This is a genomic window from Poseidonibacter antarcticus (assembly GCF_003667345.1).
GTDB classification, from domain to species: domain Bacteria; phylum Campylobacterota; class Campylobacteria; order Campylobacterales; family Arcobacteraceae; genus Poseidonibacter; species Poseidonibacter antarcticus.
Map to the genome: position 1 here is coordinate 125,674 of NZ_RCWF01000004.1, position 57,671 is coordinate 183,344.

Below are 57,671 nucleotides of genomic sequence, written 5' to 3' on the forward strand. Positions count from 1 at the left end.
ACTATCAATATTTACTGTTGTTGTTGGTGCTGTTGTATCAATCAATGCGCTATCAGTCGTACTTGGTCCTATATTTCCTGCAATATCTGTAATTGTTGCAGTAACAGTAATTATCTCACCCTCAGCAGGTGGAGTAAATGAAGTTGTTACATTTCCATTAGTAATATCTGTTGGCGTAATTACTATTGGAGTAGTTGTTGTTCCATCTGTTACATTTACTGTATCCCCTGCTTCTACACCAGCTGGTAAATCTATTTGAACATCTACATTACCATCTAATTCTGTACCATTCAGTATTCCATCATTATTTATATCTTCTGTGATTGTTACTGCTGTTGGTGCTAGAGGTGGCGTTGTATCGATTGATGTATCTATAAGTGCGCTTTCTTCTCCCGTTTTACCTTCATTTCCTGAAGAATCAGTAATTGATGAAGTAATAGTAATCGTACTACCATTTTCAGGAGAAGTAAAACTAGTATCTACGTAACCATTATCAATATCAGTCTGTGTTAGTGTTATTGTTTGAGGAGTTGTTCCATCACTTACGTTTACTATATCACCAACTTTGGTATCTGTAGGAAGTGTTATTTTCACATCTACATCACCAGATAATTCATTAGCATTAAGTATTCCATCATTATTTATATCTTCTATAAATGTAATTTTAGGAGCATCAGAAAGAGCAGAATTATCATCATCGTCATGCAATGCTAAAGCAGCTATTCCACCTATTGCAAGTGCACCAAGAACATATGGCCACCAACCATATCCTGTATCAGCTACAGTTGGAGAAGACGTAGCTACTGCCGCAACTGGAGTTCCACTTGAATATCCAAGACTACTATAAGAAGATTCTCCATCAATCATATTCATAGCAAGAAAATCAGTATTCCCTTCTTGAGGGACAAGTTCATAATAGTTTCCATCTTCTGCTAGTCCAACTAAATTACCCATAGAATCATCATAATAATCCTCGATAATAATATCAGCTGTAGTATTATCATCTGTAATTTCTTCTTCAATATCAAGTTTTATAAGAAGATCTTTTCCTTTTCGTGTAAGTAAAACTTGATTTGGAGCAACATTTGTTACAGAATCTCGTAGTTCATATTGAACTGATTTTTCTGCTTTTACTATTAAAGGATTTCCACTTTTACTAGTATCTACTGTAACATTTGAGATTTGACCTGTAAGATCTTTTGTTATAAATTGAAATAAATTTTGCATTTTCTCTCCTAATAATTATTGTATTTTATTAAATGTTCATTATTCAATAATAATATTTAGTATTCTATTACTACCCTACGATCTGGTTGTAAACATTCAATTAGCGTTGAAGAATATTTACCTTTACAATTTGTTGTTACTGGTTCTTTTGAACCATGACCTTCAATTTTTAATGGTAAATCTATACCATTTGTAATAAGATAATTAGCAACTGCTTCAGCACGATTAAAAGACAATTCTTCATTGTATTTATCACTTCCCAATCTATCTGTATGTCCTATAATTTTAAGAGTTTTAACTTGATTAGGACACATAGCTATATCTCCAATTAATTCATCCATTAAAATCCGAGAAGAAGAACTTAATTCAGTACTATCAAAAGCAAATAAACTATCTCCATCTAATACAAGTTTTGGAACATAACGATTTACGAGATTACTACTTATTTTAATACCATTAAGTTCCTCTTTTCCTTGAACACTATCAACAATAACAGGAAGAAAAATTTTATTTTTATCTTCTATTATTTTAATATATGTAATTGAATCTCTTGAAATTCCAACAGCTTGTAAAGCCCCTTTTCTTAAAGAATCTCCTCTTGATGCAACACGTAAATTAATACTACTACTGCATGCCTTTGCTTGAACATATTCACCTGGTAATAATGCTCCTACAACATTATTATTAATAAAAATTAATGGGGTTTTTTGTATATTTTTACTATCTTCTCTATAAAATACAATCGATCCCTGGTTTATATTTACTTTAGCCCCATCACTAATAGGTCCATGTAAAAGTTCCCCCGCCATACTATTTGTAAAAAAGCCTGTAAATATAATAAAACATATTATATTTAGTTTAAATTTTGAACTCATTTTAGCTCCTATATTAAGTTTAATATTAAAATACTTTATTATACAATTAAATAATAAATATATGGTGAGTAATCTTATAAAATAATATACATATGTGAGAGAATGTTATATTGTCGCGATAATAACTTATGTTTGTAAAGAAAAAGATATAGAGAGATTGAATATTTTAAGAAAAATTGCAATAGTTTGATATGAGATATCAAACTATTTTTTTAGATTTATTATATTAAGATAGTGCTAACCAAATACCAATACCCATCATTAATGTTCCTGCAATTTTATTTATAAATTTTACATTAGAGCTATTTTGTAATAATTTTCTTAATGTTTTTCCACCTGTTGCATAAATAATTAGACATGAAAATTCTAAAAGTAAAATCATAAAAATTAAAATAACTAATTGTGAAGTCATAGGTAGACTATCATCTATAAAAGGTGGTAAAAGTGCTACAAAAAATGCCCATCCTTTTGGATTAGCAATTGCTGTTATAAAGCCTTGCATTGCTAAGTTCTTTTTTGAAATACTATAATTACATTCATCAAGACTTAATGCCATTTTCCCACGTGAAAGCCACATTTGAATTCCAAGATAAATTAAATATGCCCCACCACCATATTTAAGTACCAAAAAGATTGTTGGGTAATTAATCATTACAGTTGCAACTCCAACAACAGAAGATGTTGCAACAATAGCAACTCCAATTAATTCTCCATACATCATATAAAATGTTTTTTTCAATCCAATACTCATCCCCATACTAAGAGCTAGGGTCATACACATTCCAGGAGTTAATGAAACGAGAAAAAAAGTAGGGATGAATACAGCAAGAAGTGCTAAGTTAATAAATTCCAAGATAATCCTTATTTAAAAGATAATTATATACAAAAGATTATAAAAAAGTACATCAAAAAATCTATAATGATTCTAATTACAAATATTTCACAAAAAAAGAGTAAAGTTCTCTTATGAAAAAAATATATATAATTTTAACTTTAATGATACTTTCAATAACTCAAGTAAGTGCTTACACTGCAAAAATCAAAACTGCTCATGCAATTGGCATTTTTCATAAAAATGGTACAGGTGAGAATATTCAACATTTAAGAAAAACAAAAGATGATTATAATGGCATTTGTTACTCAAAAATTGTAGTTTTTGGGAATTTACATAATATAAAGACAAGTGTAAATATAGGTACTTCCATTGGTACTTTAGTAAAGACAATATCAATTTATAATAAACAAAAAATCAAAATTGCGGAAGAGCAAACATTTAAACATTATGGTGTTACGAAGGGATATATTCAAGTAAAAGTTAATAATAAACTTTATGATTCAAAAGTATTTGTAAAGTGATAAATTTTTAACTTTAATATAGAAATTTCAAAAAAAAATATAAACATAGCATTAAAATAGCATTTTTATGATATAATTCTTGAAATAGAAGTTTTATCTATTATCTCTCCTTAGTAAAAAATTACGTAGCTGTAAAATTTTTTCAAGATAAAACTTCTCTTTACTACACATTCTTATAAAAAATCGAAATCTTTATAATGTTAAAATGATTTTATTTTTTAATATATTCTATTTTTTTTACTATATAAAATCAAATGCGTGGACATAAAAAAAGGGAAGCTAAATAACTCCCTTTTTTTATAAACAATTCTTTATTACACAAAATTCAACCCATAGGTATTGAAATTATAAATATAGCTCCAGTATAATTTTTATTTTCATAAGAATAATTTTCATTATTAGCTTCAATTATTCCATCCATTCCTTTAACAATTAAATTATAAGTCATATGAAGTCCAATTCCTGTACCTTTTGATTGATGTTTAGTTGTGAAATAAGGTTCAAATATCTTAGGTAATATATCAATTGGTATTCCACCTGCATTATCTTTTATTTTTATAATTACATTATTATCTTTAGTTAAAGTTGATATAAATATAAATTTATTTGTAATATTTCTTTCTTCTAAAGTATCTTTAGAATTATTAAATATATTTATAAGACATTGAATAAGTTCATTTGGATAACCATACAAACTTATATCTTCTTGTATATCTAAAATCAAATTTATATTGTTATTTATAATTTCACCTTTAACTAAAATTCTAAAGCTATCAATACAAGTACTTAGATTAAATATTACCTTTTTTCTATCACCATTTATAAAGTTCTTAAAATCATCAATAGTTTTTGATAGATATTGTGCATTATTATTTATTTCTAAACAAGTTTCTTTAAAAAATTCATCTTTAAGTAAACCATGTTCTTTTTGCATTAGCATACCCGTAGCACCTGTGGATATTATAGATAATGGCTGTCTCCATTGATGTGCAATATTTCCAATCATTTCTCCCATTGATGCCATTTTTTCAGATTTAAAAAGTTGTTCTTGAATATATAAATTTTTTTCTACTTCTTCTTTGATTTTTTCTGCTAGATTTTCATTTAATTTTTGTAAATCTTTTGTCTTCTTTTCAACAGCTATTTTCAAATTATTATTTGCCATTTTTAAAATAAATTGTCTATATACAAAAAATAAAATCAACATTATTGAGATAATTAAAATCTGCCATATTAAATTATAATCAATACGTTTTTCATATTTTATTGATATCCAATTATTTAATATTTCTTGTTGTTTTTTACTATCAATACTTTTTACAACTTTATCTAAAATATTAAATAAATTTTTATCATCATTTCTAACTCCAATCCCAAGTGCCCAATTTTCTTCCAATTTACCTGCGATTTTAAGCTCGCCTCTTGATCCGCTTTGAAATTCGTGACTTATACTAGCAAGCGTTCCTATATATGCAAATAATTCACCCTTATTTACTCTTTTTAAACCATCTTCAATATTTTTAACTTCTATAATATTTAAATTAGGATATTTATTTCTCAATATTTCAACAAAAGCATAATCTTTGGTTATTCCTACTTTTTTATTTTCAATAGCATCAATATTATCTATAAAGGGGACATCTATTTTCGTAGCAACAACTATTGGGATTTTTAAATATGGTGTAGTAAATTTTAAATATTCTTTTCGTTTTGGAGTTTCCATAGATAAAGATAGAATATCACATTTTCTATCTTTTACATTTTTTATTGATTCATTCCATGTTTTTGTTTTTATTACTTTTATATCTATATTTAAAATATCCTCAAAAATCTTATAATAATCTGCAGTTATACCAATATATTTACCGTTTTTATCAAACTTTTCAAATGGCATCCAATCAGGGTCAATACACATAGTAATCTGTTTTTTTTCTTTTAAATATTGTCTTTGTGCATCTGTTAAATTAATATTATTTTTATTAGTTTTTTTTTCAATTTTTGCAGTAAACCATTTATTATATAGTACTTCTTTTTCTTCCCGTGAAATAGCTTTTATAGACTTGTTTATAATAGAAAATAAAACTTTATCTTCTTTTTTAACACCAATCCTTAAGTCTTCTTTTTTTATTATTTTACTATCAAGTTCATCAAGAATCTTTACATTAGTAAACCCACCACGTTTAATATGTTTTTGACCACTAATTAAATTATGAAATACAACATCAACTTTTCCATATAATAATGCTTTTATCTTATTTCCTGAGTTTTCAAATTCGACAAGCTCAAAAAGTCCTAACGATTTAAGTACATCATAATAATAAATATCTTTTGTAATACCAATTTTCTTTCCTTTTAAAGATTCAAATCCTTTATAATTATTGATTTCTCCTTTTCTAGCAAAAATAACATTTGGTATTTCAAAATATGGTTTTGAAAAATTTGTAAAATCCTCTCTTTTTTTACTATAAGAAATAAAGTCTATTAAATCAATCTGTTTATTTTTAAATTTATTAAGTGTATTACTCCAATTATTCATTTGAATTTTTATTTTTAATCCACTTTTTTTTATAATTAGATTTATATAATCATAAGAAAAACCTTTTATTTTTTTATTTTCTTCAAAACTAAAAGGATAATTATCAACCATCATTCCTAAAATAAATGTATTAGATTCTATATATTTTTTTTCTATTTCTGTAAAGTTATTTTCTAATGTTACACTTTTATTTTCTACTTTATTAAATGCTAATAAATTATATATTAATGCAATTAATAATATTAATTTTTTCATTAGTAACCCTTAAGAATACAGCAATATTCGAATATAAACTAGTTTATGGTTTAGAAAGTATATCAATATACTACTTAATAACATAAGTATTTATATTAAAGTATATAAAAGAGAAGGGAAATAATTATTTAGATTTTACTTTTAGATTATTTTATATATAGGCAGAAGTTTTTATAAAATCTGCCTAATATTTTATTACATATATTTTTTAAGAACTTCTGGAATGCTTATACTTCCATCTTCATTTTGATAGTTTTCCATAATTGCAACAAGTGTTCTACCTACTGCTAAGCTTGAACCATTTAAAGTATGAGTTAAAATATTTTTCTTACCATCTTTATATCTGATTTTTGCTCGTCTACTTTGAAATTCTTTTGTATTAGAAATTGATGATATTTCTCTATATTTATTTTGTCCTGGTAACCATACTTCTAGGTCAATAGTAGTAGCCGCTGAAAAACCTAAATCACCAGTACAAAGCTGTACTTTTTGGTGTGATAAGCCTAATGAAGTCAATAAATCACTTGCACAAGTAACCATTTTTTCAAATACTTCTTCACTTTGTTCAGGTTTTGTAATGGCTACCATTTCAACTTTATCAAATTGGTGTTGTCTAATAAGTCCTCTTGTATCTCTACCTGCACTTCCTGCTTCTTTTCTAAAACAAGGAGTATAAGAAGTCATTAATTTTGGTAATTGCTCACTTGGAATAATTTCATCATTATAAAGGTTTGTTAAAACAACTTCAGCAGTTGGAATTAAATATAAATCTTCACCATCAATTTTGAATAAATCATCTTCAAATTTTGGAAGTTGACCTGTTCCTTGAAGTGTATTTGTATTTGCCATAAAAGGTAAATACCACTCTTCAAAACCTCTTTTAGTATTAAAATCAAGCATATAGTTTATTAAAGCTCTCTCCATTTTAGCAGCCTGCCCTCGCATTGCTACAAATCTAGACTTAGCTAATTTTACACCTCTTGGAAAATCTAATGAACCATCTTTTTCACCTAAGTCCCAATGCTCTTTTGGAGTAAAAGAAAATTCAGGTTTTTTACCAATTATTTCTAATACAACATTTTCATTTTCATCAGCACCATTTGGAACACAATCATCAGGCATATTTGGAACACCTAAAGCAATAGCTGTTAGTTCATCTTCTAATACTCTAACCTCTTCTTCTAATACTTGTTTATTGTTTTTAAGTTCATTGATATTAGCTTGCAAAGGAGCAATATCTAATCCTTCTTTTTTATATCTTCCAAACTCTTTTGATAGTTTATTTTGCTCAGCTGTAACGTTTTCCATATCTTGTCGTTTTTGCTTTGCATTTTCTGAGATAGATTTTAAGTTGTCTAAAATTTCTTGTGAAACACCTTTTCTTTTTAAGGCATTTGCTATATTTTCAAAATCTTTTTGTAGTAGTTTTATATCAATCATCTTTTCTCTTTGTATTATAATTTTTTGCAATTATATCTAAAAATTGCTACAAAGAGATTAGATGTAAAAAAGTATTATCCGTTCATTTCCATTTTAATTAAAACTTCGCCATCTTCAAATACAGTTTTAAATATATGTTTATGGCAGAAATCTTCATTCATAATTGTACACATTTCATTTGCTTTTGCTAATGCTTCATCAACATCTTTACATTCTGTTTCTGTTTTAAAATCTGAGTTTTTAAAACATCCACATGCTCTTTCCATTCTTACTATTGTCATATTAATATCTCCTTTATATTTTGCGAATTGTATCATAAAGATATTTTAATTATCTTTTCATAAGCTCTTACATAGCTTTTTATAAAAATTTGTATAAAATATAAATAAAAAGATTTCAAATGAAAAAAATCAAAAATAAACTTTTAACTGTTTCAATTCCTATTTTATTACTTATAATTGCATCATTTTATATCACTTCGCAATTTATACAACCAAGTCCTAAAAAAGAGTTTACAATTGCAACTGGTTCTAAAAATGGACAATACTATAAGACTGCTTTATTATATAAGGAAATATTAGAAAAACAAAAAGTAAAAGTGAATATTCTAACTTCAAATGGATCCATTGATAATCTTAATTTAATTGAAAATAAAAAAGCTGATATGGCTTTTATCCAAAATGGTATTGATTACACAGAAAAAAATGTTTCAATAAAATCAATAGCTTCAACAAACTACGAACCTTTATGGATTTTTTACAAAAATGAAGGTTTTCAAATGGATTATATCCTTCAGTTAATTTCTAAGAAAATATCCATAGGAGGAGAAGGAAGTGGTACTTTTGATTTAGCATCAAAAATATTATCAGATAATGAAATAAATAAAAATAACTCTAAACTATATAATTATTCAACACAAGAGGCAAAAAAGAAGTTATTAAAAGGAGATATTGATGCAATGTTCCTTGTTATATCACCTAATTCATCAATAGTAAAAGAGTTGCTAGAAAACCCTAATATAAATTTATTTTCTTTTAAAAGAGCAAAAGCTTATAGTAGAAAATACAACTTTTTAGAATCTACACCTCTTTATGAAGGGACAATTGATTTATATAAAAACTTACCATCTGAAAATATAAATTTATTATCAACAACTGCTACATTGGTTATAAGAAATGACTTTTCAGAAGAATTAACAAGACTTGTTTTAAAAAGTATAAAAGATATTCATGATAAAAAAGGTCTTTTTGAAAAAGAAAACCAATTTCCAAACTTGGATAATATTACAATTGAAGCAAATGAAGAAGCTCTAAGATATTATACTTATGGAGATACATGGCTAGAAAAGATATTTCCCTACTGGATTGCTTCAAATCTTGATAGGTTAAAAATACTTTTAATTCCTTTGATTACACTTATGATTCCTCTTTTAAAAGGTGGTTTTCCACTTTATAGATGGAGTATTAGATCAAAAATATATAGATGGTACGATGAAGTTCAAGGACTTGATTTATCATTAGAGGGCTTAAAAACTAAAGAGGAACTAAAAAGAAAACTACTAGAAATTGAAGAATTAAAAAAAGAGATAAAAGATGAGACAAAAGTTCCACTATCATATATGGGTGAATACTATGATTTAATTATGCATATTGAACTTATAATCTCAAAAATAAATCTAAAAATCACTACTAATTAATTTTAGGAACTTTAGATATAATGACAAAAAAAACATAAGGAAGTAAATTTTGAGAATTTTATCGGGTATTCAACCATCAGGAATTATTCATATAGGAAACTATTTTGGAATGATTAAAAAGATGATTGAATCTCAAAATGACGGAGAATTATTTGCGTTTATTGCATCTTATCATGCATTAACATCAGTAAAGGATAAAGAATTTTTAGAAACAAATACTTTTGAAGCAGCGGTTAACTTTTTAGCTTTAGGAATGGATCCAGAGAAATCAACATTTTGGGTACAGCACCATGTAAAAGAAGTACTAGAACTTTACTGGATATTATCAAATAATACTTCAATGGGATTACTAGAACGTGCTCATTCATATAAAGATAAAACTTCAAAAGGAATAAGTGCAAATCATGGACTATTTTCTTATCCTGTATTAATGGCAGCAGATATTTTGGTATTTGATTCAAATATAGTACCAGTTGGAAAAGACCAAATTCAACATGTAGAAATGGCAAGAGATATTGCAAATTCTATTAATCACGCATACAAAGAAGAGCTTTTTGTATTGCCACAAGCAAAAGTGGATGAAGTAGTTGCAACAGTTCCTGGAACTGATGGAGCTAAAATGTCTAAGTCTTATGGAAATACTATTGATATGTTTAATACAAAAAAGAAAATCAAAAAACAAGTAATGGGAATTGTAACAGATTCAAAAGGACTTGATGATGTTAAACAATGGGAAGATAATAATATCTATAAAATATCTGAATTATTTATGAATGAAGGTGAATTAAAAGATTTACAAAAAAGATTTGAAACACCAGGTGAAGGTTATGGACATTTCAAGATAACATTACTTGAAAAAATCAATAACTATTTTGAACCGTATGAAGAAAAAAGAGCTCATTTATTAGAAAATCCTAAAGAAGTACATGAGATTTTAGCTTTTGGAGCTTCTAAAGCTTCTAAAATTGCTAGTGAAAAAATGAGAATTATTAGAGATGCAGTAGGTTTAATATAATATAAAAGAGATTTTCTCTTTTATATTTTTTTACAAATAAAGATTAATTTATCAGCATCTTCATCGCTGTGTAAATTAAACTCTCTTATTTCTTGAATTTCAAAGTTACATTTTTTTAATAATTTACTTAAAAACTCTTTTGAGTGATATTCTTGAATAATACTATCTTTTTCTTTTTTATATAAACCATCTTTATTTTTTTCAAAAAGTGTTATATCTGTTTGAAGTTTATTTTCTTCAAAAATCGCATCAATTCCTATAAATCTATCATCACTATCAATAGTTATACATCCTTGAGCAATATTATCAAATCCAAAGTGTGAATTTACATCAAAGATAAAATATCCACCTTCATTTAAAACAAGGTTTGTTTCACTTATAAAAGTTTCTAAACCTTCACTTGGAATATAGTTTAATACATCAAAAATAGCTGTTGCACAATCATATTTTTCTTTTACATCACAAAGTGTAATAGCTTTTGCATTTAAGTTTTTTTGCTCACAAACTTTTATTTGTTCAACACTTAAATCAATTCCAAATGCTGTTTTATTATTGATTTTTAGATTATCTAAAAAATATCCTTGACCACATCCAATATCAATAATATTATCAAGTTCATTCATCATTACAAATGCCATAAACTCTTTGTGTAAAGTATAAACCTCATCTTCAAAATCTAAGAAAGGTTCAACTTTTGAATATAATTCTAGACCCATTATAATTGTGCTTCTATCTTTTCTTTTAAATTTAAGATTAAATCTTTTTTAGCATAAAATGAATTTTTATTAGCAATTAAATGTGCGCTACTTTCCATAATAGTAGGACCTACTTCAAGTCCATTTTGCTTCATTGTTTCACCAGTTTCTACAATATCAACAATGCAATCAGAAAGATTAACTAAAGGTGCTAATTCAATTGAACCATACAGTTTAATAATATCAACAGCCATTGCTTTTTCTTCAAAATATCTTTTTGCAATTTTTTCGTGTTTTGTAGCAACTGTAATTTTACTTTTAGTCATATCAAGTTTTTCACCTTTTCTTAGACCAAAAGCAACTTTACATTTTCCTAATTGTAAATCAAGAAGTTTAATTAAATCGTATTCTTTTTCTTCAAGAACATCAAGTCCTACTACACCTAAATCAGCAGCACCATGCATTACATACGTTGGAACATCTTGATTTCTAACATTTAAAAATCTAAATCCAGCTTTTTCAAGTATTAACTTTCTATCTTCAAAAACAAACTTTTCTTCAAAAGCAGCTTCAAATTTATCCAAAGTTTCCTTTGCTATTCTTCCCTTAGGCAATGCAATTGTTAGCATCAATAATCCTTTTCATATTTTCAAATATTAAATCTTTTTTATATACACTATTTTCAAAATATCCACTTAATAACTTTCCATCTCCACCTGTAAATATAATATTTTTATTTTTGCTCACTTCTTTGATGGGTAAAATGATAGATTTCATCATGGCATATTGTATAGCGTCTTTTGTTTGAAGCGGTATTTTATCTAAATTTATATCTTTTTCAAAATCAAATTTTAATTTTTTAGAAATTTTAGGATAAGTTTCGCTAAATGCTCTAAACCCTGGCAATATAAAACCACCTTTATGCTTGCCTTTTTTCATAATATCAACTGTTATTGCACTTCCTGCATCAACAATTATTTCATCTTCACAAAATACACATGCAATAGCTCTATCTGCGCCTAATCCTTGATATTGTGTTTCAAATTCTAAAACTTCTGTAATATCTTTGGCTTGAGGATTTATATCTAAAAGTTTTAACGTAGCTTTGTTATTAACTGATACATAATAAATATCATTTGTAAAAGAAGGTATTTCTTTATCAATATCATATTTTTTATGTTTTCCATTTATCAAAAAATGGAAAGTTGAATTTCCTATATCACATAAAATCAATATAAACACTCCATTTGTTTTCTTTTAAGTAGGCTTTTGCTTTTGAGCATAAAGGACTTGATACTAATAAAATTTTTTTCTTAAAATTATGTTCTAAGTGATTTGATAACTTATCGCAAAGTGCCATTAAATCATCTGCATTTTTTCTTATAAATCTACTTTTTGAATCTACTATGAATATTGCATAATATTTTGAATCTACAGAAGTTGCATTATAAATTTTTATTTTTTTTCTTGAACCTAACTCTTTTGGAATTGTTTCATTTATTTGCTTAAATATAATATCTTTTTTTGTGAAATATGTAGTAAGTTCTTTCAATTTGTGCCTTTTAATTAAAAAAGAGTATATCAAATTAAGACTTTTATCTACTTATTATTTTTTATACAAATAATTAACAAATTATTACAGCTTTTTGCTATAATTCGAAAAATTATCTATAAATGAAGTATTATGTCAGAAATAACTAATCAAGAACAAACAAAAATTACTAGAGTACTTATTAAATCAGCAGCAATAATGTTAGAGTATGGAGCTGAAAGTATCTTAATAGAACAAACAGCCCAAAGACTAGGTAAAGCATTAGGCGTTGACTCTGTAGAGATGTCTTTAATTCCATCTGCTATTGTTTTAACTACATTAAATAATAACCATTCAGTAACTACAACAAGAAGTATTCATCACAAACCAATTAATATGTCAATAGTTTGTGTTATTCAAATGATGGTTATCGAAGTTGAAAAAAATAAACATGATTTTCAATACGTAAATGAAACAATCAAAAATATAACACCAAATCTTTATAATAGATGGCTAATTGTTTTTATGGTTGGATTTGCCTGTGCATCTTTTGCTATTTTACAAGGTGGAGATGTTAGTGCATTTTTTATTACTTTTATAGTTGCATGTATTGCTATGTTTATTAGACAAGAATTAAATAAAAAAAGATTTATGATGATTCTAACTTTTGGTATTACATCTTTTCTTGCCACAATTTTAGGAAGTAGTATAATGCTTTTTCAACATACAGACACGCCAAATATTGTTTTAGCTTCTAGTGTATTGCTTTTAGTTCCTGGTTTCCCTTTTATAAACTCTTTTTTAGATGCACTAAAAGGTTATTTGAGTATGGGTTGGGGACGTTGGCTACAAGCTACAATATTAACAGTTGCATCTTCAATGGGTATTGTTTTAGCAATGTCTGTTTTAAATATAAAAGGTTGGTAAAATGATGATTATTATATTAAATATCTTATTGAAATCTATTTTTGCAAGTGTTGCTTCAACTGGTTTTGCAATGCTTTTTAATGTTCCAAAAGCAACACTTAAATACTGTGCTTTAGGTGGAGGAATTACTTATATTATTAGAAATGTATCTATGCAAATGGGTCTTTCAATTGTTTTATCAACATTTATAGCTGCAGCTTGTATTGGATTTATTACATTAAAATGGTCAAAAAAGTTTTTAGTTCCTCGACCTGTTTATTCAGTTGCTTCTATTATTCCTATGATTCCTGGGACCTTTGCATTTACAGCTATGATTTCTCTAGTTGATATGAATACGCATGGTGTTACTCCTGAATTAATAGAAATATTTATTGAAAATGCTTTAAAAGCCTTATCTATTTTAGGTGCAATTACATTTGGATTGGCACTTACTTCTTTATATTATATGAGATTAAATAGACCTGTTGTTTGATAATATAGATAAATTAATTTTTTAAGATTAATTTATCTAATATTTTATATCATAACTAAAATATTATATGTGCAAAAATTGCAATAATAGGTAGTGAAATAATAGTTCTTAAAAGAAAAATCATTAATAATTGAATAAAATTAACAGGTATTTTTGTACCTAAAATTAATCCTCCAACTTCTGACATATAAATTAATTGAGATACAGATAAACATGCTATTACAAATCTAGTTAGATCTGATTCAATAGATGCCCCAATAATTGCAGGTAAAAACATATCTGCAAAACCAACCATAATTGTTTTTGACATTTCTACAGCATCTGGAATATTAAGTAACTCAAGAAATGGAATAAATGGCATACCAAGGTAAGTAAATAAGTCTGTTTCTTCTGCAACTATAAGTCCTAATGTACCAATAGCCATTACAACAGGTAATACTCCTATCCACATATCTAAAACATTTTTAAATCCATCATTTAAAAATGAAAAGAAACTTGGACTTTTTTCTGCTCGTTGAGCTGCTTTTTGTAATCCATAAGTAAAAAGTGTTTTTCCTTTTGGAAGTGTTTCATGATCTCTATCAAGATTATCTTTTATATAAACATTATCAATCTTAGATAAAGGCATTAAACGAGGTATAATAAAAGCACAAGCGATACCACATAAGGCAACAACACCTACCATATGCATAAAATAGCTCTCAAGTTTAACTTGTGAAATAACAACCAAGCAAAAAGTAATTGATACAGCAGAGAAACTTGTTGCAATAACAGCGGCTTCTCTTTTTGTATAAAATCCACTTTCAAGTTGTTTATTTGTTAATAAAACACCAATAGTCCCATCACCCAACCAAGAAGTTAAACAATCCACTGATGATCTACCTGGTAAACCAAATAAAGGTCTCATAACCTTACTTAACAATACTCCTACAAATTCTAATAAACCAAAATCAAGAATTAACGGTAATAATACTCCAGCTAAGAAAAATACTATAAATAAAACTGGCATTAAATCATTTAATAGTAAGCCTCCTGTATTACTTGAAAAAATGATTTCATAATCATATTTTAAATAAGTAACTAAAACAAAAAATGCACCAAGTACTCTAGTTGATGCCCAAAAAAGTGAAACATTAAATAAATTATTTAGAAATACATTTTTTATAATAAAAGATGGTTTAAAAATCTTTGTATATAAAGTACCAACAAGAGTTGTCATTATCGAAATAACAACAAACAAAGGTAATAATTCACCTAGAAAAGATTGTATATAATCTTTTATTACAGCAATAGGGATTGTAAATCCCTTAGCATAACTTACAAACTCACCATCAATGTATGCAAGAGGAAATATAAATATCATTATTCCAATCATTGAAGGAATGAAAAACTTTAAAAATTTATTTGCAGTAAGAATATATTCTTTTTCTTCTAAGAACTGCGCTTGTGTATTAATATTTGATTTCATATAATTTCCTTTTATTTTTAAACTAAATCATTAAAATATTAATAATTGCTTAATAGAGAATGTGTAACTTTCTCTAGAATCTTAAATATTCGTGTAGAATCATCTTTTGAATTATTATAAAGTGGATTAATCTCTGCCATTTCCCAACAACATACTTTCTCATTCTTTATTAATTCTATATTCAACTGCATTGCCTGTTCATACGATAATCCATTATTCGCTGGAGTTCCTGTTCCTGGCACATATAATGGATCAACACTATCTACATCAAATGAAACATATATATGGTCACAATATTCAAGCTTTTTAAATATCTCTTCTACTGTTGGTCCTATTCCTTTATGTGTTATTTCTTCTACTGTATATAAAGGTATTTTATGTTTTTTAATTAAGGCCATTTCTTCTTTTTGGTAATCTCTTACTGCACAAAAAACTATATTTTCAGTTTTTATTGATCCTTCATCTGAAGCCATAAATTTTAATTTATTCCAATATTCTATTTCTTTATCTGTTAATTCATTCTTTTGACATTCTATATTATCTATTGCACAAGCCATGGCTAATGGCATTCCGTGCATATTTCCTGAACCACTTGTATATGGAGAATGTATATCTGCATGTGCATCGATATATACAACTCCTATTTCTGAATTTGGATGTGCCATTTTTAGTCCATGCATTGTTCCTGCACAACTTGAGTGATCTCCTGCTAAAATAATTGGAAACTTTTTATCTTCTCTAAGTTCTTTAACTTTATATGCCAAACTTGAAATTATTGAATCAATTTTATCTGCATGTTTTGCATGTTTAAATTCAGATGCTATATCACTTTGATTCTCATCTCCAATACTTTCTATTTGTAATTTTTCATAATATTCAGAGTTTAATTCTTTTGAAGATTTTCTTAAAGCATCAATCCCTAAAGATGCTCCCTTTCTATGTCCTGCTATATCAGAATATACTTCTACTACTTTTACATTTTTTGATGTTTCTAACATTATTTTGCCTCCACTAAAGAAAATAAATTCTTTACATTATCTAATTGAGGAATAAAGTTCATTTCTTTACCAATTTTTAATTCATTTGATAAATCATAAATTAATCTTAAAACAGAATAGTCTTCTATTGCAAATCCTACTGAATCAAAAACAATTGTTCCATGAGTATCAACATTAATATTTTTCTCACCTCTTATAATTTCATATAATTCTGGACAAGTAAAATCTTTAGCTAATTGTTGTATTTCACCTTCAATTTTACATTGCTCTAAAAATTCACATACTACTGTTGAAGATTCTATAAGTTCTTTTTGAATTTCTGTTTTACCTGGGCAATCTCCACCTATTCCATTAATATAAACATCACCTTCTATCATATCTTTTGTTAGGACTGTTTGATATCTTTTATCTGCTGTACAAGTGGTAATAATATCTGCACCCTTAGCTGCATCTTTTGAATCTTTACATCTTATAATTCTTATATCAAACTGTTTCATATTATTTTCAAATTTATCCATAGCTTTAGGATCTGTATCAAAATATCTAACTTCTTTTAAATCAAATATTTGACTAAATGCTAAGTATTGAAATTCACTTTGAGAACCTGTTCCAATAAGTGTTAGAACTTTTGAATCTTTTTTTGCTAAGTATTTTGCTGCCATTGCTGAGTTTGCAGCTGTTCTAAATGCTGTTAGAAGTGTCATTTCACTAAACATTAAAGGTTCACCAGTACTAACTTCTGATAGTTGACCTGTTGCCATTACTGTCATTTTATTTTGTGCTGGGTTTTTTGGATGTCCATTTACATATTTAAACGTATATAATTTATTATTTGATATTGGCATTAATTCTATTACTCCACCATCCACATGATTTGCAACCCTTGGTGTTTTATCAAAACTTTCCCAATTTGAATAATCTTCTTCTAATGTTTTTATCAACATTGAATAAAATTTTTTATATCCTATTGTTTCTACTATACTTTTTATATCTTCTATTTCTAATACTTTCATTTATTATTCCTTTTTATTTTGAGTGATTGTATTAACGACATATACTTCTTTCCTTTTATTTAAATTTAAATAGTAAGGATTGTCATTTTTTGATTGGTAATATCATGTATTAGGAAGATATAGAATTTATTTGTTTCACTTTTAATCCTTTAAATTAATTAGTTTTTTAATAAATTTAAGGTAGCGTTACAGTACAGATTTGTCTGTTAGAAGGGAAAGGATGCACCGCCAAGTAACTCCTTTCCCTTTGCTTCTTAAATTAACCAGTAATACTTAATCTTTTGAAAATATTATTTTCAATTTATTTCTTTTCAATTACATAACAACCTACACTCCATTCTCCTATATTTTCAATTATATTTACTTCTCCACCAATAAATTTAGTATTTATTTTCTCGTATTTTGAAGAGGTTTCATCAAAAGCAATTAATAATTCATTTATTCTTTCTTTTGCTTTAATTCTTGCTTTATTAGAAATATCTAAATAAAAAGCAAAAATTGCATATTCCAAAGTTGAATCTGATATAATTTTACACATAGTTTCTATATCATTTAAATACTCTTCTTTTACATTTCTTACTCCGTTTCGCACAGAAATAATAACTTTAGCAATAGAGTCTCGATTTGTCTCATGATCAAATCTTTCATCAAGTGTAATACAAAAAGTTCTATCTGCAATTTCTTTATTTTTCATAAATGATTTATATTCATCTGGATTTGAAAGGGAATATTTTAATGTATCTGCAATTGTTGCATCAATAAATATCTCAGGTAAAATACTTAGTTTTGATATTTCTTGTGAAATATGAATTGATAAAAAATTACTAGGGGCATAAGAAAGATATAGTTCTTCCCCTGTCCATAATGAAAAATTCTTTCTTGCATTTAAAATACCTTTTTGTACACTTTGCAAGACTTCTTTTTTTTCTGGGAAAGGATTCATATTTATCTAACCTTTGTATAGTTTTCATCAACTTCTTGAACAAGACCACTTTCAAGAAAGATATCTTCAATTAACTTATTTTTTGAAATATTTAATGACTTACTTAAAGTATATAAAGCATCATCAATATTTTCATCTATTTTAATACTTAATTGAACAACTTTTTTCTTTTTTTTAGTTACTGAATTTTTATCTATTACTCGTTGAATAACTACTCTATCATTATTTCGTAATGCCATTGTAATCCTAATATTTTTTAGTAATACTAGTAGTATTACTAAAATTTGATTTAATATTTTTGCACAGTTAAAATTAAAATAAACTTAAAAAATAAGCCTAATTATCTATCTTTTAAGCTAATTTAATGAAATTTCTAAAATAAAGTACAAATGCTACTTTAATGCTATTTTAGAGTAATTTATGAAAAATTAATAGTTTATTTTATTTTATATTTTTTAGTAAGAAATAAGCAAAATTTATAAGATAAAATTTGCTTATTTTTATTTAATAGACTAGTTAATTACTTGATGTAATTTAGAACATTCAGACAGTGAAATATCAGAATCAATATTATTAACAATTTCTTGATGACTATAAATCCGTGCATTATAAACATAGATAAATAATTCATCACCTTTTTTTAGAAAGTTTCTTTTTCCAAATTGGCTATATGCAGTAGCACCAGATGCAATTAATATTCCTTTTGCATCTTTAGCATTAGTCATAAATTGACTTATCTCTTCCAATGGTCCGCAATCTTCTTGAGTATTAAACTTATCAATCATCCAATCTTTTAATTGAGTAAAAAAATATGAATAAGATTTAACTGCAGAAATAGTTCCATAATTATGGATTTTTCCATCTCTTTTTATAAAAGAAGAAAGATGATATTTACTTAAAATTCCATTTTCTGTAAAGTTATCAATTTTGATAAACTCTTTTGAAATACCTTTTGTATTACTTCCCCAATTTTTCTTTGTACTTAACTTTTTACCATCTTGTACTCTTAAAGAACAGTCATTAAAAGCTGAAACATATCGAGGAATGATATCTATTACTTTTTTATTTTCATAAATAAAATCACAAATTAGTCCAACTTCTGGTTCTGCTTGAATTTTATCTTCTTCTCTATTATGAGTTGAAATAGTTTTATCAGATATTGGGTAAGTGCTTAAAAAAGAATCATGTCCTTTTATATAAAAAGGAAATAAACCTTTGGGAGCATCTTTTTCTTCTGTTTCTATAACAGAGAATTCATCAGCTTCTCCTGCTTCACCTAAATGTCCTGCAAAATTTCCTGCAACCGCAAATCCTAAATAATCTTTTAAATCATTTAATTGCATCTGATTTTCCTTTATTCTTCTTAATTGAAATTCTTCGCTCAAATAACTCATCCATATCATCATGAATTATTGAATCTATATCTAAAAATATTAATTTATCTTTATTTAACTCTTTTACATTTTTTAAACCCATAACAGCAAGTAAACTTTTCATACTTTTTAAAACATTTGCATGATAATTTCTTACATATTCTGAGTGTTTTTTTACAAAGTAATATTTTCTTTTTTTAATATCTTGAGTTGCAAGTCCTACAGGACATTGATGTTCACCTGCACCTGAGCAATATCGAGCTCTAATACATCCAGCACTCATCATAAATCCACGTGCTATTTGCACGAAATCAGCTCCAAGACTTAAAGTAATAATTACATCATCAGGAGTAAGGATTTTTCCACTAGCACTTATTCGCACTTTGTCTCTAACACCATAATCTTTTAATACCTTATCAACTAAATATAAAGCATCTCTAATATCCATACCAATTCTCTCCATCATATCTAATGGTGCTGTAGCACTTCCACCACTTCCACCATCAATAGAAATATAATCAGGGAAAGACAAACCTAAATCAGATCTTCTTTTAATCTCTTTTGCAATTGGAACTATATTATTATAATCAGAGATTACAATTTTAATACCAACTGGTTTTCCTGAAGCTTTTTGAAGTTCACCAATAAAATCAAATAACTCTTCTGTTGTATTTGCATATGGAAATCTATTTGGAGAGAATGCATCTTTATTTGCTTCTATATTTCTATAATATGCAATTGATGGAGTTACTTTTTTTGCAATTAGTTTTCCACCTGTTTGCTTTGAACCTTGTGCTATTTTTATTTCAGTCATTTTACAAAAGCTCATTTGTTTTTTATAACGTTCCATATCAAATTTACCATCTTTTGTTCTTACACCATAAAGTCCAGAACTAATTTGTAATATAATATCTGCCATTTCTTCTGGAACATCTTTAGGAAAGTTTTCAAGAGGGGCATCCCAATTTGGTCTATAAAAGCATTCTTTATCTTTATTAAAAACATAGGTATCTGCTTCTAAATCTTTTTTAAATACAAGTTTTCTATAAAAATCTACAGCAACAGGTTCATTAAAAAATATTTTTGCTAATCTAAATATTTTATGTTCTAAAGCATTTCCTTCAACTTCTTTCATATATTTTTTATCATATTTATAATGAGTTACAAAAAAGTTAGTTGTTAATCCACCCTCACCTGAATTAATAGGAAATCCTCCCATTTTTGCACCATATACAAATGCTCGTGTACCTTCAGGTGAAATTGATCCATCACTCATAGGAGCTCTAGCAATTACAGAATTAGATATAAAAGGTGTTCTTCTATTTTCACCAAATGTAACAGAAAAATCATTATCCACTTCATTATCATTTAAAACAATATTCGTATGTCTTAGCATAAACTTTGGTTTAGGTAATGGTTGAGCGGGTGAAAAAGAAGAGAAATTAATTTTATCTCTTGCTGCATTATAAACCCAATCTAATTTATCCATAGATTCGTAAAATTTTTCATCCCCAAAATATTGTCGAAAAGGTTCTCTAAACTCTTGAAAGACAAATCTCAATCTCCCAATTATTGGATAGTTTACTAATATTTGATGTGTTCTTTGTACATATTTATCATGTATATACCATGCAAGTATAATTATTATTAAACTTAAGAATATTGTTATTCCAGTTGTCATATTATGTCCTAATTGATTTTATTTTTTTAAGATTGTTTATATAAAAAGTAGTATGGAATTAAAAGTATATTATTCAAAGCTTGCAGCCTATTCATAAATTCAGGAAGCATATTTTTAGACTGCAAGATTTAAATAATAAGAGAGATAAACTCTCTTATTAAAATATTACTTTAATCCTCTAGCACCAATATTTCCATATCTATGGAATGAGTGTGAGATTGATTGCTCAATAAAGTAGTTAAGAAGTTCTAATCTTCCTTCCATCATTGGTTTAGCTCTTACTATAAATGTTAAAGTATCAGCAGATTTTTTAAATACATTTTGTGGTACTTTTGATATATCTGAATAAATTACTCTATCAAATTTATCCATAATCTTAATCATTTCATCATTTGTTTGAATAACTAATCCATCTCTTGGTCCAAATAACTCTTGGGCATTTGCTAAGAATGATTGTATTTCATCATTATTTTCAATTGAAACTTTAAATCTAACACCTGATACTTTAGCTGCTAATATTCTTGAAACTACTTCAAATAATGTATCCTCACTTGATACTCTTATTAGTACATTATCTAAAGGTAAGTATCTAAAGTTATTATCTTCACCTCGAACTTTTGAATAATCTTTAGATTGTGAAAATTCATTTTCAAAGTTTTCATAATATGATTGTAAAGCCACAGATAATTTTTCAAAATCTTGCTTTTCATTTTGAACTTTTGCACAATTTTCAATAAATCTTGTCAAATCTGTATTATATTTTTTTGCAACTTTTGGAGTTTTTGTTTCTTTTACTTCAATAAATTGAGTGATATAATTATAGAAACCTGCTTTTCTTCCTGCACCAATTGCTGATTTTCCCATTCCACCAAATGGTTGTCTTAATACAATTGCACCTGTTGTTCCTCTATTTACATAAAGGTTACCAGCTTTAAGGTTTTCTTTCCAATATGTTACTTCTCTTTCATCTAATGATTCAATTCCTGAAGTTAATCCATAACCAGTTTCATTTACAATTTTCACTGCATGTTTTAAATCACTTGCTCTCATAACTGCTAAGACAGGACCAAATAGCTCATTCATATGAATAAAGTTACCTTCTTCAACTCCCCATTTTATTGATGGTTTTAGCATATAAGGATTATTATTTTCAAAAGATGGTTTTAAAGCCCATGTTTCATTTCCTTCAAGCTCATTAATAGCACGTTCTAGGTTACCACTTACTTTATTTGCTAATGTTCCAATTCTATTTTTAAAGTCCCAAATAGAACCCACATTCATAGAAGAAGCAGTATCTATTAAAGCTTTTTTAAATGATGCATCATTATAAACTTCATCTTCTAAAACTAAAAGTGAAGTAGCAGAACATTTTTGACCTGAGTTTCCAAATGCACTTTGACATACATTTTTAACTGCTTGTTCTCTATCTGCCATATTAGTAACAATAGTTGCATCTTTTCCACCAGTTTCAGCTGATAAGAATAAATCATTTCTAGCTTTTAACATAGCACTTGCTGTATCTTCTCCACCTGTTAAAATTAAGAAATCAACATCTTTATTAGGAATTAAATACTCACCTGCTAATTCACCTGGACAAGGAAGGAATTGTAAAGTATTTTTTGAAATTCCAGCTTCCCAAAAACATTTACACATTTCATAAGCACAAAGTGCAGCAGCAGATGCTGGTTTAATAATTACTGTATTTCCAGCTGCTAATGAAGCAGAAACTCCACCAACTGGAATGGCAATAGGGAAATTCCAAGGAGGAACAACTACACCAACACCTTTACCTTTTACACTTAAATTCTCATATCCATCAAAGTGTCTAACAGCATGAGAATAGAACTCAATAAAATCAATTGCTTCTGATACTTCCACATCAGTTTCTGTAAATACTTTACCAACTTCAGCAGCTGCAACACCTATTAAATCATCTCTTTTTTCTCTAAACTTAATTGCAGCAGCTTTTAGTGCTTCATGTCTTTGTTCATTTGTTAAATCTCTCCAACCATCTATATCAGCCTTTGCAACTTCAACAGCTTTTTGAATATCTTCTTTTGTAGCAAGTGCAAATCTTCCTGCTAAGATACCATCTTCAAATTGTGATTTATCAATAGCATCATAAATTTTTCTCTCACCAATTAACTCAACTCCACCAATAACAACAGGTGCAATTGTATGAACAGTATTTTTAGTATTTTTCCATTTTTTTACAATATTTTTTGCCCATACTTGATTTTTTTCTAAAATAAAATCAGTATCAGCTTCAGCATGGTAAGAGTTTGTATCATAAGATGAATTTGAGAAATCTTCCCATTTTTCATCTAATCTATTTTGTGTTCTTTTTGCACCTACGAAAGATGTTTTTTCAACTTCAAAAGATTCTCTAAAAAGTTTCTCTTGCATTTTCCAATTACTTGAACCAACAGTTAATCCAAATGAATATCTAATAAAGTTATCAGGTCCTGTATTTTCATCAAGTCTTCGAACTAAATATGCAATTGCATTAGTAAACTGTTCTTTTGATGCAGTTGGTGCGTATAAAATTACACTTTTAGAAATCTCTTTTACAGCAAGTCTTGCTGCATCACTCATACCTTCTAACATTTCTATTGTATGAAACTCACTTGTTCCAAATTCTTGTGCAAGAGTTGTTGCATAAGCTTGATCAAAAAGGTTATGCGAAGCAGTTCCTATATGCATAAATGGTGCATTTTCTTTTAAAAGTGCATATCTTGCCATTCTTTTATAGTTTGAATCTGTATCTGCTTTGTCAATGTATGTAACCATTTCCCAATGTTTTTGAGAGGCTTCTGTTTCTTCCATTTCCATATTAGCACCTTTTACAAGTCTAAACTTAATAGCAGATCCACCATTTTTTACTCTATTTCTTGCCCAATCACATAAATCTTTTTGCCAAAGGTGTGAATCTGGTAAGTAAGCTTGTAATACAATTCCTGCATAATAATTTTTAAATTGAGGTTTTTCTAATGTTTTTTTGAATACTTCAACTGTAATTGCTAAATCTCTATACTCTTCCATATCAAGATTAATAAACTTATCTCTTTTTTCACCTGAATTTGTTGTATATTGATTTTTTTGTGCTGCTTCATAAATTTTTGTAAGTTTTTCAACTAATACTTCAACTACATTATCAAAATTTAAAGGATTTATTTGTGAAAAAATAGTAGATATTTTAATAGAAATATAATCAACATTAGGATTTTCTAATGCTTTTATATATTTTTCCATTCGCTCACTAGCTTCTTCTTCACCAAGAACAACTTCTCCAATTAGATTAATATTTACTCTAGTACCTTCTGCTTTTCTTTTTTGAAGATGTGCATTAAAAATATCATCTTCACCTTTAATTACAACAGTTTTTGTATCTTCTCTAATTTGATTTACAAATAAAGGAACAGAAATATTTGGTAAATATTTACCTATATTTTGGAATAAATATAAAAGTGTTTTATCTTTTGTTGTAAAGAAATGTGCCATTCCATGTTTTTCTAATAAAAAACATATTTGGTCAGCAATTCTAGCATTTGATTGTGCTCTAAAACATTGATCCATTAACTCTATTAAAAGTGCTTTATCTTTGGGATGCTCAAGCATCTTATTCATTTTTACATAGAATTCTCTATCAAAATCACTTACTAACTGTGTTGCTCTATTTTGCCATTTTTCAGCTAGTTTTACTGCTGAATTTATAAGTTCTTGTTCTTTTTTCATTTTAAATCCTTAAAATTAATTTGTTTTTAAATAAATTTCAAGTAGCTTAGTGCCAGGCTTTTGGTCTGAGATTGAGGGGAGATGCCGCCAAGTAAATTCCCTCAAGCTACTTTTCTTCAACGTTTTTTAACTAATGTTTTTTTCCTAAATATGCTTCTTGAATTGTTTTAGAATTTAATAACTCATCAGCTGTTCCTTCATGTGTAATTTTCCCAACTTCTAAAACATAAGCCCTATCAGCTAATTTTAAGGCTGCTTTTGCATTTTGTTCTACTAATAAAACAGTCACACCAGATGACGCGATTTCTTTAACTGCTTTAAAAATAGCTTTAATTAGAATCGGAGCAAGTCCTAAAGATGGTTCATCAAGGATTAATAGCTTTGGTTTAGACATAATTGCTCTACCAATTGCTAACATTTGTTGCTCACCACCTGAAAGTGTTCCTGCAAGCTGTTTTTTTCGCTCTTTAAGTCGTGGCAAGATGTCATAAATCCATTCTAATGTTTCTTTATCATGATCTTTTAATGTATAAGCACCCATCATTAGATTTTCTTCTACTGTTAAAATTCCAAATACTCTTCGTCCTTCTGGTGAATGAGACATACCTAAAGATACAATATCATGAGCTTCACATTTAGTAATATCATTTTTATCAAAAACAATACTTCCTGATTTTGGTTTTAAAAGACCAGATATAGTTTGTAAAGTTGTAGTTTTCCCAGCACCATTAGCACCTAAAATAGTAACCACTTCACCACGTTTAACATGAAGACTAATACCTTTAATAGCAGAAATTGCTCCATAAGATACATGAAGGTCTTTTACATCTAATAATATTTCATTATTTACCATTACGCTTCCTCCTCATCGTCATCTGTTCCAATATATGCTTCAATAACTCTTGGATCATCTTGAACAAATTCTGGTAAACCTTGAGAAATTTCTTTTCCAAAGTTAATAACAGTAATATAATCTGTTAATTTCATTACCATTTCCATATCATGTTCAATCATCATAATTCCAAGACCCATTTCTTTAATCTTTAAAATTATATTTGTTAACTCAATTGTTTCATTTTCATTAAGTCCCGCTGCTGGTTCATCTAAGATTAAAATCTCAGGATCTGCAGCTAATGCTCTAGCCATTTCAATTTTTCTTTGGTTACCGTAAGACAAATCTCCTGCTGGAGTATCTGCATATGCACTTAAACCAAAAAATTCCATTAGTTCTTCAACTTTTTTCCAACAATTTAATTCATCTTTTCTATAAGCAGATGTATGAATAATTGAGTGATACCATTTTTGTTTTGACTTTGTATGAGTTCCTGCAATAATATTCTCAGCAACACTCATTTCTTTAAATAATCTAATATTTTGGAATGTTCTTAAAACTCCTCTTTGAGCAATTTTATAAGGTTGCATTCCTGTAATATCTTCACCTTTATATTTAATAGTTCCTTTTTCAGGAGTATAAATACCTGTTACACAGTTAAAAAGTGTAGTTTTCCCAGCCCCATTTGGACCAATAATTCCATAAATTTGACCAGGTTTTACTTTAATTGTTAAATCATCAATTGCAACTAAACCGTGGAACAATTTTGAAACATTTTCAATCTCTAATACATATTTCATTATTTACTCCCTTTTTTAGCTACATTTTTCTTTAAAAATTTTGGGATATTTCCAAATTTTGCTGGCCATACACCATTTGGTCTTAAAATCATAGTTAATACCATTGCCGCACCAAAAATTAAATATCTTGATTCTTTAAACTCTGTAAATAACTCAGGTAATACAAACATTACAAAAGTTCCTATTATAATTCCAGGAAGTGAAGCAGATCCACCAACTAAAACAATAGCAAAGAACATAACAGATTGCATAAAGTTAAATGACTCAGGACTAACTGCTGAATACTGAATAGCAAATACAGCACCCGCAGCACCTGCAATTGCCGCACCTAAAGCAAAGGCAAATAATTTGTAATATGAGATATTAATTCCCATTGATTTTGCTGCTATTTCATTTTTATTTATATAATATAATGCTCGTCCATACTTTGAAGTATCAAGGTTTCTAATAATTAATAATGTAACTAATAATAAACCAAAGGCAATATAATAAATTGCTGTATCAGAGAATAATTCATATCCAAAAACTCTTACAACATCAATTCCAAAGATACCATTTGGACCACCTGTTAAACCAAATACATCATTTGATAAAACTTGTTCAAAAATAATATTAAATCCAATAGTAGCAACTAGTAAATAATCACCTCTTAAATGAATGATTGGACCAGCTAGTAATATTGAAAAAATTACTGGAACAATAATTGCAAAAGGAAGAGTATAAATAATCTCCATTCCAAAATGTACATTTAAAATAGCCGTTGTATATGCACCCATACCAAAGAAAATAGCATGACCCATATTGAAGATTCCTGCTCGTCCTAGAATAATATCTTGAGAAAAAGCAACAACTGCAAATACTAAAAATGTAATACCAATACTTAACCACGCTGAGTCAACTAAAAACGGAAAAACTGCCATGATAGCTATAAAAGCTACGGCTGTAAGTGTAGTTTTATTCATTATACTTTCTCCGCCGTTTTTTCACCAAGTAATCCAGTTGGTCTTATAATTAAAATTACTATAAGTAAAATAAATGTAAATGTTTCAGCCCATTCAGTTGAAATATAACCTGAAATCATTGCATTGAATAATCCAAGTAAAAGGCCACCTAGCATTGCTCCTGGAATTGAACCAATTCCGCCAATAATTGCAGCGATAAATGCATTTAATCCATAAAGCCAACCCATATCAAATGTTAGACCTCTATAATAAATACCAATAAATAAACCACCAATTGCTCCAAGCATAGAACCCACAACAAAAATAATTACAATGATTCTATTAACATTAATACCCATTAACTTTGCAGCATCTTGATCTATTGCAGTTGCACGAATAGCCGTACCCATTTTTGTTTTATTAATAAATGTATAAAGTGCTATCATTAAAACAGCTGATAAGGCTAAAATCACTACTTGTGTAAATGAAATAATTACACCACCAAAATTCCAAGAAGTTGCGGGGAATACGTCAGCTGGAAAAATTTCCATATTAGGACCCCATATCAACATAATTGCATTTTGTATTACTAAAGAAGCTCCAAGTGCTGAAACAACAGCACTTAACCTTGGTGCCGTTCTTAAAGGTCTGTATGCAAGACGCTCAAGAAGAACACCCACAAAAGCTACAACTATTGCTGTTAAAGAAAATACTATTACAATATTTACTAAAGACAATGCATTTGAACCATAAAATTGAGTAAAAATAGTAAGTCCTACATAAGCAGAAAAGGCAACAAGGTCACCGTGTGCGAAGTTAATTAACTTCATCACACCGTAAACCATTGTATAACCTAAAGCTACTAATGCATATAAACTTCCTACTGTTAAACCATTAATTAACTGTTGAAGAAAAGTATCCATTATTTAACCTTATTTATTCAGAAACTACTGATTTTGTACCATCATTCTTCATTTTATAAACAACGAATTTAGCACCAACTCTTTCACCATCTTCTCTAATGTTAAAAGGACCTGTAATTCCTGGAAAATCTTTCATATCATTTCTAATATAATCAGAAATTTTCTTAGTATCAAAAGATTTAGTTTTTTCAACACCTTCAATAATCGCTCTTAATCCATCTGCATTTGTAACTGGCCAAATTGATGGAGGATTCATTTTAAATTCTGCTTTATAAGCTGCAAGATATTTTTTTGCTACTTCGTAAGGTAAAATTTCTGGAGTTGGGAAGTTAATTAAAACAGTACCTTCAGCAGATTTACCAGCTAATTTATAGAAATCAGGATTATCATTTGAATCACCACCAACAAAATCAGCATCAATTCGTAATTGTGTTTGTTGAGCTTTTAATAATCCACCATCAGTATAATAACCTGAATAATAAATTACATCTGGTTTCATAGCTTTAACTTTTGTTAACATTGCTGTAAAGTTTTGAGTACCTGATTTGATTTTCCCTCTAAATACTACATTTCCACCAAGAGCTTTAATTGAAGCTTCTGTAGCATCTCCTAAACCTTCTGAATAAGAAGAATAATCAGATAAAACTACAATATTCTTATATTTTTTAGTATTTACCATATATTCAGCTGTAAAATCACTTTGTGCAGAATTTGGAAATGAGTTTCTAAAGAAAGTCCAATATTTTCTTTTAATTAAAGCATCACTTGTACCATCACTTGTTTGTAAAACTTTATTTCTATAGTATGTAGTTTGAGCAGCTTCAGTTGCTCCTGAAGTATATGAACCAATTACAGCAATAACACCAGCATTAACTAACTTTTTAGCACAAACCGCAGCTTTTTGAGCTTTTGCTTCATCATCACAAGTAACAACTTCAATTTGTTTACCTAAAAGTCCACCTTGGGCATTTTTTTCTGCAACAATTAACTTAACAAAGTTTTCAATACTTTGACCTTCATTTGCATACTTTCCAGTAATTGGTGCTTGAACACCTATTTTAACAGTATCCGCAGCAATTAGTGAACTAGCAACAATTGCACTTAGTGCTAATGCACCTGATAATTTTTTTAAATTCATTTTTTCTCCTTAGTTTGAATTAAATTTTAGTTTATATTGTAGGCTCAATAATATAACAACCTACACACCATTCACCGATATTTTCGATTTTTTTGATGTCGCCTCCTTTAAAACTTGATTTTAAATTTTTATATGAATAGACTATTTCATCAAATGCTTCAATAATCTCTTCTAATCTTTTTTCACTTTTTTTTCTTGCAGTATTTGAAATATCTAGGAAAAAAGCAAAAATAGCATAATCCAATGATGATTCATCTGCTTTATCTCTTTGAAGTAATTTACACATTTTATGAATATCATTTTTATATTCAATTTGTGCATTTCTTACACCATTTCTAATGCTCATTATCACTTTTGAAATTGAATCATTGTCACCTTTATGCTCAAATCTCTCATCAAGAGTTAAACATACTACATCTTGTACAATATTGTGTTCTTTCATAAACCATTTAACTGCATCTCTTTTTGGTAAAGAACATCTTAGTATATCAGCAATTGTTGCATCTATGAAAATTTCTGGTGCATTTTGCAATTTTGCAATTTCTTGAGATACATGAATTGTTAAAAATTTTGGAGGTCCATAAGATAAAAATAATTCATCTGAAGTCCAATTAGTATAATTTTCTTTAGCAATTGTAATTCCTTTTATAACAGAATCAACAATTTTATCTTGGCTTGGGAACTTATGCATTAGTATTCCTCACCTAAATAATTTTCATCAACTTCTTGTATGATTCCACTTTCAAAAAGAATATCTTCAATAAGTTTATTTTTAGAAATATTTAATGACTTACTTAATATTAAAAGTGCTTTATCTAATCTTTTATCTATTTTAACAGTAAGTTGAGAAATTTCTTTCTTATTACCTTTGATATGATTGTTAATTACCTTTTGAATAACTGATCTTTTATTTTTTTGTTTCGCCATTTGTATATCTTCTTTACTAATTATATTTAGGTAGTACTTTTTGTACTACTATATTTTCTTTAGTAATTATTTCTAATATAAACTTAATTAAAACTTACAATAATAACATATTTAGTATATAAAATAAACAATTTTATAAAAAACCTTAATTTGCTACTTTAATGCTACTTTTCTATTGTTTTTTGATAATTTAAATTTATTTAGAAGTTTTAATTTGCTGTATTATTAGACCAATAATAATAGTAGATAATCCAATGATAGTAGATATATATATTTCTTCACCAATTATAAAATATATAAAAATTAAAGATATAAATGGAGAAATAAAAATAAGATTTGCAATTTTAGCTGTTGATATTGCACTTTGCATTGCCTTTAGCCAAAAGAAAAAAGTTAAACCCATCTCAAAGACACCTACATATATTGCTGCGATTAAACCTGATAAAGAAGGAATTTCTAAGGGTTGAGTTAATAAAAAGAAAATTACTATTATAGGAAGTGATAATATAAAGTTAGAAAATAAACCAACTATTGGGTCAACCTTTGCTTTAGTATTTAATATCCAATACATAGACCATAATATTGTAGAAAAGAGTGCTAATAAAACCCCATTAATATCAGAAAAATTAAGAGAAAAAGGCTCACCTTTTGTTGAAATAATTAATACACCAAAATAACAAATAATACCTGCAACAATATCACTTAGTGTAATTTTTTGTTTTAAAAAAATGACTGAAAGATAAGTTAACATCAATGCCCAAGTATAATTTATAGCTTGTGCTTCTTGAGCAGGAAGAATATCATACGCTTTAAATAAAACTATATAATATAAAAAAGGATTAATTATTCCAAGAAGTAGTATTATTTTTAGATTTGATTTAATATGATTTTTTACATCATTCATTTTTTTTTGATAAGTAATAATACTAAAAAGAATAATTGTTGAACTAAAAGTAGCATAAAGAACTAGTTCATAAGGGCTTAAGTATTGTAAAGCAATTTTAAATGCAGTTGCTACTGTAGACCAAAAAAAGATTGCAGTTAAGGCATATTTATATGCTAAAGATTGAGATTGGATACTTTTACTTTATTTTTTATTTTTAATCTTTTTATAATACCAAAAACCTAGTATTGCTAATAAAAATAAAACTGTTATTATGATATATCTTAAATACTCTTTTATTAAAGCTTGATTATCACCTAAAAAATATCCTAAAAGTGTTAAAATCACAACCCAAATAGCAGCACCTAAAGTTGTATATATCGAAAAAGTCAATAAATTCATCCTTGCAAGTCCAGCTGGAAATGAAATATATTGTCGAACAGCAGGAATTAGTCTTCCTGAAAAAGTAGAAATATGTCCATGTGATTTGAAGAAATCTTCCATTTGTTTAATAGTTTCTTCTTTTATAAAAAAGTATTTACCATATTTAATTAAAAATTTTCTTCCAAATTTAACTGCTAAAAAATAGTTAAATAATGCGCCACTAAGTGAGCCTGCAATACCACACAAAATAACAATGTAAATATTCATTTCACCTTTAAAAACTAGATAACCAGCAGGTATCATAACAACTTCTGAAGGAAAAGGGAAAAAAGAACTTTCCAAAAACATCATAATAAAAATACCAATATAGCCTAAACTACCAACAGTTTGGACAATAAAGTCAACAATATCATGAAGCATAAGACACCTTTATTTAATTAAATTTTTCCATTTTAAAATAGAATCATTTATAAGCTGAAATATCTTTTCTTCACTAGGTTCTATTTCATCAAAATAATCTGATACGATTTTTAGTATATAAAAGTCTTGAATATTTTCTTTACAAGTTTGTTTAAAGAATTCTGCTTGTTTATCAACAAGTAAGGTATCTAAGTTTTCATCAGTTTGCAATGCTTTCTCAATAGTAGTAACATTTGCAAAATTAAGTCCAGAAATAAATCTATTAGTACAAAAAAGTGTTCCTAATGCAATTGAACCATCACTACATGATGCAATACTTAAATCAAATGCTTTAGAAATTTGGAAGTTTTTAAATATATAATTTAAAGATTCTAATATTTTTTCTTTACTTACAGCAGAAACTATAAGTATTAAATCATCATTAGAATAAATTGTATTTTTGTGTGGGTTAGTTAATTCTTTTAAATTAAAAAAATTAACTATAGGTTGAGCTTCATTTAAAGAAGTAGTATGAATTAATATTTTGGACATATTAATCAACAATAGAGCCTAAGCTCTAAAGTTTACTATCTTTTAAGTTCTTTAATTCTTGCAGCTTTTCCTCTTAATCCTCTTAAGTAATGTAATTTAGCTCTTCTTACTCTACCTCTTCTTAATACTTCAAAAGTTTTAATTGAATCAGAGAATAATGGGAAGATTCTTTCAACACCAACAGAGTTAGCACCAATTTTTCTTACATTGAAAGTTGCAGAAACACCTTCACCATGTCTTGCAATTACGATACCTTCGTAAGTTTGAACTCTTTGTTTTTCACCTTCTTTAATCTCAATACCAAGTCTTACTGTATCACCTGCTCTAAATTGAGGGATTTCTTTTGACTCTATTTGTGCTGTTTCGAAACTAGCAATATATCTATTTTTCATCGTTTTTCCTTGTTAGGTCTATAATATTTTGTCTTACACTTGGACATGTGGTTTTTTAAGTCGGAAATTTTACTATGATTTCCCTTTAGAAATTCTTTAACGACACTTAAATTTTGGAAAATTTCAGGTTTAGCAAAAGATGGTGCTTCTAAAAGTTGATTTTCATAACTCTCAACGTCTAAGGATTGGGCGTTTCCAAGAACTCCTTTAACATTTCTAGAAATTGCATCAGACATTATTAAAGATGGTAATTCTCCACCTGTTAATACAAATTCTCCAACAGAAAATACTTCATTTGCATACTTTTCTATGACTCTTTCATCAATTCCTTCATATCTTCCACTTACAAAAACTATGTTTTTTTTCTTTGCTAATCGCTTAGCATCATTTTGCCTAAAAACTTTCGCAGCAGCTAATGGAAAAATAATATAAGCATCTTCATTTTCTTCTTTAATTTTATCTAAACAATCAAATAAAGGTTGGCAAGTCATAAGCATTCCTGCTCCACCACCTACCATTTGTTTATCAACTTTTAAATGTTTATTTGTGGTAAAATCTCTAGGATTATAAAATTCATAAGATATAAAATTTGAATCAACTGCTCTTTTTAGAATTGAGTCTTGAAAATATGGCTCTACTAAATTTGGGAAAAGTGTAACAAATGTAAACTTCAAAATAAAATCTACCTTTTTTATTGGAATAATACCATATTTCCTTTTATTTATAATTAAGCATTAATGATTTAAACTTCGCAATAAATTTTATATTAAGGTTTTTCTTTGAAACTACTAAATGGTTTTGGTAAAAAGTATTTTTCATTATCTGCAATACAAGCTTACTCATTAGCTACACAATTGCATAGTGTAATTACATCTACAAAAAATCATATAAATAAAAAATCTTTACTATCTTTTGAAAATGATGATGAGGAAGAAGCTCCTCCAAGTTTACAAGAGAATCTATTACTATGTCTTGTACTAAATAAAAAACCGTGTCATTGTGAATGCTTCTTTAGAAGAAGAACTGCACTAGCTATTACACTATTTAAATTTATCCCAAGATGTCCATTTTATAATACTTTTTTCGCTTTTAGAAGAACAGGCGTACACCCTCCTTTTGCATAATTTAATTTAAATTTTAAAAAATAAATCAAAACAAAACTATACAAAAAAATAAATTATTAATAACAAGGATTAGTTATGCAAAAAAATTATGTACTAGGATTTCCAAGAATTGGAGAAAAAAGAGAACTTAAGAAAGTTTTAGAAAAATATTGGTCAAAACAAGTAGACTTTAGTGAAGTTAAATATGTAGCACAACAGTTAAAAAAAAGACACTGGAATTATCAGAAAAAAGCAAATGTTGATTTTATATCATCAAATGATTTCTCATATTATGACAATATGTTAGATACTACTATTCTTTTAGGAGCAATTCCAAAAAGATTTGAAAACCTTAAAGATGAAGAATTATATTTTGCAATGGCAAGAGGAAATGATAATTGTGTAGCAATGGAAATGACAAAATGGTTTAATACAAACTACCATTATATAGTTCCAGAAATTTCAAAAGATACAACTTTTAAATTAAATAGTAAAAAAGTAATAGAAGAATACAAAGAAGCAAAAGAATTAGGAATAAAAACTAAAATCAATTTGATCGGTGCAATTACATATTTAGGACTTTCTAATAATCTTGATAATAGTGATAAATTTTCACATATAAATAATGTAGTTGAAGTATATAAAGAATTATTATCTCAAATATCTGAACTTGAAGATGATGGAGAAATTGTAGTTCAATTCGATGAACCATTATTTGTAAAAGATTTAGATTCAAAAGTTTTATCATTAATAAAAAGAGTTTATGATGTTTTAGCAAATGTTTCATCAAATATTAAAGTTGTTGTTTCTACATATTTTGAGCATTCAAATGAAGCTAGTAAAATATTAGTAAACACTCCAATTTGGGCTCTTGGACTAGATTTTATTCATGGAAGTAAAAACATTGAAGCTTTAGAATTTATTAAAAATTCAAATAAAGTTTTAATAGCAGGTGTTATTGATGGAAGAAATATCTGGAAAAGTAATTTTGAAGAAAAAGTAGAACTTCTTGAAGAAATTTCAAAAGTTATAAATAAAGACAATATTATAGTTTCAACATCATCATCTTTATTACATGTTCCATTTACTTTAAGTTATGAAGAAAAATTAGATACTGAAATAAAATCTTGGTTAGCATTCGCAACTGAAAAATTAAAAGAGTTATCACTTATTTCAAAACAATTTTTTGGTTTAAACTTAACTTTAGAAGAAAGTTCAAGTATAAAAAGAAATATTGAAGAAAATAAACAAAGAAAAATTTCAACAAAAATTCATAATATTAAAATTCAAAAAGAATTAGAAGATTTAAAAGTCTTTCAAAGAGTTGATAAATTTGAAGACAGAATAAAAGTTCAAAGAGAATTTTTTAAATATGATTTCTTAACAACTACAACTATTGGTTCATTTCCTCAAACTCCACAAATTAGAGAAAATAGAAAAAGTTATAAAGCTAATCTTATTTCAAAAGATACATATGAAGAAGAAATAAAAAAATATATTGATGATTGTATTTCATTTCAAGATGAAATAGGATTAGATGTTTTAGTTCATGGAGAGCCTGAAAGAAATGATATGGTTGAATATTTTGGTGAAATGTTAGATGGTTTTGCATTTACACAAAATGCTTGGGTTCAATCTTATGGAAGTAGATGTGTAAAACCACCTTTAATTTATGGAGACATAAATAGAGAAAATCCAATGACAGTTGAATGGATTAAATACGCACAAAGTAAAACAAAAAAAATAGTAAAAGGAATGTTAACAGGTCCTGTTACAATTTTAAACTGGTCTTTTGTAAGAGATGATAAACCAAGAAGTCAAGTTGCACAACAAATTGCACTTGCTATTTCAAAAGAAGTTGATGATTTACAAAATGCAGGAATTAAAATGATTCAAGTTGATGAAGCAGCATTTAAAGAAGGTTATCCATTAAGAATTGAAAATATCAAAACTTATGAACAATGGGCAGTTGATAACTTCAAACTTAGTATTTCACCCGCAAAAATTGATACACAAATTCATACACACATGTGTTATAGTGAATTTAATGACATTATTAAAACTATAGAAGCTATGGATGCAGATGTAATTTCAATTGAAACAGCAAGAAGTGGAAATAGACTTTTAAAAATATTTAAAGAAGTAGGTTATAAACAAGAAGTAGGTCCTGGTATTTATGATATTCATAGCCCAAGAGTTCCGAGTGTAAAAGAAATGGTAAATCAAATTGAAGAATTATTAGAAGTTTTACCAAAAGAACAATTATGGATAAACCCAGATTGTGGATTAAAAACAAGAAAATGGCCAGAAGTAAAACAAAGTTTAAAGAATATGGTTGAAGCGGTACAAATTGTTAAAAAAACAAATTACTAGAGCTAAATGCTCTAGTAATTAATAATTTTCCCTAAAGCTTTAATTATGATAAAACATATTTTAGGTAAAATTGCGAAACTAAAATAAGAAAAGAAAATATGATTACATTAAATGACATAAAAGAAGCGAAAAAAAGATTAACAGGAACTGTTTTAACTACACCTTTAGTTAAGGCTCCTATTTTAAGTAATGATTTAGAGGCACAAATATATTTAAAAGAGGATAACTTACAACTTACAGGAAGTTTTAAAATTCGAGGTGCTTTTAATAAATTAGCAATGATGGATGACAGCAGAAGAAAAAATGGTGTGGTTGCAGCTAGTGCAGGAAACCATGCACAAGGTTTAGCCTTTGCTGCAAAACATTTCGATTGTGAAGCAACTATTTTTATGCCAGAAGCTACTCCCCTTACAAAAGTAAGTGGTGTAAAATCTTATGGTGCAAAAGTAGTTTTAATAGGTGAGAATTTTGATGAAGCATACGCAAATGCTACAAAATTTGCAGAAGAAAATCATAAAGAGTTTATTCACCCATTTGCTGATGATGCTGTAATTGCAGGTCAAGGAACAATTGCCTTAGAGATTTTAGAAAAAATTGAAGATATGGAACATATAATTGTTCCAATTGGTGGTGGTGGTCTAATTTCAGGAATTGCAATTGCTGCAAAGGAAATAAATCCAAATATAAAAATTACAGGTGTTGTTGCATCAGGTGCACGAGGTATGAAAGAATCTTTTGAAGCTAGAATGCCTATTGATTCAGCATCAGTTAAAACAATCGCAGATGGAATTGCAGTTCGTGATGTAACTCCAAAACTATTAGACTTTATATTAGAATATGTAGATGATATTGTAGAAGTAAGTGATAATGAAACTGCTAATGCAATTTTATTCTTACTTGAAAAACATAAACTTGTTGTTGAAGGTGCAGGAGCAGTTGCAACTGCTGCAATTATGCATAATAAAGTTGATATAAAAGATCAAAAAGTTTGTGCAATTGTAAGTGGTGGGAATATTGACGTTACAATGTTATCTCTTATCATTGATAAAGGTTTAGTAAAATCTTTTAGAAAAATGAATCTAATCGTAACACTTATGGATAAACCAGGTGCATTAATGCATTTAACAAATGTATTTGATGAGTGTTCTACAAATATTGTACAAATAGATTATGATAGAAACTCCGTAAAACTGGAGTTTGGTGAAGCACATGTAATAATTGCACTTGAAACTAAAGGTGATGAACATCAAAAAGCTATTAGAGAACATTTGAAACAAAATGGCTATAGATTCAAACAAATTTAAATTAATTTAAAATCTTTATATACTTTTTAGATAATAAATCATATAATAGGTAGATAATTTAGTATTGAGAAACAAAAAAAAAAGGAAGAAAATGGAAGGAAGACTATTTACGTTCTTGGGATCAATTGGTGGTCACGGTCAAGAATGGATCATCTTATCACACTTTGTCCTAGTGATAGGAATAGTATTTTTAATAGCACGATCAGCTACAAAAAGATTACAACTAGTACCTAGTGGTTCACAAAATGTAATGGAAGCATTCATTTCTGGAATCATTGCTATGGGTGCTGATACTATGGGTGAAACAAATGCTAGAAGATATTTACCATTAATTGGTTCTTTGGCAATAGTTATATTTGTTAGTAATATGATTGGAGTTATTCCAGGATTTGAAGCACCTACTAGTAACATCAACTTTACTTTATCACTTGCATTAATAGTATTTATTTACTATAACTATGTAGGTATTAAAATAAATGGTTTCTTTAACTACTTTAAACATTTTATGGGGCCAATGCCTGTATTAGCACCATTAATGTTTCCTATTGAAATAATTTCTCATATATCAAGAATTATTTCATTATCATTCAGACTTTTTGGTTCAATTAGAGGTGATGATATGTTCCTAATGGTACTTTTAATGTTAGTACCTTGGTTATTACCTCTTCCTGGGTTCTTCTTATTAACTGCTTTTGGTGTCCTACAAGCATTTATCTTCAGTATATTAACTTATGTTTATATTGCTGGATCTGTTATGATGGCAGAGGAAGATCACTAGAACTTTTAGTTTTCTTAATATTTAAAAGGGATGAGTTTTTACTCATCCCTTTTTTTATGTCTAAATATTATATACAATCAATAAAATAAGGAATTGCACAAATGAAAAACGAGTTAAAAACTTATTTAATAACTGATCCTAAATACTATACAAATAATACAAATCAATTTAAAAAAAATCTAACAAAAGCCTTAGAAAAAAATAAAGTAGATATAGCTTGTTTTAGAGATAAACAATCTTCTAACATTGAAGAATTAGCATCTATTTTTGTTGAAGTTTGTAAAAGTTTTAAAATAGAAAAAATACTAATAAATAGCAATTTAACATTAGCAAAAGATTTGAAAGCAACAGGAATTCACCTAAATTCTAAACAATTTAATAAAATAAAAGAAGCAAAAGATTTAGGCTTATTTGTAATTATATCTTGTCATAATAAAGAAGATATAGAAAAAGCAAAAGATTTAAATGTAGATGCTATTTCATATTCTCCTGTATTTAGAACTCCAAATAAAGGTGAACTATTAGGAATAAAAAAGTTTGAAGAAGTAGTAAATTTATATAAAGATATGAATATAATTGCATTAGGTGGAATTATAAATGATAAAGAAATAGCGCAGATAAAGAAAACAAAAGCCTATGCTTTTGCTTCAATTAGATATTTTATTTAAACCTCATCAATTAAAATCTCATCTTGTTTTAAATAAACTATATATGAGAAAACTTCTTCTGTTTTAAATATCTCTTTTATAGCTTTTTTATAAAAACTTACCTGAGAAATATGTTCATCAGATTTCTCTCTTGTTGTTTTATAATCAATGATATAATACTTATCATCTTTAAATAAAAGTAAATCAATGATTTTTATTTCACCATTGTATACCAAAGATTGCTCACTTATAAACTTCGAATCACATACTATTTCATTAAATATTTTATTTTGTAATAATCTTGAAATTCTATTAGCAATATTAATAAAATCATTTTTATCTAAATAGTTTGAATATCTAGTTTTAACTAAATTTAAACAATAATCTAATTCATCTAAAGTAAATTCATTCATCATTTCAAGACAAAAGTGTGTTGCAATTCCAAAATACTTAGAGTGTAATCTATTATTATCTAAATCTTTTTCTTTTGTTATTTGTGTTTCTTGCTGACCTAAGTCCATTGGATTATAAACAATTTTTTCACTTTCTTGGAAATTTTTTGAAACATTTGTACTTTCAACTATTTGACCAAGAGTTAATGCTTTCATACTTAAAATATCAAATACTGATGATTTCTCTTTTTTGAAAATTATCATATTGTTTTTTGCTCTAGTTAATGCTACATATAAAATATTTATTTCGTCTTCAAAACTCAAAGCTTTTTCTTTTGCAATTGCTTGTGCATACTGTTTATTATAATTTTCATAACCTTTTATTTTATAAAAGATATTTTTTAATACAACACTATCATATTCAAAAAGAAGTGAACTTTTATCAGAGTTCTTTCTTTTTATTCTATCAAGTAAGATTACAGTATTAAATTCCAATCCTTTTGATTTAAATATTGTTAGTATTTGTAAACCAGATGATTCACTATTTACCATAACTGCATCTAGTTTATCTATCTCATAAACGAAATCTACAATATTATTATAAACAGTACTACACTCTATAAATTTAACAACATTTTCATCAATGATTTTTAGTGTTGTTGCTATTTCTTTTATAATCTCTTGAACAGATTTTTTATTAACATCAAAATTTATATCTAATTTACTTAATACTTTTTTACCAATTAATGCATTTAAATTTTCTTGATATATCTCTTCTTTAAAATAAATATATTTAATTGCATTTATTACAGCTTTTACATTTTCTTGATTTATTAATTTAGATGTCATTTCTGTTGATATTTTCAAAGATGGAAACTTATCCTTTAAGTAGTTATACATATCTAAAACATCTGAATTTGTATAAGTTAAAATTGCTATATCATTTGAATTAACACCTTGTTTAATCAATGATGCAATTTTTGAAGCAACTGTTTTAAACTTTTCATCTTCCTCTAACTCTTTATCAACAACAACTTCAACAAAACCACCTTTTCTAATTGATAACTGATCATAATATTCATAAGAAGGTAAATTTACAAATAGTGAATTTACAAAATTTATTACATTTTCACAAGATCTATAATTTGTATTTAAAACTTCAACTTCTAAGGATTTATTTGTATTTGCCACATAATCAAAAAGTTCTCTTTTCCCACCTCTGAATCTATAAATAGATTGTTTAGTATCACCTACATAAAAAAATGTTTTGAATTTTGTTTGATCACCTGATAATGCTTCTTTTATTAAAGGTTCTAAAATTTTATATTGTAACAGTGAAGTATCTTGAAACTCATCCATTAATATATGTGAAAACTTGGAATCAAGTCTAAAGTATAAAAACTCTTTATCTATTTTTGAAGATAGTAATTCATATACTAAATTTGAAATATCATTAAACTCTAAATAGTTTTTATTTTTATTAAATGATAATTTAAAATTTTTAAACATTAAATACAATTCAAAAAGCTTACTTAAACTATATCCAGCACGAAGTTTGTAATAAAGCCCTATTTCTTCTTTTACTTTAAAAAAATAATTCTCCAAGGTTTCATTTGAGCATTTTTTAAAATATGAATAATCACTTAATGTCTCTTTTCCCAACCAAGTTTTTACAAACAATTCATCAAAGTTTTCAAAATCTACTGCTTTTTTAGCAGAATTACTTGCAATTTCACAGTTTAAAATCGCTTCTTTTATTTTATAAGCACTTAATAATACTTGTTCTTTTTGAACATTTATTAGCTTTGAATCAATATTTACAATTTCAATGTTTTCATTCTTTTCAAGTAAATTTTTAAATAAATCAAAAATAGAATTAAATTTCTTTTTCTCATATATTGAAAAATCTATTAAAGCATCAAATTGTTTAGAATCAAGTGATTGCAAAAACTTCATAGATAAAGCTTCAATATCATCTTCTTTAATTTCAAAATCATCTGATATTCCAATATATCCACAAAATTCTCGTAGGATGTTATTGATAAATTTATCAATAGTAAAAATTGCTAAACTTGCATTTGTAAATGATTTTACTAAAAGATTCTTTTTCCCTAATATTTGTTTTTTAGAAAGTAAAGATTCTTTAATAATTGCATTTAAATATGCTTCATCATCACCTAAAGTTAAAAGAGTATTATAAATTCTTTCACTCATTTCATTTGCAGCTTTATTTGTAAATGTAAGTGTTAATATTTCATTGGGTTTTGCATCTAATAATAACAAGGTTATATATCTTACAGTAAGTGCAAATGTTTTACCAGAACCAGCGCTGGCTTTTAGTGCTAAATAATTTTTCATAAAAGAATCATACAACAGTAAAAATTATAATCGTATATATTTACCCTATTCTTTTTGTATTTTAATAACTCTTTTCCCCATTAAGATAGATTTAGATATAATCACTACCTTTAAAAAACATTCACAGGAAATATTATGCAAAATAAACATCAAAAAGTACAAATTTTACTTGATGCTATTCCTTATATTAAAAAATTCAACGGAAAAATTATTGTAATCAAATATGGTGGCTCTGCTCAAACAAGCCCAGAATTACAAGAAAAATTTGCTGAAGATATAGTTTTACTTTCACTTGTTGGATTTAAGCCAGTTATCGTTCATGGTGGAGGTGCAAGAATCTCAGAATTACTAAAAAAACTTGATATTAAATCAGAATTTATAAATGGTCATAGAGTTACTTCAAAAGAAACTATGAAAGTTGTAGAAATGGTTCTTTCAGGTGAGATAAATAAAAATATTACTTCACTATTAAACTATCATGGAGCTAAAGCTATTGGTCTTTCAGGTAAAGATTCGGCAATAATCAAAGCAAAAGCAAAAGATGATGGAAAGTTCGGGTTTACAGGTGAAATTACTGAAATTAATGGTGAATTAATCAAAAATCTTGTTAAAGAAGGTTTTATTCCTGTAATTGCACCAATTGCAGATAGTTTAGAACCAAATCACCCTGGTTTTAATATCAATGCTGATTTTGCAGCTTCAAAAGTAGCAGCAGCATTAGGTGCACAAAAAGTTTTATTTTTAACAGATACAGTTGGTGTCTTAGATAAAGAAGGAACATTATTAACAACACTTGATAAAGAAGCTGTTGACAAATACAAAGAAGATGGCACAATAGCTGGAGGAATGATTCCAAAAGTTGATTCTTGTATTGAAGCAATTCACGATGGCGTTAATAAAGCCCATATTATTGATGGTAGAGTTGAACACTCGATTTTACTAGAATTATTTACAAAAGATGGAATTGGAACACAATTTTTAAGAAGAGATAATCCTAATAATGGGATTGATATGAATAAATTAATAAATGATGAAATATAGACTATTTTAAGGAATAAAAATGAATTTTATTGAAACAAGAGGAAACGATGGTATAAAACCTCAAGAAGTACCATTTAGTGAAGCTATTTTAAATCCTAGTGCTTCTTTTGGTGGATTATATGTACCTAAAGAATTACCAAGTTTAGAAAAAGATTTTATACAAAATCATGTAAACAAAAGTTATAAACAATTAGCTTATGATATTTTAAAAGCATTTGAAATTGATATTGATGAAAAAGAAATAAATAAAGCATTAGACTTATATGACAATTTTGATGATGCATCAAATCCTTGTCCTGTAGTAAAAGTAAAAGATGATTTATTTGTACATGAACAATATCACGGTCCTACTCGTGCTTTTAAAGATATGGCATTACAACCTTTTGGTTCAATTCTAAGCTCAATTGCACAAAAAAGAAATGAAAACTATCTTATTCTTGCTGCAACTTCTGGGGACACAGGTCCAGCTGCTCTTAATACTTTTAAAAATAAAAGTAATATCCAAGTAGCTTGTCTTTATCCAGATGGAGGAACTAGTGATGTTCAAAGATTACAAATGGTTTGTGAAGATGGAAAGAACCTAAAAGTGATTGGAATAAAAGGAAATTTTGATGATGCTCAAAGTGCATTAAAAAATCTTCTAGCCTCAAAAAGTTTTAAAGATGATTTACAAAAACATGGTATTAAACTTAGTGCTGCTAACTCTGTAAACTTTGGAAGAATTATTTTCCAAATAATTTATCATTTCTGGTCATATATCCAATTGTTAAAACAAGAAGAAATTACAATGGGTGAAAAAATCTATTTAGTAGTACCTTCTGGAAACTTTGGAAATGTATTAGGAGCATTTTATGCAAAAGCAATGGGCGTTCCTGTTGAAAAATTCTTAGTTGCATCAAATGAAAACAATATCTTAACACAATGGATTAATACAGGTATTTATGATATTAGAGGTAAAGAATTAAAACTTACTAAATCTCCTGCAATGGATATTTTAAAATCATCAAATATTGAAAGAGTTATGTATTCATTATATGGAGCAAAAAGAACTAAAGAATTATTAGAAGATTTAAATCAAAATAATATATTTGAAATGACAAAAGAAGAAACATCAAAACTTCAAGAACAATTTTCAGCTATAAATTCTGATGATGCTTATGGTCAAAAAATTATCAAAGAGTTTTTGGATGATGGATATTTAATGGATCCACACACAGCAACTTGTTTAAAAGCTTATGAAGAATTAAGACAAAAAGATTTAAAAACAGTAATATATTCAACAGCTGAATGGACTAAATTTTCACCAACTGTTTTAAATTCATTAAAACAAGATAATATTAAATATTCTGATAAAGATGCATTAGATGAAATTTCATCAAAATATAATGCCAATTTACCACAAAGTATTAAAGATTTATTTAACTCAAAAATAAATCATGATTTAATTATCAATAAAGAAGATATAGAATCTCAAATCGTAAAATTTATTAAAGAATCATAACCATCTCTAATAATTAAGAAAATACACATTATTGTAATAATGTGTATTTTTTCCTCAAATAATAGCATTAGCATAACAATTATACACATAAGTCAATTCATTTTAAGAAAAAAGAGAATATAATCAGTAGATTTTAATTAAAAAAAAAGGAAGCTAAATATGTCTAATAAAACTAATAGACGAGATTTTCTTGGTTATTCATTCGCTGCAGTTGCTGCAGTTGGTGGTGCTGCGTCGCTTGTTGGTATGAAACAAGCTTGGGATCCTCTTCCAAGTGTTCTTTCTGGTGGATTTACAACAGTTGATCTTGCTCCAATAAAAGCTGGTACGCCAGAAACTTTTGTATGGAGAGGGAAACCAGTATTTGTACTTAAAAAAAGTGCAGAAATGGATAAATCTGAAAGAGATTTAATAATCGGAGAAGATAGATTCATTGTTGCAATTGGATTATGTACACACCTAGGTTGTATTCCAGCGTGGAAAGATAGTATGTGGAAATGTGCATGTCACGGGGGAGAGTATAATTCAAGTGCGAAACAAACTTTCGGTCCTCCACCAAGACCTCTTGACGTACCTCCATTTAAAGTAGATGGTACTAAACTTGTACTAGGTGAAACTGGTCCTGAGTATAATGCAATTTCTGCTTTTGTAGCAACACAAGCATAGGAAAGGAACAATATGGCAAAATTTGAAAAAGCAAACTCTGTTGGTGAGTGGTTAGACCAAAGATTAAATCTTACGACATTCAATAAAGTTATGATGACTGAATATTGGATTCCAAAAGATATTAACTTTCTATGGGCGATGGGTGTTTTATTAGCAACTACTTTTGGTATTTTAATTATCTCTGGTATCTTCTTAATGATGTATTACAAACCAGATATTGGTTTAGCATTTGATTCTGTTAACTACACAATTATGCAAGAAGTTGCATTTGGTTGGTTATTTAGACATATGCATGGTGTTGCAGCTTCTGTTGTATTCTTAATTATTTATATTCATATGTTTACAGGTATCTACTATGGTTCTTATAAACAAGGTAGAGAAATGATTTGGATTTCAGGTATGTTATTATTTATGACATTCTCTGCTGCTGGATTCTCTGGATATATGTTACCATGGGGACAAATGTCTTACTGGGCTGCTATGGTTATTACTAACCTTTTTGGTGGAGTTCCTGTAATTGGTGATGCTTTAGTTGTATGGATTAGAGGTGACTTTAATGTTGCTGATGCTACATTAACTAGATTCTTTATGTTACATGTATTTCTTTTACCTATTACTATAATGGGTATTATTGGTTTACACTTCTATACATTAAGAGTTCCTCATGTAAATAATCAAAATTCTGAAGAATTTGATTTTGATGAAGAAGCTGAAAAATATTTAGCTGGAAATAAAAGAGAGTCAAAAGTTATTCCTTTCTGGCCTGTATTTATTTCTAAAGATTTAGCTGTTTTAGGTATATTCTTAATCTTCTATTTCTATTTAGTATTCTTCCATTATGATTTTGCTATGGATCCAGTTAACTTTGATCCTGCTAATAATATGGTTACACCAGCTCATATTTATCCTGAGTGGTATTTCTTATGGTCATATGAAGTATTAAGAGGGTTCTTCTTTGATATAGCTGGAGTTAAAGCATTTGATGTTGGTTTAATTGCATTTGCATTTGCCAATGTTATTTTCTTATTATTACCTTGGTTAGATAGAGATCCTGCAATTTTACCAGCACACAAAAGACCAATATTCTTTATTTGGTTCTGGATATTAATGGCGGATTTAATCGTATTAACTGTATATGGTAAATTACCTCCAACAGGTACAAATGCATGGGTTGGATTCTTTGCAGCAGTAGCATTTATTCTTCTGTTCTTAGTTTTACCTATTGTTACAAAAATTGACGCTAAGAAAAGGGGAGCATTATAATGAGAGAATTAAAAATACTAGCAGTAGTAGTAGCTTTAACGCTTATTACTTACTGGGGAGTTGAGCCATTTGCTCACTCTCAAATGCACCCACACGTTGAAGCAGCAGATTTTGAATTTGAAAATGTAAAAGAAGATATATCTGATATTACAGCTTTAACAGGAAATGCAGCAGCAGGTGAAGTTTTAGTAACTACAAACTGTACAGCTTGTCATGCTATTAAAGTTAAGGGATTCCCTGAAGTTATGGATCATGCAAGTGCAGCAGCAGCTTATGGTGTTACTCCACCTGATTTAAGTACAGCTGGAAAATTATATGATGCTTCTTATTTAGCAGCATTTATTAAAAATCCTGCAAAAGCGTCTATGGTTGAACATAAATTTGTAGACGGACGTGCTCATCCAATGCCAGCTTATAACTGGATGCAACCACAAGAAATTGCAGATATGGTAGCATTTTTACAATCAATTGCTCCAGAAGAGATGACAAATAAAGAAGTATTTACTAATGCTTGTCAAAGATGTCACTCTATTAAATATGCAGATATGAAAAATGGTACAATGGCTGCATATACACCTGATGAAAACATCAAATCATACATGGGGAAAATTCCACCAGATTTATCTCAAATGATTAGATCAAGAGGACACGAATACTTAGAAACATTTATTAATGACCCTCAAAAACATCTTGAAGGTACAGCAATGCCTAGAGTTGGATTAACTGAAGCTTCACAAGAACAAGTTGTATCATACTTAGAAGATATTGGTGATTCTAAAAAAGCACAAAGAGAAGAATTAGGACCTAAATTCTTAATCTATCTTGTGATTTTTGCTATATTTGCTTTCCTATGGAAAGGTTCTAAATGGAGAGATGTTCACTAGAACTTCTTTTCATTAGACAATAAAAAAGGCTTAGAAGTAAAAACTTCTAAGCCTTTTTTTTTACTTAATAAAAATATATATTTAGATTAGTATTTTAGCACTAGCACTTAAAATTGCAGTTTCACTTCGTAAAATAATATTAGACTTAAATCCTACAATATTATCTTTATTAAAAGTAAATCTTTCATCTTGTGAAAAACCACCCTCGCAACCAATAACTAAAGTTTTAATATCTGTTTTTTTATCATCAATTGATGTTTTTGAAAAATCAAGAAAATATACATTTTCATTTTTTTCTAAAAATTCTTCTAATGAGTTTACTACTTCTAATTTTATAATACTTGATCTTCCACATTGAGAAGAAGAGTTTATTAATATTTTTTCTAACTTCTCAAAATTTACTTTGAAATTCTTTTGAGAATATTCACAATAAACAAAAGTAATTTTATCAACTCCTAATTCATTTAAAGAAGCTAAATACTTCTCCACAGTTTTAGGATCAACTAAACACCAAGCTATATGAAGTTTATTATCATTTTGAATAATTTTCTCTTCTTGTGAAATTAAATTAAATCTTGCAGTTTTTCTATCTATAGAATTTAGTTTATATAAATAAATCAAATTATCTTTTAAATTCCTAAAATATATTTCATCGTTTATTTTATGCCGTCTTGCTTTTATTAAATATTTATATGTATCATCACTTATTTCTAAGAATTCATTTCCACAGTTAATATCAAAAGTAAATTGCATTAAAACACTTTACTAATTAAGTAAATTGAAGTAATCACAGAAATTTCAATTATATATATTTTTTTAGCATATTTATAAAATTCTTCTTGTGCTTTTACATCAGCAAATTTAATAACTCTCATTTTTTTATATCTTTTAATTTCAATTACAAGCAAAAATATTGAAGCAGGAATCATTAAAAATATAGTTACACTCATAACTTGTGCATAAAAAGCAACTATTGTCCCTGTGTAAATTACTATCGCATTTGTTAAGTGATATAAAGGAGTCATAGCTTTTAATCTTTTAGCTAATTTTATGAACTCTTTTTGTGTTAGTACTGAATATAAATTAAATAGCATAACTGCTAAAAAAAAGTATATTACATAGACGTGTGTAGTGATTGCACTTTGCATTAATTCCATTATTGTTTATCTCTCTTTTAAAAATTTTCGCTATTATAGCTAACTTGTCATAAGATTTTATCTTAATTAAAAAAAGGAATAAAATGGCCATTAGTGTTAATGAAACTTTAGATATTATTTCAAATATTCAAACAACTTTAAAATACGAAATCATAGCTATTGAAGATGCTCAAAATAGAGTTTGCGCTCAAGATATAATCGCAACGAGTTCATTACCAAAATTTAATAATTCGGCAATGGATGGATATGCAATAATTTATGCTGATAAAGGTAATGAATTAGAAATAATTGATACTATTTTTGCAGGTGATAATAATCACACACAATTAGAAAAAAACACTTGTATTAAAATAATGACAGGTGCAAGAGTTCCAGAAAATACTACAGCTATTATTCCTAAAGAAGATATACAAATATTAAATGATAAAAAAATAAAAATATTAGAAAATGAATTAGAATATGTAAAAAAATTACAACATATAAAATTTATTGGCGAAGATATAAAAATAGGTGAAAAACTAATTAATATAGGAGATGAACTGAACTTTGCAAAAATTACACTACTTGCAAGTCAAGGGATATCTCATATAAAAGTATATAAAAAACCTAAAATTGTGGTTTTTTCAAGTGGTGAAGAATTAAAACTTCATTATGAAAAAATAGAAGATCACCAAATATATAATTCAAATACCCCTACTTTTATTGCACGTGCAAAAGAGTTAGGATGTGATGTAACATTTATAGGTCAAGCAAAAGATACAATTGGATCTATTAAAGAATTAGTACTTAATTCACTAGATGCTGATTTAATTATTACTTCAGGTGGTGTATCAGTTGGCGATGCTGATTTCACAAAAGAAGCTTTTAATGAATTAAATATGAAAACATTGATAGATGGAATTATGGTAAAACCAGGGAAACCTACAGTTTTTGGGAAAATAAATAATACCTATATTTTAAATCTTCCTGGAAATCCTCTTGCATCCTCGTTGATTTTTGAATTATTTGGTAAAATACTAATTCAAAAACTTTTAGGATCAAATGAAATAAATCCAAGTTTTATAGAAACAAAAATTAATAAAGATTTTAAAATAAAAAAAGGAAGAATTACAATAATTCCAGGGATATTTGATGGACAAACTTTTTCTATATCAGAAAAAAGATCACCAGGAATGGTTTCAATTTTAGCCAAATGTAATTCATTAATAGTATTAAATGAAAATGTAGAATATTTATCAAAAGATTCTACTGTAAAAATATTACCAATAAACTGGAAATTTTTCAGTAAAGAAAAAAAGGACTTTTTAACATATGAGTAAAGAAGTAAAGAAAAAAGCTATATGTATTTTAAGTGGAGGTATGGATTCTACTCTATCTTCATATATAGCTAAGAAAGATGGTTATGAAATAATTGCAGTTCATTATAACTATGGACAAAGAACAGAAAAAAAAGAATTAGAAGCATTTAGAAAAATTTGTGAAGATTTAGAAATTTTAAATAAATATGAAATAGATATTCCATTTTTTACACAAATTGGAGCATCTGCTTTAACAGATGAATCTATTGATGTTCCAATTAATGGTGTTGAAAGTGGTGTTCCTATTACTTACGTACCTTTTAGAAATGGTATTTTTCTTTCAATTACAGCAGCAATTGCAGAAAAAGAAGAAGCTAGTGCCATGTATATAGGAGTTGTTCAAGAAGATAGCTCTGGTTATCCTGATTGTACAGAAGAATTTATAGCTGATATTACAAAAGCAATAAACCAAGGTACAAAAGAGACAACAAATATTGAGATTAAAACTCCTCTTGTACATTTAACTAAAATGCAAATTGTTCAATATGCAAAAGAGTTAAATATTCCATTAGAGCACACTTGGTCTTGTTATAAAGAAAGCGAAAAAGCATGTGGTGTTTGTGATTCATGTAGATTAAGACTAAATGGATTTAAACTTGCAAATATAAAAGATCCAATTACTTATAAAGAATAAAAATGCATTGGAAAATATCAAAAGAATTTGACTTCTGTTATGGACATAGAGTTTGGTCTCAAACTTTAAATACTGAATTTTCATTAGATGGATGTTTAAAGTGTAGACATTTACATGGACATCAAGGAAAAATTCTAGTTTATTTAGAAGCAAATGAATTAAAAGATGGAATGGTTACTGATTTTAAACATCTAAATTGGTTTAAAAAGTTTATTGATGATGTACTTGATCACAAATTTATTTTAGATATAAATGACCCACTTTTTGAAACATTAATTCCAAATGTTTCAAAAACTGAATTAATAGCTTTTGAAGAAGGTTATTCAATTATTGATTTAACAAAATTTGCAAATGATAAAATTCATTTACAAGAACTTTATGAAGGTTATGTAATTGTTGATTTTATTCCAACAAGTGAAAATTTATCAGCTTGGTTTTTAAAAATTGTTCAAAAGAAAATGGATAAATTAAATGTAAAAGTTTCACATATAGAATTTTTAGAAACACCAAAAAGTAAAAGCACATTTTATGCTTGAAATAAATGAAATATTCGGTCCAACAATTCAAGGTGAAGGAAAATTAGTAGGAACGCCTTCTATTTTTATTAGGTTTGGAAAATGCAATTTTAATTGTGTTGGTTTTAATGTAGAGTATGAAACACCAAGTGGAATTAAAAAATGTGGTTGTGACTCATTTTATGCAGTTGATAAAGAGTTTAAAAACTCTTGGACAAATTACAAATCTTATGAAGAAATAGTAAGTGAAGTAAACAAATTAACATTAAAATCATCTAATCATTATAAAATTGATATTGTAATAACAGGAGGAGAACCTCTTTTATATTGGAATAAACAAGAATTTCAAAAACTTTTAAAACATTATATTGAAGATGGACATCAAGTTACAATAGAAACAAATGCTTCTTTAAATCTTAATTTTACTCAAGATTATCAAAAAAAGATAATCTTTTCAATGAGCGTAAAACTTAGTAACTCTCTAGAATCTCTAAAGAAAAGAGTTAACTATGAAACATTAAGAAAAATTTTAAAAGAAACTCAAAACTCTTATTTAAAATTTGTTATTGATACAAAAATCTTAGAAGAAGCAAAAAATGAGATTCAAACAATTTTGAAAAATATTCCTAAAGTAAAAGTATACTTAATGCCTCTTGGAGATACAGCAAGTAGCATAAATGATAATTGTGAAGAAGTAATTCAATTAGCAATAGATTATGGATATATATATTCTGATAGATTACATATTCGAGTTTGGGATAATAAAAGGGGCGTGTAGATATAATACACAACTTATGTAAGATTTATCTTACTACTATTAAATTTTAATAAAGGACAAAAATGAATTTTACAGGTTCAAATGTATTAGTTACAGGCGCAAGTCGTGGAATTGGTGCTCAAATAGCTAAAACTTTAGCTACTTATGGATTAAAAGTTTGGATAAATTATAGAAGTGGAGCAGAAGCTGCTGAAAAAATCAAAGATGAAATTGAAACAGCAGGTGGAAAAGCTGCAATAATTAAAGCTGATGTTACAAATGAAGAAGAGTTTGTAGCTGCTATTAAAACAATAGTTGATGCAGATGGAGAAATTTCTTATTTAGTTAATAATGCTGGTATTACAAAAGATAAATTAGCATTGAGAATGAGTGTTCAAGATTTTAACGATGTAATCAATGCAAACTTAACATCTACATTTATAGGATGTAAAGCTTCATTAAAATTTATGGGTAAAAAAAGATTTGGTTCAATTGTGAATATCTCTTCAATCGTTGGTGAAATGGGAAATGCTGGTCAAACTAATTATGCTGCATCTAAAGGTGGAGTTAATGCTATGACTAAATCATTTGCTAAAGAAGCAGCACCAAGAGGTATTAGATATAATGCGGTTACTCCTGGATTTATACAAACTGATATGACAAATGAGTTAAAAGATGAAGTTAAAGCAGAGTATGAAAAAAATATTCCTTTATCAAGATTTGGTCAAGCTAGTGAAATTGCAGATGCTGTTGCTTTTCTTTTAAGTGACCATTCATCTTATATTACTGGAGAGATTTTAAAAGTAAATGGTGGTCTATACGTTTAATAAAATTTACGTATTAATAAATTTTTATAATTTAAAAGACTTTTTAAAATCTTTTTTGTTATAATACTAAGACAATTTTATAAAAGGAATTAAATATGGCATTATTAGAAGATGTAATAGAAGTTGTAGTTGAGCAATTAGATTGTGATGCGGCAGAAGTAAAAGAGGATTCAAAATTTATTGAAGACTTAGGTGCAGATTCACTAGACGTTGTTGAGTTAGTTATGGCTTTAGAAGAAAAATTTGATATTGAAATCCCTGATGAAGATGCAGAAGGTATTTTAACAGTATCAGATGCTTTAAAATACATCGAAAATAACGCGTAATTTTCACGCTTAAAATAGGAAACTAGGAAACTGGTCTTCTATTTTTAAATTTATCTTATTGAGTTTTTTAATATAAAATTGAATAATTTAAATAAATTAATAATTAATTGGACGGAGTAGATTTAATGAAAAGAGTAGTTATAACTGGATTAGGAACTATCAATTCAATAGGGCATAATGTTGAAGATTCATTTAAAGCTGTTGTTGCTGGTGAATGTGGTATTGATACAATCACACTATTTGATATAGAACAATTCCCTGTAAAAATAGCTGGTGAAGTTAAAAACTTTGACCCTACAACTGTAATGGATAAAAAAGAAGTAAAGAAAGCTGACAGATTTATTCAACTAGGTATTAAAGCAGCTAAAGAAGCTATGATGGATTGTGGTTTAGCTGGTGAAGATGGAAAAGTATCAGCAGCTGATGCTAATAGATTTGGTGTTATTTCAGCTTCTGGAATTGGTGGTTTATCTACAATTGAAAAAAACTCTGTTGTATGTAATACTAGAGGACCTAGAAGAATTTCACCATTTTTTATTCCTTCATCTTTAGTGAATATGCTAAGTGGATTTATTTCAATTGAACATGGATTAAAAGGTCCATCATTATCTCATGTAACAGCTTGTGCAGCTTCTACTCATGCTCTTAATGATGCAGTTAAAACTATTTCACTTAATGGTGCTGATAGAATTTTAGTTGTTGGTGCTGAGAGTGCTATTTGTGGTGCTGGAATGGGTGGTTTTGCTGCTATGAAAGCATTATCTACAAGAAACGATGATCCAAAAACTGCTTCAAGACCATTTGATATAGATAGAGATGGATTTGTTATGGGAGAAGGTTCAGGTGCACTTGTAGTTGAAACATTAGATTCAGCATTAGCACGTGACGCTAAAATTTATTGTGAAATTATTGGTTTTGGTGAATCAGCAGATGCTAATCATATTACAGCTCCTGTAATGGATGGACCTTTAAGAGCAATGCAAGCAGCAGTAGCAATGGCAAGTGCTAATCTTGGTGAAGATGTAAAAATTGATTATATTAATTCTCATGGTACATCAACTCCTGTTGGAGATGTAAATGAAGCACAAGCAATTGTTGAATTATTTAATGGTGTAGAAAATTGTCCACCTGTTACTTCAACAAAAGGTCAAATTGGTCATTGTTTAGGAGCAGCTGGCGCTATTGAAGCTATATTTGCAATTAAAGCATTAAATGAAGGAATTATTCCTCCAACAATTAATATTAAAAATCAAGATCCTGAATGTCCTTTAGATTGCGTTCCTGATACTGCTAGAAAAGTAGAACTAACTACGGTTATGAGTAATAACTTTGGTTTTGGTGGAACAAATGGTTCAGTGATTTTTAAAAAGTATGAAGCATAATAAATAAAATATGATTATTAAAAAAGAGTTAGTTTACACTAGCTCTTTTTTTTATGATAAAGGAAAAATTTGGCAACTTATTTAGAATTCGAAGATAAGATAAAAAAAATAGAAGATGATATCATAATAGCAAGAACAAAAGCTGATGAACCTGCAGTTGAAATCTTAGAAAAAAAACTTGAAAAAGAAGTTGAAAAAACTTTTAAAAATTTAAGTGACTATCAAAAACTTCAATTAGCACGTCACCCTGATCGACCTTATGCAATGGATTATATCAATGGTTTATTGACTAATGCTTATGAAATCCATGGAGATAGACATTATGTAGATGATACTGCAATTGTATGTTATCTTGGATATATCAATAATCAAAAAGTTATGGTTATTGGAGAGCAAAAAGGAAGAGGTACTAAAGATAAATTATATAGAAATTTTGGAATGCCAAATCCAGAAGGATACAGAAAAGCATTAAGAGCTGCAAAAATGGCAGAAAAATTTCAAATTCCTATTCTTATGTTAGTTGATACTCCGGGTGCATATCCAGGATTAGGAGCTGAAGAGAGAAATCAAAGTGAAGCAATCGCTAGAAACTTATGTGAATTTGCTGATTTAACAACACCTACAGTATCAATTGTAATTGGTGAAGGTGGTTCAGGTGGAGCATTAGCGATTTCTATTGCTGATAAACTTGCAATGATGAGATACTCAGTATATGCTGTAATTTCACCTGAAGGTTGTTCTGCAATTTTATGGAGTGATTCTACAAAAGTTGAAACAGCTGCAAATGCATTAAAGATTACATCTGATAATCTAAAAGAATTAAATTTAGTTGATGATATAATTAATGAACCATTAATTGGTGCTCATAGACAAAAAGAAGAAGCTATTAGAGCTTTAGGTGAATATTTTATTACTTCTGTTAATGAATTAAAATTATTAACAGCAGAAGAAAGACATGAAAAAAAATATGCAAAAATCATGGCTTTAGGATCTTTTCACGAAGATAAATAAATCTAAACTTGTAGTTAAACTACAAGTTTATTATCTAACTAGACGACCTACTTTTTCTCCACCTAATAAATGAAAATGTAAATGAGGAACTTCTTGTCCTCCATCCTCTCCAATATTTGTAATTAATCTATAACCACTTTTTCTAATTTCTAATTTAGAAGCTACTTTATGAATAAACTCTGTCATACTTGCCATAATTTTTGGAGGTATTACATCAAATGAATCATAATGCTCTTTTGGGATAATTAATACATGAATCTTTCTTGCTGGATTTATATCATTAAATGCTAAAAAATTTTCATCTTCTAATATCGTTTGATTTGGTATTTCACCTTTTACAATTTTACAAAATATACACATTGTTTTTCCTTGAATTTAAATCATAAATAATTATAACCAAACTCTAATAAATCTTTAAGTATAATCGCAAGCATATAGAAATAGAATAATTAAAATTATTCGATATTATTCATAAAAATAGGAGATATAGTGACAGAGTTGATTGAAAAAATAAGCAATGCAGCCTCACTTGAAGAGTTAGAAAACCTTAGAATAGAAACACTTGGTAAAAAAGGTATTTTAACTTTAGAGTTTGCAAAAATGAAAAGTATTCCAAATGAAGAAAAAAAAGCTTTTGCTCAAAACCTAAATGAACAAAAAGCAAAAATTACTAATGCGATTGAAGATAGAAAAGTAATTCTAGAAAAAGAAGCATTAAATAAAAAACTTCAAAATGAAAAGATTGATGTAACAAGATTTAATAATGAATTATCTTGTGGAGCAACACATCCTGTAGTTGAAACTATGGATAGAATTGTTACATATTTTCAAAACTTAAACTTTGCAGTGGAAGTTGGTCCTTTGGTTGAAGATGATTTTCATAACTTTGAAGCATTAAATTTACCGAAATATCATCCTGCACGTGATATGCAAGATACTTTTTATAACAAAGATTACACTCTATTAAGAACACATACATCACCTGTTCAAATTAGAACAATGTTAAAACAAAATACACCTATTAGAATGATAGCTCCAGGGACAGTATTTAGACGTGATTTTGATATTACTCATACACCAATGTTCCACCAAATTGAAGCATTAGTTGTTGATGAAGCTGATAAAATCTCATTTGCAAACTTAAAACACGTATTAGTAGAATTTTTACAACATATGTTTGGGGATGTAGAAGTTAGATTTAGACCATCATTTTTCCCATTTACTGAACCATCAGCTGAAGTTGATATTTCATGTGTATTCTGTAAAGGTGAAGGATGTAGAGTTTGTTCGCATACAGGATGGCTTGAAGTTTTAGGTTGTGGTGTTGTTGATCAAAATGTATTCAAAGCAGTTGGCTATGAAAATAAATCTGGTTATGCATTTGGATTAGGTGTTGAAAGATTTGCAATGCTTATACACAATATTGGAGATTTAAGATCATTATTTGAAAGTGATACAAGATTATTAGGACAGTTTAGATGATTATTACAAGAACTTGGATAGAAGAATTTATTGATATTAAAGATATCTCAACTGATGATATTTGCAAAACATTAAACTCAATTGGACTAGAAGTAGATAGTTTAGAACAAATTTCAATTGCACCAAAAGTAGTTGTTGGAAAAGTTTTAGAAAAAGTTAAACATCCAGATGCTGATAAATTAAATATTTGTCAAGTTGATATTGGTACTGAAATAGTACAAATTGTTTGTGGTGCAAAAAATGTAGATGCAGGACAATTTGTACCAGTTGCAACTGTTGGATGTAGATTATCTGCTGATTTTAAAATCAAAAAAGCAAAACTTAGAGGTGTTGATTCAATCGGAATGATTTGTTCGTCAACTGAACTAGGTTTAGCAAAACTTAATGATGGTATTTTAGAATTAGATGACTCAATTGGTGAATTAGTACTTGGTCGAGAGTTAAGTGAATATAAACTTTTAAATGATGATATTATTGAAATAGAATTAACAGCAAATAGAGGTGA

Annotated in this window: 59 protein-coding genes (1 of these 59 running past the window's edge); 25 read left to right on the plus strand and 34 right to left on the minus strand. The window is 27.6% G+C overall.

Going from position 1 to position 57,671, the window contains the following annotated elements:
- The 3 genes from D9T19_RS06865 to D9T19_RS06875 form a co-directional block, all read right to left on the minus strand.
- The coding region (locus D9T19_RS06865) for a hypothetical protein (RefSeq protein ID WP_205588697.1) at nt 1-1,227 on the minus strand (1,227 nt) is incomplete at its 3' end.
- A gap of 56 nt (nt 1,228-1,283) precedes the next feature.
- Nucleotides 1,284-2,102 carry an OmpA family protein gene (locus D9T19_RS06870; protein WP_121627488.1) on the minus strand — a complete coding sequence of 273 codons (819 nt, stop codon included), beginning with the start codon at nt 2,100-2,102 and terminating at the stop codon, nt 1,284-1,286.
- A 226-nt stretch (nt 2,103-2,328) separates the two neighbouring features.
- Nucleotides 2,329-2,955 (minus strand): LysE family translocator, encoded by a 627-nt coding sequence (locus D9T19_RS06875; RefSeq protein ID WP_228197980.1) that lies wholly within the window; start codon nt 2,953-2,955, stop codon nt 2,329-2,331.
- 113 nt (nt 2,956-3,068) lie between these two features.
- On the opposite strand from D9T19_RS06875, the gene D9T19_RS06880 reads away from it, so the two are divergent.
- Nucleotides 3,069-3,458, plus strand: a complete 390-nt coding sequence (locus tag D9T19_RS06880) for a hypothetical protein (RefSeq protein WP_121627490.1) — start codon at nt 3,069-3,071, stop codon at nt 3,456-3,458.
- Nucleotides 3,459-3,783: 325 nt separating this feature from the next.
- Here the strand turns inward: D9T19_RS06880 and D9T19_RS06885 are convergent, their stop codons facing one another.
- The 3 genes from D9T19_RS06885 to D9T19_RS06895 all read right to left on the minus strand — a co-directional run bounded on the left by D9T19_RS06885 (nt 3,784) and on the right by D9T19_RS06895 (nt 7,970).
- On the minus strand, nt 3,784-6,249 hold the full coding sequence (locus tag D9T19_RS06885; RefSeq protein ID WP_121627491.1) for a transporter substrate-binding domain-containing protein: 2,466 nt from the start codon (nt 6,247-6,249) through the stop codon (nt 3,784-3,786).
- A 195-nt stretch (nt 6,250-6,444) separates the two neighbouring features.
- A complete protein-coding gene (serS, locus tag D9T19_RS06890) occupies nt 6,445-7,689 on the minus strand; it encodes a serine--tRNA ligase (protein ID WP_121627492.1) in 1,245 nt (414 codons plus the stop codon).
- Nucleotides 7,690-7,763: 74 nt separating this feature from the next.
- The gene (locus D9T19_RS06895) at nt 7,764-7,970 is read right to left on the minus strand and encodes a hypothetical protein (RefSeq protein WP_121627493.1); all 207 of its coding nucleotides are present in this window, start codon (nt 7,968-7,970) and stop codon (nt 7,764-7,766) included.
- A gap of 119 nt (nt 7,971-8,089) precedes the next feature.
- Between D9T19_RS06895 and D9T19_RS06900 the strand changes: the two genes are divergently transcribed.
- Both D9T19_RS06900 and trpS read left to right on the plus strand, forming a co-directional pair.
- On the plus strand, nt 8,090-9,385 hold the full coding sequence (locus D9T19_RS06900; protein WP_121627494.1) for a TAXI family TRAP transporter solute-binding subunit: 1,296 nt from the start codon (nt 8,090-8,092) through the stop codon (nt 9,383-9,385).
- A gap of 49 nt (nt 9,386-9,434) precedes the next feature.
- Entirely contained in the window at nt 9,435-10,400 is a 966-nt protein-coding gene (gene trpS / locus D9T19_RS06905) for a tryptophan--tRNA ligase (protein WP_121627495.1), read from the plus strand.
- A gap of 20 nt (nt 10,401-10,420) precedes the next feature.
- Here the strand turns inward: trpS and D9T19_RS06910 are convergent, their stop codons facing one another.
- Genes D9T19_RS06910 through D9T19_RS06925 form a run of 4 tightly spaced genes read right to left on the minus strand, consistent with a single transcriptional unit; the run spans nt 10,421 to nt 12,647 of the window.
- Entirely contained in the window at nt 10,421-11,116 is a 696-nt protein-coding gene (locus D9T19_RS06910) for a methyltransferase domain-containing protein (protein ID WP_121627496.1), read from the minus strand.
- Nucleotides 11,116-11,724: an ATP phosphoribosyltransferase gene (gene hisG / locus D9T19_RS06915; protein WP_121627497.1), complete on the minus strand. Its 609-nt coding sequence runs from the start codon at nt 11,722-11,724 to the stop codon at nt 11,116-11,118. Before hisG ends, D9T19_RS06910 begins: the two co-directional genes overlap by 1 nt.
- Nucleotides 11,702-12,337: a type III pantothenate kinase gene (locus tag D9T19_RS06920; RefSeq protein ID WP_228197981.1), complete on the minus strand. Its 636-nt coding sequence runs from the start codon at nt 12,335-12,337 to the stop codon at nt 11,702-11,704. The genes hisG and D9T19_RS06920 overlap by 23 nt, the downstream gene beginning before the upstream one ends.
- A complete protein-coding gene (locus D9T19_RS06925; protein ID WP_121627499.1) occupies nt 12,315-12,647 on the minus strand; it encodes a hypothetical protein in 333 nt (110 codons plus the stop codon). Before D9T19_RS06925 ends, D9T19_RS06920 begins: the two co-directional genes overlap by 23 nt.
- Before the next feature lie 132 nt (nt 12,648-12,779).
- Between D9T19_RS06925 and D9T19_RS06930 the strand changes: the two genes are divergently transcribed.
- Together D9T19_RS06930 and D9T19_RS06935 are read left to right on the plus strand one after the other, a co-directional pair.
- Nucleotides 12,780-13,553, plus strand: coding sequence for a threonine/serine exporter family protein (locus D9T19_RS06930; protein WP_121627500.1), 774 nt, complete (start codon nt 12,780-12,782; stop codon nt 13,551-13,553).
- Nucleotide 13,554: 1 nt separating this feature from the next.
- The gene (locus tag D9T19_RS06935) at nt 13,555-14,025 is read left to right on the plus strand and encodes a threonine/serine exporter family protein (protein WP_121627501.1); all 471 of its coding nucleotides are present in this window, start codon (nt 13,555-13,557) and stop codon (nt 14,023-14,025) included.
- 55 nt (nt 14,026-14,080) lie between these two features.
- Here the strand turns inward: D9T19_RS06935 and D9T19_RS06940 are convergent, their stop codons facing one another.
- The 20 genes from D9T19_RS06940 to trmD form a co-directional block, all read right to left on the minus strand.
- Entirely contained in the window at nt 14,081-15,493 is a 1,413-nt protein-coding gene (locus D9T19_RS06940; RefSeq protein ID WP_121627502.1) for a YjiH family protein, read from the minus strand.
- A gap of 38 nt (nt 15,494-15,531) precedes the next feature.
- Nucleotides 15,532-16,491 carry an arginase gene (locus D9T19_RS06945; RefSeq protein WP_121627503.1) on the minus strand — a complete coding sequence of 320 codons (960 nt, stop codon included), beginning with the start codon at nt 16,489-16,491 and terminating at the stop codon, nt 15,532-15,534.
- On the minus strand, nt 16,491-17,504 hold the full coding sequence (gene ocd / locus D9T19_RS06950; protein WP_121627504.1) for an ornithine cyclodeaminase: 1,014 nt from the start codon (nt 17,502-17,504) through the stop codon (nt 16,491-16,493). Before ocd ends, D9T19_RS06945 begins: the two co-directional genes overlap by 1 nt.
- 301 nt (nt 17,505-17,805) lie before the next feature.
- Nucleotides 17,806-18,447, minus strand: coding sequence for a hypothetical protein (locus D9T19_RS06955; RefSeq protein WP_121627505.1), 642 nt, complete (start codon nt 18,445-18,447; stop codon nt 17,806-17,808).
- Between the two features lie 2 nt (nt 18,448-18,449).
- Complete coding sequence (locus tag D9T19_RS06960; RefSeq protein ID WP_121627506.1) at nt 18,450-18,686, minus strand: hypothetical protein; 237 nt, start codon at nt 18,684-18,686, stop codon at nt 18,450-18,452.
- 273 nt (nt 18,687-18,959) lie between these two features.
- A complete protein-coding gene (locus D9T19_RS06965; RefSeq protein WP_121627507.1) occupies nt 18,960-19,790 on the minus strand; it encodes a DUF5718 family protein in 831 nt (276 codons plus the stop codon).
- Nucleotides 19,777-21,501 (minus strand): FMN-binding glutamate synthase family protein, encoded by a 1,725-nt coding sequence (locus D9T19_RS06970; protein WP_121627508.1) that lies wholly within the window; start codon nt 21,499-21,501, stop codon nt 19,777-19,779. The genes D9T19_RS06965 and D9T19_RS06970 overlap by 14 nt, the downstream gene beginning before the upstream one ends.
- A gap of 165 nt (nt 21,502-21,666) precedes the next feature.
- Nucleotides 21,667-25,236, minus strand: coding sequence for a proline dehydrogenase family protein (locus tag D9T19_RS06975; protein ID WP_121627509.1), 3,570 nt, complete (start codon nt 25,234-25,236; stop codon nt 21,667-21,669).
- A gap of 130 nt (nt 25,237-25,366) precedes the next feature.
- The gene (locus D9T19_RS06980) at nt 25,367-26,089 is read right to left on the minus strand and encodes an ABC transporter ATP-binding protein (protein WP_121627510.1); all 723 of its coding nucleotides are present in this window, start codon (nt 26,087-26,089) and stop codon (nt 25,367-25,369) included.
- A complete protein-coding gene (locus tag D9T19_RS06985; RefSeq protein ID WP_121627511.1) occupies nt 26,089-26,868 on the minus strand; it encodes an ABC transporter ATP-binding protein in 780 nt (259 codons plus the stop codon). Before D9T19_RS06985 ends, D9T19_RS06980 begins: the two co-directional genes overlap by 1 nt.
- A complete protein-coding gene (locus tag D9T19_RS06990; protein ID WP_121627512.1) occupies nt 26,868-27,830 on the minus strand; it encodes a branched-chain amino acid ABC transporter permease in 963 nt (320 codons plus the stop codon). Before D9T19_RS06990 ends, D9T19_RS06985 begins: the two co-directional genes overlap by 1 nt.
- Complete coding sequence (locus D9T19_RS06995) at nt 27,830-28,732, minus strand: branched-chain amino acid ABC transporter permease (protein WP_121627513.1); 903 nt, start codon at nt 28,730-28,732, stop codon at nt 27,830-27,832. Before D9T19_RS06995 ends, D9T19_RS06990 begins: the two co-directional genes overlap by 1 nt.
- A 13-nt stretch (nt 28,733-28,745) precedes the next feature.
- A complete protein-coding gene (locus tag D9T19_RS07000; RefSeq protein WP_121627514.1) occupies nt 28,746-29,870 on the minus strand; it encodes a branched-chain amino acid ABC transporter substrate-binding protein in 1,125 nt (374 codons plus the stop codon).
- A gap of 31 nt (nt 29,871-29,901) precedes the next feature.
- A complete protein-coding gene (locus tag D9T19_RS07005; RefSeq protein ID WP_121627515.1) occupies nt 29,902-30,561 on the minus strand; it encodes a hypothetical protein in 660 nt (219 codons plus the stop codon).
- Nucleotides 30,561-30,797, minus strand: a complete 237-nt coding sequence (locus D9T19_RS07010) for a hypothetical protein (RefSeq protein ID WP_121627516.1) — start codon at nt 30,795-30,797, stop codon at nt 30,561-30,563. Before D9T19_RS07010 ends, D9T19_RS07005 begins: the two co-directional genes overlap by 1 nt.
- A gap of 196 nt (nt 30,798-30,993) precedes the next feature.
- A complete protein-coding gene (locus D9T19_RS07015) occupies nt 30,994-31,875 on the minus strand; it encodes a DMT family transporter (RefSeq protein ID WP_121627517.1) in 882 nt (293 codons plus the stop codon).
- A gap of 9 nt (nt 31,876-31,884) precedes the next feature.
- A complete protein-coding gene (locus tag D9T19_RS07020) occupies nt 31,885-32,484 on the minus strand; it encodes a DedA family protein (protein WP_121627518.1) in 600 nt (199 codons plus the stop codon).
- A 9-nt stretch (nt 32,485-32,493) separates the two neighbouring features.
- The gene (locus D9T19_RS07025) at nt 32,494-33,015 is read right to left on the minus strand and encodes a hypothetical protein (protein WP_162984555.1); all 522 of its coding nucleotides are present in this window, start codon (nt 33,013-33,015) and stop codon (nt 32,494-32,496) included.
- A gap of 35 nt (nt 33,016-33,050) precedes the next feature.
- Nucleotides 33,051-33,407: a 50S ribosomal protein L19 gene (rplS, locus tag D9T19_RS07030; RefSeq protein WP_121627520.1), complete on the minus strand. Its 357-nt coding sequence runs from the start codon at nt 33,405-33,407 to the stop codon at nt 33,051-33,053.
- The gene (trmD, locus tag D9T19_RS07035) at nt 33,404-34,081 is read right to left on the minus strand and encodes a tRNA (guanosine(37)-N1)-methyltransferase TrmD (protein WP_121627521.1); all 678 of its coding nucleotides are present in this window, start codon (nt 34,079-34,081) and stop codon (nt 33,404-33,406) included. Before trmD ends, rplS begins: the two co-directional genes overlap by 4 nt.
- Nucleotides 34,082-34,186: 105 nt before the next feature.
- Here trmD and D9T19_RS07040 point away from each other — a divergent pair, with 105 nt between their 5' ends.
- The 5 genes from D9T19_RS07040 to D9T19_RS07060 all read left to right on the plus strand — a co-directional run bounded on the left by D9T19_RS07040 (nt 34,187) and on the right by D9T19_RS07060 (nt 39,633).
- Nucleotides 34,187-34,531 (plus strand): hypothetical protein, encoded by a 345-nt coding sequence (locus D9T19_RS07040; protein WP_121627522.1) that lies wholly within the window; start codon nt 34,187-34,189, stop codon nt 34,529-34,531.
- A 75-nt stretch (nt 34,532-34,606) separates the two neighbouring features.
- Nucleotides 34,607-36,883: a 5-methyltetrahydropteroyltriglutamate--homocysteine S-methyltransferase gene (gene metE, locus D9T19_RS07045; protein ID WP_121627523.1), complete on the plus strand. Its 2,277-nt coding sequence runs from the start codon at nt 34,607-34,609 to the stop codon at nt 36,881-36,883.
- A 98-nt stretch (nt 36,884-36,981) separates the two neighbouring features.
- A complete protein-coding gene (gene ilvA / locus D9T19_RS07050) occupies nt 36,982-38,187 on the plus strand; it encodes a threonine ammonia-lyase (protein WP_121627524.1) in 1,206 nt (401 codons plus the stop codon).
- Nucleotides 38,188-38,278: 91 nt separating this feature from the next.
- The gene (locus tag D9T19_RS07055) at nt 38,279-38,965 is read left to right on the plus strand and encodes a F0F1 ATP synthase subunit A (protein ID WP_121627525.1); all 687 of its coding nucleotides are present in this window, start codon (nt 38,279-38,281) and stop codon (nt 38,963-38,965) included.
- A 101-nt stretch (nt 38,966-39,066) separates the two neighbouring features.
- On the plus strand, nt 39,067-39,633 hold the full coding sequence (locus D9T19_RS07060; RefSeq protein WP_121627526.1) for a thiamine phosphate synthase: 567 nt from the start codon (nt 39,067-39,069) through the stop codon (nt 39,631-39,633).
- Here D9T19_RS07060 and D9T19_RS07065 read toward each other — a convergent pair.
- The gene (locus D9T19_RS07065; protein ID WP_121627527.1) at nt 39,630-42,362 is read right to left on the minus strand and encodes a RecB-like helicase; all 2,733 of its coding nucleotides are present in this window, start codon (nt 42,360-42,362) and stop codon (nt 39,630-39,632) included. The two genes, D9T19_RS07060 and D9T19_RS07065, sit on opposite strands and share 4 nt — an antisense overlap.
- 135 nt (nt 42,363-42,497) lie before the next feature.
- Here D9T19_RS07065 and argB point away from each other — a divergent pair, with 135 nt between their 5' ends.
- The 5 genes from argB (at nt 42,498) to D9T19_RS07090 (ending at nt 47,717) form a co-directional block, all read left to right on the plus strand.
- Nucleotides 42,498-43,403 (plus strand): acetylglutamate kinase, encoded by a 906-nt coding sequence (gene argB / locus D9T19_RS07070; protein WP_121627528.1) that lies wholly within the window; start codon nt 42,498-42,500, stop codon nt 43,401-43,403.
- A gap of 19 nt (nt 43,404-43,422) precedes the next feature.
- On the plus strand, nt 43,423-44,904 hold the full coding sequence (gene thrC / locus D9T19_RS07075; RefSeq protein ID WP_121627529.1) for a threonine synthase: 1,482 nt from the start codon (nt 43,423-43,425) through the stop codon (nt 44,902-44,904).
- A 159-nt stretch (nt 44,905-45,063) separates the two neighbouring features.
- The gene (locus tag D9T19_RS07080) at nt 45,064-45,570 is read left to right on the plus strand and encodes a Rieske 2Fe-2S domain-containing protein (protein WP_121627530.1); all 507 of its coding nucleotides are present in this window, start codon (nt 45,064-45,066) and stop codon (nt 45,568-45,570) included.
- A 12-nt stretch (nt 45,571-45,582) separates the two neighbouring features.
- Complete coding sequence (locus D9T19_RS07085) at nt 45,583-46,833, plus strand: cytochrome b (protein WP_121627531.1); 1,251 nt, start codon at nt 45,583-45,585, stop codon at nt 46,831-46,833.
- The gene (locus tag D9T19_RS07090) at nt 46,833-47,717 is read left to right on the plus strand and encodes a c-type cytochrome (protein WP_121627532.1); all 885 of its coding nucleotides are present in this window, start codon (nt 46,833-46,835) and stop codon (nt 47,715-47,717) included. The genes D9T19_RS07085 and D9T19_RS07090 overlap by 1 nt, the downstream gene beginning before the upstream one ends.
- A gap of 81 nt (nt 47,718-47,798) precedes the next feature.
- Here D9T19_RS07090 and D9T19_RS07095 read toward each other — a convergent pair whose 3' ends face one another.
- Nucleotides 47,799-48,470 carry a 16S rRNA (uracil(1498)-N(3))-methyltransferase gene (locus D9T19_RS07095; protein WP_121627533.1) on the minus strand — a complete coding sequence of 224 codons (672 nt, stop codon included), beginning with the start codon at nt 48,468-48,470 and terminating at the stop codon, nt 47,799-47,801.
- Nucleotides 48,470-48,874, minus strand: a complete 405-nt coding sequence (locus tag D9T19_RS07100) for a hypothetical protein (RefSeq protein ID WP_121627534.1) — start codon at nt 48,872-48,874, stop codon at nt 48,470-48,472. Before D9T19_RS07100 ends, D9T19_RS07095 begins: the two co-directional genes overlap by 1 nt.
- A gap of 83 nt (nt 48,875-48,957) precedes the next feature.
- Here D9T19_RS07100 and D9T19_RS07105 point away from each other — a divergent pair, with 83 nt between their 5' ends.
- The 8 genes from D9T19_RS07105 (at nt 48,958) to accA (ending at nt 55,684) form a co-directional block, all read left to right on the plus strand.
- Nucleotides 48,958-50,193, plus strand: coding sequence for a molybdopterin molybdotransferase MoeA (locus D9T19_RS07105; protein ID WP_121627535.1), 1,236 nt, complete (start codon nt 48,958-48,960; stop codon nt 50,191-50,193).
- Nucleotides 50,186-50,866, plus strand: a complete 681-nt coding sequence (gene queC, locus D9T19_RS07110; RefSeq protein ID WP_121627536.1) for a 7-cyano-7-deazaguanine synthase QueC — start codon at nt 50,186-50,188, stop codon at nt 50,864-50,866. Before D9T19_RS07105 ends, queC begins: the two co-directional genes overlap by 8 nt.
- 2 nt (nt 50,867-50,868) lie before the next feature.
- Nucleotides 50,869-51,402 (plus strand): 6-carboxytetrahydropterin synthase, encoded by a 534-nt coding sequence (locus D9T19_RS07115; RefSeq protein WP_121627537.1) that lies wholly within the window; start codon nt 50,869-50,871, stop codon nt 51,400-51,402.
- Nucleotides 51,395-52,159: a 7-carboxy-7-deazaguanine synthase QueE gene (locus D9T19_RS07120; protein ID WP_121627538.1), complete on the plus strand. Its 765-nt coding sequence runs from the start codon at nt 51,395-51,397 to the stop codon at nt 52,157-52,159. Before D9T19_RS07115 ends, D9T19_RS07120 begins: the two co-directional genes overlap by 8 nt.
- A 62-nt stretch (nt 52,160-52,221) precedes the next feature.
- Complete coding sequence (gene fabG, locus D9T19_RS07125; RefSeq protein ID WP_121627539.1) at nt 52,222-52,965, plus strand: 3-oxoacyl-ACP reductase FabG; 744 nt, start codon at nt 52,222-52,224, stop codon at nt 52,963-52,965.
- Between the two features lie 95 nt (nt 52,966-53,060).
- Nucleotides 53,061-53,291, plus strand: coding sequence for an acyl carrier protein (acpP, locus tag D9T19_RS07130; RefSeq protein ID WP_121627540.1), 231 nt, complete (start codon nt 53,061-53,063; stop codon nt 53,289-53,291).
- A 125-nt stretch (nt 53,292-53,416) separates the two neighbouring features.
- On the plus strand, nt 53,417-54,673 hold the full coding sequence (locus D9T19_RS07135) for a beta-ketoacyl-ACP synthase II (RefSeq protein ID WP_121627541.1): 1,257 nt from the start codon (nt 53,417-53,419) through the stop codon (nt 54,671-54,673).
- A gap of 69 nt (nt 54,674-54,742) precedes the next feature.
- Entirely contained in the window at nt 54,743-55,684 is a 942-nt protein-coding gene (gene accA / locus D9T19_RS07140) for an acetyl-CoA carboxylase carboxyl transferase subunit alpha (RefSeq protein WP_121627542.1), read from the plus strand.
- A gap of 30 nt (nt 55,685-55,714) precedes the next feature.
- Here accA and D9T19_RS07145 read toward each other — a convergent pair whose 3' ends face one another.
- Nucleotides 55,715-56,044 (minus strand): histidine triad nucleotide-binding protein, encoded by a 330-nt coding sequence (locus tag D9T19_RS07145; protein WP_121627543.1) that lies wholly within the window; start codon nt 56,042-56,044, stop codon nt 55,715-55,717.
- 129 nt (nt 56,045-56,173) lie between these two features.
- Between D9T19_RS07145 and pheS the strand changes: the two genes are divergently transcribed.
- Nucleotides 56,174-57,166 carry a phenylalanine--tRNA ligase subunit alpha gene (pheS, locus tag D9T19_RS07150; protein ID WP_121627544.1) on the plus strand — a complete coding sequence of 331 codons (993 nt, stop codon included), beginning with the start codon at nt 56,174-56,176 and terminating at the stop codon, nt 57,164-57,166.
- A protein-coding gene (gene pheT / locus D9T19_RS07155) for a phenylalanine--tRNA ligase subunit beta (RefSeq protein WP_121627545.1) crosses the window boundary here: on the plus strand, nt 57,163-57,671 show its 5' portion. It continues 1,813 nt past the right edge of the window; 509 of the gene's 2,322 nt are visible here — the first part of the coding sequence; it begins with the start codon at nt 57,163-57,165; its stop codon lies off the right edge, out of view. Before pheS ends, pheT begins: the two co-directional genes overlap by 4 nt.

Bases quoted from the DNA above. Each gene is read 5' to 3' on its own strand.
- D9T19_RS06955 (WP_121627505.1), bottom strand. From the start codon at position 18,447: ATGAATCCTTTCCCAGAAAAAAAAGAAGTCTTGCAAAGTGTACAAAAA.
- D9T19_RS06930 (WP_121627500.1), top strand. From the start codon at position 12,780: ATGTCAGAAATAACTAATCAAGAACAAACAAAAATTACTAGAGTACTT.
- D9T19_RS06880 (WP_121627490.1), top strand. From the start codon at position 3,069: ATGAAAAAAATATATATAATTTTAACTTTAATGATACTTTCAATAACT.
- metE (WP_121627523.1), top strand. From the start codon at position 34,607: ATGCAAAAAAATTATGTACTAGGATTTCCAAGAATTGGAGAAAAAAGA.
- D9T19_RS07090 (WP_121627532.1), top strand. From the start codon at position 46,833: ATGAGAGAATTAAAAATACTAGCAGTAGTAGTAGCTTTAACGCTTATT.
- D9T19_RS07115 (WP_121627537.1), top strand. From the start codon at position 50,869: ATGCATTGGAAAATATCAAAAGAATTTGACTTCTGTTATGGACATAGA.
- D9T19_RS07020 (WP_121627518.1), bottom strand. From the start codon at position 32,484: ATGCTTCATGATATTGTTGACTTTATTGTCCAAACTGTTGGTAGTTTA.
- thrC (WP_121627529.1), top strand. From the start codon at position 43,423: ATGAATTTTATTGAAACAAGAGGAAACGATGGTATAAAACCTCAAGAA.
- D9T19_RS06995 (WP_121627513.1), bottom strand. From the start codon at position 28,732: ATGGATACTTTTCTTCAACAGTTAATTAATGGTTTAACAGTAGGAAGT.
- hisG (WP_121627497.1), bottom strand. From the start codon at position 11,724: ATGCTAACAATTGCATTGCCTAAGGGAAGAATAGCAAAGGAAACTTTG.
- fabG (WP_121627539.1), top strand. From the start codon at position 52,222: ATGAATTTTACAGGTTCAAATGTATTAGTTACAGGCGCAAGTCGTGGA.
- D9T19_RS07135 (WP_121627541.1), top strand. From the start codon at position 53,417: ATGAAAAGAGTAGTTATAACTGGATTAGGAACTATCAATTCAATAGGG.
- D9T19_RS07145 (WP_121627543.1), bottom strand. From the start codon at position 56,044: ATGTGTATATTTTGTAAAATTGTAAAAGGTGAAATACCAAATCAAACG.
- D9T19_RS06970 (WP_121627508.1), bottom strand. From the start codon at position 21,501: ATGACAACTGGAATAACAATATTCTTAAGTTTAATAATAATTATACTT.
- argB (WP_121627528.1), top strand. From the start codon at position 42,498: ATGCAAAATAAACATCAAAAAGTACAAATTTTACTTGATGCTATTCCT.
- D9T19_RS06940 (WP_121627502.1), bottom strand. From the start codon at position 15,493: ATGAAATCAAATATTAATACACAAGCGCAGTTCTTAGAAGAAAAAGAA.
- D9T19_RS07060 (WP_121627526.1), top strand. From the start codon at position 39,067: ATGAAAAACGAGTTAAAAACTTATTTAATAACTGATCCTAAATACTAT.
- serS (WP_121627492.1), bottom strand. From the start codon at position 7,689: ATGATTGATATAAAACTACTACAAAAAGATTTTGAAAATATAGCAAAT.
- D9T19_RS06885 (WP_121627491.1), bottom strand. From the start codon at position 6,249: ATGAAAAAATTAATATTATTAATTGCATTAATATATAATTTATTAGCA.
- ocd (WP_121627504.1), bottom strand. From the start codon at position 17,504: ATGAAAGTATTAGAAATAGAAGATATAAAAAGTATAGTAGAAACAATA.
- D9T19_RS07080 (WP_121627530.1), top strand. From the start codon at position 45,064: ATGTCTAATAAAACTAATAGACGAGATTTTCTTGGTTATTCATTCGCT.
- D9T19_RS06870 (WP_121627488.1), bottom strand. From the start codon at position 2,102: ATGAGTTCAAAATTTAAACTAAATATAATATGTTTTATTATATTTACA.
- queC (WP_121627536.1), top strand. From the start codon at position 50,186: ATGAGTAAAGAAGTAAAGAAAAAAGCTATATGTATTTTAAGTGGAGGT.
- rplS (WP_121627520.1), bottom strand. From the start codon at position 33,407: ATGAAAAATAGATATATTGCTAGTTTCGAAACAGCACAAATAGAGTCA.
- D9T19_RS06935 (WP_121627501.1), top strand. From the start codon at position 13,555: ATGATGATTATTATATTAAATATCTTATTGAAATCTATTTTTGCAAGT.
- D9T19_RS07010 (WP_121627516.1), bottom strand. From the start codon at position 30,797: ATGGCGAAACAAAAAAATAAAAGATCAGTTATTCAAAAGGTAATTAAC.
- D9T19_RS06945 (WP_121627503.1), bottom strand. From the start codon at position 16,491: ATGTTAGAAACATCAAAAAATGTAAAAGTAGTAGAAGTATATTCTGAT.
- D9T19_RS06975 (WP_121627509.1), bottom strand. From the start codon at position 25,236: ATGAAAAAAGAACAAGAACTTATAAATTCAGCAGTAAAACTAGCTGAA.
- D9T19_RS07025 (WP_162984555.1), bottom strand. From the start codon at position 33,015: ATGTCCAAAATATTAATTCATACTACTTCTTTAAATGAAGCTCAACCT.
- ilvA (WP_121627524.1), top strand. From the start codon at position 36,982: ATGATTACATTAAATGACATAAAAGAAGCGAAAAAAAGATTAACAGGA.
- D9T19_RS06895 (WP_121627493.1), bottom strand. From the start codon at position 7,970: ATGACAATAGTAAGAATGGAAAGAGCATGTGGATGTTTTAAAAACTCA.
- D9T19_RS06990 (WP_121627512.1), bottom strand. From the start codon at position 27,830: ATGAATAAAACTACACTTACAGCCGTAGCTTTTATAGCTATCATGGCA.
- D9T19_RS07000 (WP_121627514.1), bottom strand. From the start codon at position 29,870: ATGAATTTAAAAAAATTATCAGGTGCATTAGCACTAAGTGCAATTGTT.
- acpP (WP_121627540.1), top strand. From the start codon at position 53,061: ATGGCATTATTAGAAGATGTAATAGAAGTTGTAGTTGAGCAATTAGAT.
- D9T19_RS06965 (WP_121627507.1), bottom strand. From the start codon at position 19,790: ATGCAATTAAATGATTTAAAAGATTATTTAGGATTTGCGGTTGCAGGA.
- D9T19_RS06910 (WP_121627496.1), bottom strand. From the start codon at position 11,116: ATGGGTCTAGAATTATATTCAAAAGTTGAACCTTTCTTAGATTTTGAA.
- D9T19_RS06985 (WP_121627511.1), bottom strand. From the start codon at position 26,868: ATGAAATATGTATTAGAGATTGAAAATGTTTCAAAATTGTTCCACGGT.
- D9T19_RS06980 (WP_121627510.1), bottom strand. From the start codon at position 26,089: ATGGTAAATAATGAAATATTATTAGATGTAAAAGACCTTCATGTATCT.
- D9T19_RS07105 (WP_121627535.1), top strand. From the start codon at position 48,958: ATGGCCATTAGTGTTAATGAAACTTTAGATATTATTTCAAATATTCAA.
- D9T19_RS06900 (WP_121627494.1), top strand. From the start codon at position 8,090: ATGAAAAAAATCAAAAATAAACTTTTAACTGTTTCAATTCCTATTTTA.
- D9T19_RS07095 (WP_121627533.1), bottom strand. From the start codon at position 48,470: ATGCAATTTACTTTTGATATTAACTGTGGAAATGAATTCTTAGAAATA.
- D9T19_RS07100 (WP_121627534.1), bottom strand. From the start codon at position 48,874: ATGGAATTAATGCAAAGTGCAATCACTACACACGTCTATGTAATATAC.
- D9T19_RS07085 (WP_121627531.1), top strand. From the start codon at position 45,583: ATGGCAAAATTTGAAAAAGCAAACTCTGTTGGTGAGTGGTTAGACCAA.
- D9T19_RS07005 (WP_121627515.1), bottom strand. From the start codon at position 30,561: ATGCATAAGTTCCCAAGCCAAGATAAAATTGTTGATTCTGTTATAAAA.
- D9T19_RS07120 (WP_121627538.1), top strand. From the start codon at position 51,395: ATGCTTGAAATAAATGAAATATTCGGTCCAACAATTCAAGGTGAAGGA.
- D9T19_RS07065 (WP_121627527.1), bottom strand. From the start codon at position 42,362: ATGAAAAATTATTTAGCACTAAAAGCCAGCGCTGGTTCTGGTAAAACA.
- D9T19_RS06960 (WP_121627506.1), bottom strand. From the start codon at position 18,686: ATGGCATTACGAAATAATGATAGAGTAGTTATTCAACGAGTAATAGAT.
- D9T19_RS07055 (WP_121627525.1), top strand. From the start codon at position 38,279: ATGGAAGGAAGACTATTTACGTTCTTGGGATCAATTGGTGGTCACGGT.